This is a genomic window from Synechococcus sp. PCC 7335, assembly GCF_000155595.1.
GTDB lineage: Bacteria > Cyanobacteriota > Cyanobacteriia > Phormidesmidales > Phormidesmidaceae > Phormidesmis.
This window is the reverse complement of sequence record NZ_DS989905.1, coordinates 558054-615724: the sequence shown is the minus strand read 5'-3', so window position 1 is coordinate 615724 and position 57671 is coordinate 558054. Positions and strand designations below refer to the sequence as shown.

The window sequence follows — 57671 nt, the reverse complement described above, 5'->3', positions numbered from 1 at the left end:
GTCATTTCACCAAAGTCAATCGTAAATCGATGAGAAGAATGGGTTGGGCTATTATTTACCTCTTCTCCACCTATATATGGAAAAATCCGCTCTGCATTTTTAGGATTCTTCTCTATTAGTCTATTCATTTCGGTAATAGAGTTTGCCTTATGGTCAGAATCATCAAATAAAAATCCTTGTCCGTATGGCTTACTTCCTTCAAAGCACTTTTCAGAATTGGCTTTCAGAGTGGCAGGTTCTTCATCATTGCTTGTATGAAACAGATAAGAGTTTATCTCTTGAACACATTGACGATCTTTTATGGGGGCAAGACTTCTATTACCTTTTTGAATATGAATAATACTTACAACTACAGCGGCTAATCCAGGCCATCTACAGCGTCTGCTAACATTGTAAATCCAACCTCCTTGTTTTCTGATTTGAGCAAGGCCACCTGAACGAGTGTCTCCTTGTCCAATAGTGTTAGTTGCAATCAACCCCAAGCATCCTGATTCCCTTAATAATGCGAATCCTCTGCGGAAGAGATATGCTACAAGATCCATTCGATTACCAGAGAAATCATAGGAATCTAGCAACCAATACAGATAGTCTTTTCCGTAAGAGGTTGAAATTTTTGTGCCACCCAAAAAAGGTGGATTTCCGACGATCACGTCAAAGCCCGGATTCTCTCGGTCAAACACCTCAGGAAACTCTATATCCCAATTTAATGGAGCCACAGAATTCTCTCTTTCACGTAGCTTCCGAGAAATCTCCACTACTTGCTCTGGCTGGGCTCGCACTATCGCCCCATACTCCTGCACTAAGACCGCCTTATCTTTTTTACTCTTACCACAGCCATCAAAAAATGCTGCAACTGCCACATCTCCCAGCATCCGCACCTGCAACAACTTCGCCTCCGCACCCTGCCACTGTTGATACTTCAACGCCGCATCTCCATCCGACAACGTATCCCCTGCCTGAATCTGAGACCTCAACACCGTCGCGGCCAAAATCTGCTCTTGCCCGTACTTCATTAACGGCAAATCTTGCACCGGGTCGCGGCCAAAAGCAATAATCTCCTTACGTGTCAGACCCACTAACGAGTCCCCACACTTCAGCGCATGATCCACAAACGTAAACGGCAAATCTCGTGCCAACGTCACCAGCCACAGCGATAGCTTCGCCAAATTCACTGCAAAGGGATTCTTATCCACCCCATACAAACACCGCTGCGCCACTAGCCGCCTCGCATACAACAACGGCTCCACCGCATCCGGCACATCCTCCGGCATCCCGTAATAATCCCAAGCAGCTACCAGCCGCTCCGCCAACTGCCGACATACCTCCACCAAAAAGGCCGCCGACCCCATAGCCAAATCACACACCTTCAGCTCTAAAATCTGCTCCGCCGTTGGCTGCGAGCCCAACCGCTCAAAAATAGGCCGCAGCGTCGTCTCTACAATCGGCTGTGTCAACTTCCTCGGCGTATAGTGCGACCCCGTCCGCCTGCGCTCCTCTCCCGGCTGCAAATACAACGCTCCCGGCATCAATACTTGCGTAGTCCGCCTCGACACTCGCCGCTCCAGTGCTGCCAACAACTCCGGTACACTCCCTGCCGTCTTCAACGCCGTCGCCGCTTTTCCCGACAGCTTCAGCTCCCCTTCTGCCTTCAATAGCTTTGCCCGATCTTTCGGCTTCGCCTCTAGCAGCGCCTCCAGATTGATCACCACATCTTTCGGTCGTACCGCAATGGACTGGCTTTCAGCAATCTCCACCTCATAGCCCATAATCGCCTCATACACCGAGCCGATCTGCTCCACATCCAGTGCCCGATAGCTCAGCCGTTCCCCGTTCAAAATCAACAGCTTCTGAAGCATTCGATAGATCACCCCATCGGCAACCCGAGGAATCTCTTGCTCCCCTTCTAAAAACACATATTCCTTCGGGTCAAACAACTGTCCATGCCGAGCTGGAAGATACGCCTCATAAGCCCCACCCCCCTCGTACACTAACCGAAACAAACTCAGCAGCCATGCCCAAGCTCCATACCGCTGATCCATTGTGTCCGGATAGTGAACCGCATCCTCCCGCAGCTTTTCATACAGCCCAGACACCGAATAATTGCCCTGGTAGATCTCATCATCTGGCATCAATCCTTGATTTTCGGCATACAGCAAAAACACCAACCGCATCAGTGTCGTCAGCAGCCCGCCGTACACATGCTGAGAATCCTCTTCTACAAGGGATTGCAAACCACCACTCGGGCCATCTTCTCTCTGCGCATCCGCTGCCTGAAAGCCTCGCAACAACTCCCACAGCGCATCCAATACCTGCTCTGCTAGCTGGGTCGAAACCATCGCCTGATAATTTCGACTTGCCTCCAACAGCTTCGGCAACGTCTTACCTGTCGGCGAATTAAATAGCCGATCTGCCCCCAGCAGCATCTCCAGCGCACCTAGAATCGTTCGCCCTGGCACCTCCGTCATCGCCTCAATCGGAAAGGTTACATGCCCGCTTGATTCCCCGCTCGGCGCATACACCAGCCGCAAACTCGTCCCGTTCCACAGCACTCCGATAGGAATCTGGGTGCCCTTGAGTAGCCGCTCGAACTTCTGCTGGTAGGTTGCCTTCCAACCAGTCTCTTCCGTATCGTCATCGTCTAAATCTGCTGCTAACGGAACACACTGCACCAGTAGCAGCCAACCATCACTATCTGGATCGACGACTGCATAGTCAGGCCGCAGCGTTTCACCATAATCCGGCAGCGGCACAGATAGAGATTCTGGCAACTGGGCCTGTTCTTCAAAGTCTTCTGGCTCCCATTCCAAAATCTGCTGTGCAAGTGGTTCAAACTGCTGCACATGGGTCTGTGCTTTTCCATTGGGTAGTACCGGCTGTGCGATCGCCTGCAATACCGGTTGAAGCGTCAGCGCCTTCGACTTATCCACAAACGCCTGCGCATCTACCAAAGCAGGCGGCGATACGACTAGTCCCTCTGGTTGTAGAAGCCCTAGCCATTCCTTGTGTAGATACTGATCGTAGTCTTGCGCCATGATTAACGAATGAGTTGAACAAGAGAGTTGGGATAGGCATCGGCCCAAACGCGATCGCCCGTCAAAACAGGAACCTTCATTGCCATCCCCAGCGCAATGCAAGCGCGATCGCCTAGCGACAATCCATAGGCACGAGACCCTGGCCAAAGTTCAGCCGTTTGCTCAGCCGCGATCGCATCAAAAGGAATAATTGACATACCCAAAACTTCTAAACTCTCCCGACAGCCCAACATATCGGTTTCTCGCTTTACCATCTGCTGCACGACCTCACACCAGTTCACGCTCGACATGACAGATTCAGCGATTACTGCATCTACCTGCTTGTGCCCTGCCTCATCTAATAAAAATGCCAACAGAGCGGAAGCATCTAGTACCACTGTTTGCGACTGTTTATCCGTTTTATTGGCTGACATCACGTCTCCATCCGCGCCGCTGCTCGCCGCTCATCAATCAAATCATCAATCACACCTTGCCCTTTCAAATGAGCAAACTGCTGTTTGAGACGCTGCTTAATCGTTTCTGCCTTTTCAAAAGTTAGTCGCCCCTCATCGTCAATCTGCGCAACTAGACGATCTCCTGGATGGAGATCCATCTGATGCCGCAATTCAGCTGGAATAACGAGCCGTCCACTGTCCCCAACTTTCACTTCAATTGCCGAACTTGCCATAAAACGATATTCCTGCCTTCTTGCTTAAATTATGCCAGTTTACTAATCAGATGGTAGAGAACCTTTAACCTGTCACGGGCCACAAATACACTAACCCTACTGGTTCAATCCGCGAAACTTTTACCCGATACCCCGCCTCAATCCGCGCAGGCTCCGTCTCAATTTCGGCCTCCAGCATTTTTAATCGATGTTCCCAATGCCTTCTGTCTGCATCTAGCTGCCGTTTCTCCGCTACCGCAAAATCAAAAGTGAGCTGCGTGGCATCACGATCTGTTTCTCGCTGCCGCCGAGAAATGCGATCGCGCTGAGCCTCCAGCAGCGTTTTCATTTCCTTTGCCTCCCTAGCGCCCCTTTCCGCCAGCTTTGCCTCAGCCGCCTCAATCAGTCTTTGCACCAACTCATCTAAATGCTCGCTCAAATCAGCCACGTCCTGTGGCGCACTCGCCTGCAATCGCTGCCTTACCAGCTCTGGTACCTCTCTCAGACGCGGATTAGCCAAAGAATCTTCTAAGGTTTGCAGGACTTCTCTGGTGGTGCGATCGCCCAGTACCTGTAATCCCTCTCTGTCGTCAGGATCTTTCCACCTGGCCACCACCGGCACAATCTCATCATGCAGCCGCGCCGCCCCCTGCCCATACAGCGACAGCCGCCCTAGCATAATCACCCTCGGAATCGCCGTATCCGTTAGGCACACGCAGGCCCGCGTCAGGTCATCATGAACGAACCCTTGAGATAAAAACCGACCCAGCAGCCGCTGTACCAGTCGCTGCTCTAAATGCAGATGCACCGACTGTGAATCTAAAGAGCCCGAGTCGCGAAAAATGACTGGCAAAATCGGTGACTCGTTGCGCCATTCCCATAGTTTTTGACCGCGCTTTCTAGGCGATCGCAACGTATCCAAGGTCGCTGCCCAAGTCGGATCTGTCCCTAGCTTTTCGTCCAAAGCCAGAATCTCCCACTGCGCCTGATCAGGATTTTCTCTCGCCTCCTTTTCAGACAGCGGCGTCAAAGACCTCGCCCCTAGCAGCTCCAACGACGCCGAAATCGCATCGCGGAAATGTCTGTCCTCAAAGCCTAGCCACTTATAGGATGCATCCAAAATATTCTGAAGCTGCTTTTCTTGATCTAATAGCGCCTGTCGCTTGTCTCTGATGGCTTCTAGCTCCTCACTGATGACTTTGCCCTTTTCTACCGATTCAGAATCTGCTGTATCAGACTCGTCAATTGCTTTAGTTAGTGCAGCTTCCTCACTTGTGCGAATGCCTTGCTTTAGCAGTTTAGAAACGTTCTTCTCAACCACAGGTGATAGACTACCTAGCTCTTCTTGAATCCGCTTCGTCTTTTGCACCAGCACGTCTAGCACCCGATCCTCTGCTCGCTGCGAATACACGAAGTAATAGCAGCGCACTAAATCAGCCTTCTGCAACTTCCGGTCAATCCGCCCGTTCCGTTGCTCCATCCGGCTCGGGTTCCAAGGCACATCAAAGTGGAACAAATTCGCGCAGTAATTCTGTAAATTCACCCCTTCTCTCGCCGCATCCGTCGCAATCAAAATTCGCAGCGGATGCGCCGCCGGGTCAGCATTAAACGCCGCCTTCACTTGCTCGCGCCTTTCATCACCGATGCCCCCATGAAATGTCTCAATCCGCTTCTGCGCCCGGTCGGACTCAGCAATAATTGCCCCTAGCTGCTGCTCTAGATACCGCTTAGTATCTGTATACTCCGTAAAAATAAGAACTCGGTGGTTATTCCACTGCGCTCCTTTTTCACCCAGCTGCGGGCACAGATTCTCGTTTAGCCATACCGCTAGCTGCTCAATGCGTCCGTCGGGCAGATAGCGAGCCTTTGCAGCAATATCGCTCATCTGCTCCAACAGCTCTAGTTCTCTAGCAGTTACCCCGCCGCCAGAGGTTTGTCCAGAATTTGGCCCAGAAGTTGCCATAGACGCTTGAGTTGCGATCACCATCTGATTGTCTTCTTCTAGTGCCACCTCCGCTTCATCCAAATCCGCTCGTTCATCGTCATTGCCGGGCGCTTCTTCCAGCAGAGATAAGCTCATGCCATTCAAAAGCCGATCAGACACACCAGCGGTCTCTTTTGCTAGCTTTTCCACGGACTTGCAATGCACGCTTAAAGTTCGAGAAAATGCTTCAATCGAAGATAGCAGCCGTTTCTGCAAAGAAGTAATTACCAGCATTGCCGCTGCTCGTGAAGATTTTGTTGCTTCTCTTAGCCGCTCTTCTCGGCAGTCTCTGTACTGCTGCAACAGCTGCGATAGCACTAGCTCCGGTGCCTCTTCTGGCAACCCGTCTACTCGCAGTGCAATCACCTGACGTTCTGGAAAGTCTCCATTTTTAATCTCTCTTAAATCTTGCTTTAGCCGCCGCACCATGACTGCATCTAGCAGCGCTTTGCTGCGCACGGGCACTCCCCGACAAAATCGCTGTGGATCTAAAATCTCTAGCAGGGCCGCAAAGCTGTTTGAGTGTCCGTTATGCGGCGTGGCTGATAAAAATAATCGATGCTCAAACCGAGGCGCTAGATTTCGCACCGTTTTAGTGAGCTGTGAGTCTACTGCATACTTAGAGCTGCTCGCTGGCGCTGCGTTGTGGGCCTCATCTAGGATAAACATCGAGCCAGCCGAAAACTCCCCTAACCAATCTCTCAAAGGTGCTGCATAAGTCTCATTCCGCAATAGTGCATGAGAAATGATGAATCGGTTGTGCGTTGTCCAAGGGTTAATGGCGTAGCCACGCGATCGCCGCATTCTCGCAACATACGCCCGATCGTAAATCGTAAACGTCAGACCAAAGCGGCTCTCCATTTCCTCCTTCCACTGCTGTACAACCGAAGGCGGTGCGGAAATAACCACTCGCTTAATCTTTTGACGCAGCAGCATCTCTCGCAGGATTAAACCTGCTTCAATGGTCTTGCCCAAACCCACATCATCGGCAATAAACAGATTGACTCTTGGCATCCGCAGCGCCTTGCGCAGCGGCTCTAGCTGATAGGCATTTACCTCAATGCCAGCTCGGTACGGCGCTTGGAATAATCTAGGATCAGTCGAAGTCACGCAGTTCCAGCGTAGCGTGTGAAAGTAAGCTGAAAAATAGCGCGGATTGTCAAAGCCTTGGCTCACGACCGCATCCCAAGTCGCGGCTCCAATCAGCTTGGCATCAATCTCTCGTTCCCAAAATACCTCTAGCGGCTCGCCTTGCGCGTCATCTTCAACACAAGAAAGACGTACCAGCGTATCTCCCTTCTCATCTGTCGGCACAATGACTTCTTCAATCAGGTATTGACGCGATCGCACTCTGGCTAGTTGCCCAGGTGCTAACTGTCCAGGCACTGAAGAGTTGGCCTTTGTGAGCCCGGTCGTTAATGTATCTTTCAATCTTTCGCTAGCTGCATTTGCCATAGTGCTTCTACTTCTCCGCCGACTCTTCTAGCGCTTCTAATTCAGGATCAGTCAAGATATCTTCTAAAAACCGGCTTGGATAGCCTACCCAGGTCAAAATAGCCTCGTCTCTTGCTCGCGTTAACCCGACATACAACAGCTGCCGCTCCCGCTCTAGCAAGTCCGACCGTAGCTGCTGGTCTTGCACATCTTGTAGTAGCGATCGCTGCGGCACCTGCTCGTCTGATACATTCACCACAAACACAGACTTAAACTCAAGCCCCTTCGCTCTATGCAGTGTTCCCAACCGCACACCGTCGCCATTAGCCCCTTCGCGCGCAATGATTTGGCTTTTTACTTTATTGCGTGTCAGCGCTGCCTGAATCGTCTGTAAGTCGGCATTGGTTCGGCTGAAAATAGCCATTTCAGCCAAATCCAGCCCTTCTTTCTTCATTCGCTTAATCTCGCCAGCGACATACTTCCACTGCTGAGCCTGCGTTTTGGCCGGATGTAGTACTGGCTGCGGCCCTTTAAGCAAGCTCACCGTTCCTTTTCGCTTCTCTAACCCACCATCTAAATCATCGCCGCTCTCCCCAACCAGCTTGTCTGCAAAGCGTCTGATTTGCTCGGTGGTGCGGTAATTGATTCGCAGGATGTGCGATCGCCCCTGCACATTCACGCCTAATCCCTTAAGACTAAACCTGCCGCCATAGATTCGCTGCCCCCCGTCGCCTACCAGCATCAGCGTATTTCTTCCCTTTCCAGCTAACGCTCCCAGCAGCTGAATCTCCTGAGGCTGTAAATCTTGCAGTTCATCGACAACCACTGCGTCAAAGGGACTTTCGACGACACCTGAAACAACAAATTCCCTAGCCTGCCGACAAATACTTGACCATTCCGCCTTCCCTTCGGCTTCTAGCGTCTTAATCATCCGCTCAAAGATTGGCCAAATCTGCTCTCTACCCTTAGCCGACAAAGGAAACCCTCTCCCTGCTCGGTTAGCGCTCTTGTACTGCTCCCAGCGAGTGATTCCCTGGTCTTGAATAACCGTTTCCCACTCTGTTAGCAGCATCACCGGATCTAGCGGACAGCTAGGAAAATGAGCTGTTTCAATCAGAGACTTGATATATGACTTCTCTACGGGTTGTAGCTTCTGTCCCTTGCTCGTCGCCAACCTAAGCGCTTGCTTATGGACAGTACTGACCGTAATTAACGCTTTTTCCTCAGACGTACAAAGCAAGTCCAGATTGCGCTCAATATTCTCGCAGAGCGTCTTCACATAGCTTGTCAGCAGCACCTTCTTGCCTTGTCTAGCTAAATGCCTTGCTCGATGCATTGCCACTACAGTCTTACCTGTACCAGCGCTTCCAGTTACTTTTACTGGGCCAGAAAAATCCCCAGTCGCTAGCTGCTCTTGAGAGGGATGCAAAAAAGCAATCCAAGTCTCTAAGGGAGCCTCTAGCATTCTCAGCAAATCGTCACTGTCCTTCAAGACAAAGAAACGACGTTTCACATCCTGTTGCTCTATTAGCGGCTGCTCAGCTGGAATAGCGGTAGGTGGTGTCACAAACTCACCTGCCGCTAAACAGAGAAGGCGCTCTCCCACATCATTTGGTAAATCTAAAACGGCATCTATCAGCACCTCTTCCAGTTTTATCTTGCGCAAAGTGGGTACCCACTTTGCGGGTACGCCCAAGCTCAGTAGATAATCATCCTTATGCTCGTCAAAGATACCTGAGGAAGCATTATCAGTCTTGCTCCAGTCATATCTCTGGTCGTAGCTCTGAATTTGCTGCTCCACAACCTCAGGGGATGCAATAATTTGCAACGCTCCTGTCTTAGAATGCCGCGCTATCTGCTTCGTTTCAGCCCAGTGATAGGCCGCATCGTGATGGTCAGCATGTAGAACCGTCCAAGTTTCACCATCTTTGTAAATGACGGCCCTTAGCTCCTGTGAAATTCTTGCTGACCAAAGGTTTTTGTTGTTCGTCTTCGTAATACGTTCAAGGCTCAAGCTCGGGTGAGCCGGATTTTCTAGAAACTTAGTCAAAAACGTCCAGACACGCTTCGCTTCTTTGGCTGCTAGTCTAGAAACTGCGCTAGGAAGCGCCTGATCGATTAGAACAGCCATAAAAAGCACAAATTAGATACAGCCAGAGGATTATAGCCTAAGCGCCATAGTAATTTTTCGACTGTAACGCTTGCAGTACCCCACTTATGAGCAGTGGTGAAGCCAGAGGTCGAAACACTATGAGCAATCATATGTTGTAAATCCCATGTTCTCCTAAAACAAACCACTACCTGATTCAGAGGGCTCAATCAAGTCGTTGAACGTATCTTTAGCCTTCTTCTCCAGCGCTCTTTTTGTGTACCGTTCAGAAGTCACTGGCGACTTGATCCGCATCAACTTCCGCACATAATCCGGCGACATGTCATTCATCACGAGCTGCGTACCAAACGTATGACGCAATCGATGCGGATGTACGTTCTCAGTTGACTCAGCAATCGCTCCCAAATCCTTCACCATCTCGTAGATGCCCCAGTAGCCCAGCCACTTCCCATAGCCGTTCCTCGATAGGCTTCTAAAGAGTGGCTCACCTGAGCCAGTATCAAACCCTTTGCGTACGCACCAACCCAGATAGCTGCCTAGCGCCTGACGAGCGTTCGGCGCTAACGGTACTGTCCCATTGCTACGCTACTTCGCTTCACTTATTTGTACTGTCTAACCGTTGTATTCTCCTATATTCAGTTTTGCTAACTTCCGTGGCGCTCAGTCTACACTTAAGCAGTTCAAAGAAGGGATGGAAGAGAAACCTACGTGAAGGCTGCATTCCTTTCCTATCAAAAGATATAGCCATTAAACTCAGCCGTATCACGAGGAATTGTCTTGAGCCGATCATTGATCTCGTCGAGGTCAGCGTCCTCTGGGTCAAAGGGAGTGCCTAACCATTCGAGCCTCAATGCATGTTCAGGATGCTTGGGGTCTTTGATGGCTTTTAGCAACGCCTGATACCCCCACGTCCCCCCACAATCCTCAGGTGGGCAAGCCCTCTTAGCCTTAATGCAGACAGGATAGTGAGTATCACGCTTGGCCGTAAGCGCCTTCTCGACCAAGACTTCATGCGCCCAAGCATCGCCGAAGTCATAGAGGTAGAAAAACGTAACCTTCTCTCCTGTCACGACCTCGCTCAACATGAGCGACGATTCGTCACGCCTATCCAACTCATCGAGGCCCAGACCAGGCCTGCGCATAGAATGCGCCGTCCCCTGAATTGAAAACGAGTGTAGATGAGCCCCCGTCCAGCCCATGGCAAATTGAATCGCCCAGTGCAGATCTCCTAACGTACTGTCACCTCGCACCTGCACTCGTCGCCAAATTACGGGACGAATGCCTTTGAGTGTGATCTTGAGCTGGTAAACAGTCTGGGCTTCTGGTTGAGAATTTGCCTTTACACACGTCTGAGAGATGCAATCTAGGGCGAGTTAGCAGTTCCTATTTAACTTCCTCAGTTACCGTCGTTTGGCTGAGCGCTAAATCAGATGCAACGCTGAGATCAGCAACCTGCTCCCCATCACTATCCCTGCTCGATAGCCCATACAGCTCATCAAACGCTTCCTCCATCTTGATATCGAGAGCGCGATCGCTATACCGAGCAAAGACGCGATCCGACTTAATCCTGACCAATCGCTTCGCCAAAATGCTATCCATCCCCTGCGCCACCAAAGACGTTGCACAGGTATGTCTGAGACGATGGGGATGAACATCTTCTAGCTCACTGGCCGCAGCCAACTCCTTAACCAAGTCATAGATGCCACGGTAACCCAGTCGCTTGCCTCTGCTGTTCCTAGACAAGCTAACCAATAAAGGAGACTCAGGCGTCGTGGCCATGCCCTGTCTTACCAGCCAGCCTAAGTAGCTATCTAAAGCCATGATCGCCTCCGGCTTCAGAGGCACCTTGCCGTCACTACCCCACTTCGCACCTAGTACATGGACTCGTTTTCCATCGTAGTCTTCAATATTGAGCGCACTCACCTCGCCAGCCCTAAGCCCATGACTGAGTAGCTGCAAGATAGCGAGATCTCGAACCTCAGACTCCCCTCTGTAGTTCAGTCCATCGAACAGCGCATCGACCTCAGCTTCATCTAAGTCCTTCGGTGGCTTCGGTGCATCCTTCAACTGCTCAATGGTTAGTGTAGAATTGCGTGAAATATAGTCTTTCACCGTCAGCCACTTGAAGAAGCTCTTCAGCGAGTTAATCGACTGATTGATAGTCGCAGGCGACAGCGAACCACCCTGCTTACTCGGTAGCGCCTTCAGATGCTGCTTATAGCGGTCGATATCGCGGTGAGTCACCTGCTGCCAGGGCTTTTGCGCCCACTCATAAAACTGCCGCAGCTGCCGCTCGTATACTTTGCGCGTATTCTCAGCCAGCTCACGCACCCGCAAGAACTCTTCTACCCGCTGCCAGTTCAAGTCAGCTGGCGGCGCGGACGGCGGCACCGCGGGCTGACCGACCTCGATGAATTTAGGCTGAGGCATCTCACGAAGCATCGAAAAAGCACTCCCTATTTTTGAAATCTAAGCGAGCGGTAAAGCCTCATCGTACCTGACCACCCCTTATTTACCTAAATCTTACCTCAAATAACTGTACTTATATGCATTACACTAAAAATCAGACTAAAACCATAAACTGACGAGGTGCGGTATGATAAAGCTATGTACGGCAGGTGGTTCAGGCTACGAAGTGGATAGCCTGCTCTAGCGCCAGTTAGTCTCAGTTGAGCCATTTGTATTTCAGGAGCTACTAACGATGTCACCGCTCGCTCAACAAGTCGTGGAAGAAATCGAAGCGCTACCCGAAGTAGATCAAAAGCAGATCCTCGATTTCGTTAAGTTCCTCAAGGCCAAACGCCAGCAGGCCGAAACGCAATCATATAGTGAAGAACCTAAGTCCTTCGCGGAGGTTGCTCGCGCTTCTATCGGTGCAGTGAACGGCCCTGGCGATCTTGCAACTAATCCAGCCTACATGGAAGGATACGGCCAGTAATGCTTCAGAAGGTCATCGTTGACACCAGTGTTTTAGTTGCTTCGATTGACCAGAGCGAACGTCATCATACGTGGGTGGTGCAGCAGTTGGAGCAGATGGAGCCGCCGCTACTGACTTGTGAAGCGGTTATCTCTGAAACGTGGTTTCTTCTAGGCCGTGTGAGAGGCGCTCGTGAAGCGTTTCTACCTTACTTAGAACAGGAACAGCTTCAAGTCGTGTTCTCTTTAGAGTCTGAGATTGCTTCTGTTCTCGCTCTCATGAAGCGCTACGAGTCAGTTCCGGCTTCACTTGCAGATGCGGAGCTAGTACGAATGGCTGAGCTATATCCTCGGAGTTCAGTATTCACCTTAGATAGCGACTTTCAGATCTATCGCAAGTATCGGGATATACCAATCCCACTGATCTTTCCTTCTGTTTAGCTGCCTTCAAACAGCTCGTACTCTATTTCGTGAATATGGCCCGTCGAGTTCCCAAGAAATGTGTGGAGTGTGCACCGCTTAGTGCGAGCCAGGCGCGGCAGCTACATGGGAAGAAAGGCGATGGCTGTTGGCATGACAAGCGCTGTCCTAGCAAGCGTTCTTACTATCGCAATCGCCAGCGGTTGAATGAGCAGCGGCGGTTGCAGTATCAGCAACAGGTTTCCGGTGCTGCTTCCAATAAGGGACAGGTAGAAGAAGTATCGCTGTCGGTGGCCGAGGGGTCGATGCCTTATGCCAACCTGTATATCTGGCGAGAGAAACGCAAGGATGCACCCGTCCATGCGATCGCTGCTTCTGTGTTCCAAGATGGTGCCAAAGTGTTGGAAGTAGCCCCGATTCACTGTGCTGGCTATCGGAAGCGACAGTTAGAACGCTATGTTCAACAAGAGGTGATGGGCTATCTGAATGCGCGGTTTGGTATCGCCTACTTTGCTGAGGAGATTCGGTTAGAGCCAATCGAGTGTCCGATTGCGGGGTGTCCGTGGAGCGATCGCTTAAGTCAGTCGGAGATAGCTAATGGTTAGTGTGCGGCAGCTAGAACTGAACTTAGAGGTTGCGATTGAGGAAGCGGCTACGGTTCCAGAGACAGCGGATGTTCTTGGTTTGTGGAAGCAGTTTGAAGAAGAACTATCTGAGCTAAAGCAGCGCGATCGCCTTCGAGTCGCTGGCGATGTTCTGATGCAGCTAGCTGGACTGTGTGAAACCAAGTCAGAAGTACTCTGGGAAGATTGGCAGGATGCGAACAACGCAGAAGGGCCAGTTATGGATGGCGACTGGCTTCAGGGAGTGACTAGACAGACCCAGGAGCTAGACTTCTCAGAATTAGTGAATCGTTTCTATCGCACGACTAGTGAGCTAGCCAATGAAGATAAAACTGATGAGGATTCTGTTGCAGGTGATGTAGAGAAACTGTCGGTCTTGGACATGCTCGAAGCGTTGGAGGATGCTGGGCTCAAGAGTCAGGCGCTGGCCGTCTCGCATGCTGAGCATGTGTCTGACTGGGTGAAGGCGTTGGCAAATGAACAGACAAACACACCGCAGCGATTGGTTGATCTGCAAAAGCAACTAGAGATGCCGCTGATAGAGGTGTGGATTGCCGCGTTGCTCGGCGGGTTTCCAATGGAACAACGCGGTAGTTTTTATCAAACGCAGGAAGTTTGGGTTAGTAGGGGTAGTTGACGCCTGAGCAGGAGAGCATGTCAACTGGAAAAGCGATAAGAGCTGCGTTCCCCTCTATGCCAGTCGCCATTGCGAGCACCCCCCGAGAGGATGTTCGAGACTCGGTTTCGGGCTTTTATATGAAATCCGGCTGATAAGTCACAATATAGGCAAGTAGCATTCAGCGCGGCGTTGTCAAGTTGAGCTCAATTAGCCAATTTTAGGACAGTTTTGTTAAGTGAGTATTGTCGGAACAGCCTTTGAACCGATACGCGGTCATTTTCATCCCCATCAACACAAACAAACCGCTTCAGACTATCGAGAAACGATGCGCCAGCGGATCGAAAGTTGGCGGTCGATGACAGGAGTAGGCGCGTTGGCGCAGCCTCTCGATCAGAGAATCGCATAGTCCAATCAGATGATATTCCCTGAATAAAGCTGTCCTGAAATTGGCTCATCAAGCTCAACTTGACAACGCCGTGCTAGCCAGTCTCACTCCGTTCTGACCAAACACGACAACCTGGTTTTAGAACCCGCCTACCTTCACTGTCGCCTAATACCCGATGCCCTTGACGTTTGATACCCTATCGAACATCAGTGGTTTGTGCTGAAGAACCGAATGCGAAAGCAGATTCAGTCAGGCAGAGACTTTCGCGAAGTCGTTGACGAGGCTTTTTGCAATGCGTCCTAACCTTTCAGCGGATTGCTATAACTGGCACTATCACGGTCTTCTAGCCTTTCAAAGTGCGTTAACAGTGAACCCGATGGACTAGCTGACTGACTCATTGGCAAGACAGAATAATGCGCTAATTATTCAGTATCCTACCTTTTTCGAGTATGCGTTTGCCCTGTCTACTCTGCCGACGAGCTCTCTTTCTTGTTTGTCTCTTCCCTTAGTCACTAAAGAGCGATTTGTTATTACAACACCCTTTGTGATGACTGACTGTAAGGCTGTTCGCCAACTTCATTGGCACTGTAGTAGTCTTGCAGCCAGTTATCACCGTGAGTAACCAAATCGTTGAGATTGAGCGGCCAAGACATCAGGTGTATCAATCCGTCGGTGTCTCCTACGGCGAGGAGGTTGCATTGAGGATGAAAACAAACTGACACACACGGATTCTGACTGCATATCAATGACTGAGTCAAGATGCCCTCTAGAGACCAAGTTTGGATAACATTTGATGAACTTGCAAAGGCGAGGCTAGAACCATCTGGACTAAAACTGACATTATAGGCAGGGCCACTTTGCTCCGGCAGGGCGTTGAGTGGTTCGCCATCAATGTCCCAAACCTTAATTGTTCGGTCCTGGCTTGCTGTTGCTAGCTTGCTCCCATCAGGACTCAAGCTGAAAGCAAGAATCATATTGCCATGAGCTTTGACGACTCGAACTAAAGTTCCATCTGGCTGCCAAAAATATAGGGAGCCATTAGATGTGCCGGAAACAATGGTTTTACCCTCTTGCGCGAAGGTAACGCACACTACTTCATTGCCGGGGTGAGGGAGTGTTACCAGTAAGCTGCCTTCTGTAGACCACAGCTTTGCCGTTCCATCGGCACTGGCCGAAACAATCATGTCATCACTTGGGCTGAAGGCTGAGCCGTAGACCCTCCCGCTGTGCCCCCTAATAATCTGGGATAACGAGCCGTTGGTGTGCCAAAGCTTAACAGTTTTGTCAAAGCTCGTTGAGGCGATGAGCTGCCGATCAGGGCTAAAGTTAACGGCTGTGATTAGGTCTTCGTGGGCTGGATATTCATGAATTTGCCTTCCATCAGGGTTCCATAGCCTGATGGAACCATCCTGACCGGCTGAGACTAGCGTTTCTCCTGCAGCATCAAAACGTAAGCTATTGATGTAACCCTGATGGCCCTTAAGAACTGTGTGTAGGGGGTTTTGCCAGTACCAAAGTTTGATAACTCGGTCTGCACCGGCTGATGCCAGCAATGTATTGTCTGCACTAAGTGTGATCTCAGAAACTGTTTCACGATGACCAGCAATTGTTGAGTGTAGTGTCCCGTCCATGCCCCAGATTTTGATAGTGCTATCGAAGCTGCTGGAAACGATCACCGGTCTCTCTGTGTGGAAAATTGCTGCTGTTATGCTGTTGCTGTGGCCGTTGAGTGCAGTGATTAAAGTTCCATCAAGGTGCCAATGCTTAATGGTTTGATCGGCGCCTGCGGAAGCCAGCGTTTGACCATCTGGGCTGAAGCAGAGACTGGTAATGAGACCATCATGCCCCGACCAGTTGTTGTCCAAGGTTCCATCAAGTTGCCAAAGCTTAATGGAACCATCGGCACTGGCTGAGGCTAAGTACTGGGTATCAGGGCTGATGGCAACACGGTGGGCTGTGTCCTCGTGGGCCTGGAAAAGATTGATTTGTGAGCCATCCCATCGCCAGAGGCTGAGATGGCCTGAACTGTCTGAGGCAGCAATTATCTGTCGATCAGTATTTAGACTGAGGCTATTCACTGCATCTGGGCAAGTAAGTAGGTGAGTAAGCTCCCCCTCTATTCCCCAAATTTTCAGCGTTGTATTTTTACTAGCCGAAACAAATTGCTGACCATCAGCACTGAAGGCGACATTAACGACTGCCTCTGAATGGCCAGCGATCGTATTCAGCAGGGTTCCGGTTGTTTGCCACAGTTTGATTGTCCCGGTTAAGTCGCCGGAAACAATCAGCTCACCGTTTGGACTGATGCTCACGCAAGTAACAACATCTTCGTGGCCGTATAGACGATTTAGTTCCTGCACGTTGGTACAAACGTGGTGAAGTACTTGAATAGTCTCAGTTCTCAGGTGTTGAGATACCGTCGGAAGTTGTTGTAGTTTGTGACCTGCTTTAGTGCTGCTGATCAAAGCCTCTAGTTGACGGTCGGCGTTGAGGTGAGCTTCAGCAATGAGATTTAAGGCTTTGACACCATCTTCCTTCGCTTGATGTTCTTGTTGGCGTTGAATCTCGCGGGCGATCGCGCTGGCTTGAATAAAATCTTGACAGACCTTGGATATCTCACCACCGCTGCAAATCTCCTCAGCTTCTTCTAGCCGAATCCCTCTAAGTAAATCATCAGCTGGTTCTCCCTGAAGTCGCCATTTAGCTGCAAGCTGCTCAATCTGCCGCTGCAGGCGTAGACGGGTACGATTAGCTTCTAGCCACTGCTGAAGTGTGGGCCAGTATCGAATTAGTACCTCATGGGCGATTTCGACGGTTGTAACCTCGGACTTCCCATACAGGGAAGAAGAGTCGGGCTGATCAAGGTTCAGCTCTCTGGTGGCATTAACGATAATCAGCTTGGCAGTAGTAAGAGCTTGGAGGGTACGTTCAACGACCAATGTTGAATATCTGGGGACCATGAGATCCGCCTTGCGAGTTCTACGTCGAGTGTCTTCAGTACCTTCGCCTAGCTGAGCTAGGGAGGTGAAGATCCAGCGCGCACAGTCTTTTTCCTCCGGGGTGAAATTGTCATAAACAGCCTGAGCTTTGCGCTCTAAAGCACCTCTAATGCCGCCAATTTGCCGCTGATAGGCCTGCAGTTTCAGCTTTCCCCCTTGTCGGTGGTCCCATAGTTGTTCCAGAACAAACTCTAAGAGGGGTAATCCTCCAGCAGCGTCCTGCAGTTCCTGCAAAAGAATTTCAACTAGCTCTGGCTCAACGGTTAACCCTACTTTTTGAGCAGGTTGAATAATGGCTCGTTCCTCCTCAGCTATGGCAAGCTGAGGAGGAACAAGAACCGTAGATTGGCGTAGCTGAGCAGCAAGGGCTGGCACTTCTAGGCCAGCAGCAATAAAGTCGGCACGGAGAGTGATGACTAGCTTAAAGCGATCGCCTGCCTGCTCAAGAGCACCCAATAGCAGATTAAAGAACGACTGCCGCGCTGTTTCAGGAGTTAAGGTGAATAGCTCTTCAAACTGATCAATAATCAGCACCACCATCGGTTCCAAGCGGCTTCGCAGCCATTGCACAAAGCCAAGCGCTCCCGCTTGCAGAAGTTCATCTAGAGATAGTGCCTGCTCAGGTATGTCCTGGGTTGGTGAATGGATCAAACATTCATGCAAGGCTACAAGGGGCTGGGAACCAGGGCGGAAACAGCCTAGCCACCACTGCTCACTGCCAGGAATTTGGTTGCCTCGTCGGAGTTGGGCCATCATCCCTGCCTGCACCAGCGAGGATTTACCGCTGCCGGAGGCCCCTACCAGTGCCAGGAAAGGTTGATATCGAAGAGCGTTAATCAAGGTCTGCGTGAGCTGTTCGCGACCAAAGAAATAATCTGCATCCTGTTCAGTGAAAGCGCTAAGGCCCATGTAGGGGCAAATTTTTAAATCTGCATCGGTATTTGAGGTTTCGCGCTGTTCTGGGATCACTTCGATGATGCCTTGAGCGCCCGACAGCCAGGTATGGAGCTGGATGTCTGTGTCTGCTAGAGCCTGTTGCAAGTGGGTAATCCACCCTGCTACTGGCAACCCTTGAGCTGGTGCGACAGCTTCTAGCGTGGATAAAAGCGCCTGAGAAAATTGCTCGGTTTGTTCTCTTGGCGTTGTCGCCGTAATGATGCATTGACTTTGCTCTGGGCCAAGGTGGAGGTCTTCGATCCAGTCTGTGAGCGTATCGGAGCCAGGGCAATCTAAAATCAAGATTTGCTGGAAGGAACTAAGCTGGCGGAGCTTTTGGCGCAGCCAAGACCGGCTGTATCGAATATTACCCAGGACTAGCCAGTCCTCACCATCGGTGGTGGTTTGGAGAGTGCCCCGCAGATAGAGCAGGCGAGTGGGTGAGTTGTGGTTATTAGGGGGGTGCTGGCTGGCTGTAGCTAACTGCGCCTTAAACCATTTGTCGATGGCAGTCTGAACGTGAGACCAGGTTTGCCGGGGCTGGGGCCAGTATTCGAGTTCAAACTGACCTGTGCTTTGGAGGATGCGGCTGATAGCAAGGGAGGTGTGATTAGGGCTAAGTCCATCTACCACCAGGGCCAAACGAGGCTGGGTTTTAGCGGCTTGTCTGGGGATATGGCCAATGACCCACTCACCGATGTCTTCTACAATCCATTTGGGCGTTTGGGCAGGATAGGTGGGCAGGAGTTCGACTTCGCCGCGACCTCGTTTTTGCTGATTGAGCAACTCAATCTGTTGATTGGTTTTGTCGATATGTTTCAGGGTTTGGTAGTAGACGTAGCGATAGAGCTGACTGACGGTGATATTGCCCTGGGTGTCGGCGGCTTCTCCTTCCAAGCCCTGGATTAGATAGTGGGTAAAGATGCCATGCCCCAAATCGGAGCGCTCCCAGGAATATTGGTTCTGATCGCAGGAGAGCAGAGCGTAGAAGCCTTGGGTTTGGCTAGCGTGTTGTCTGAGGATGCCTGTGAGCTGATGGGCCGGACTTGCACTTGCAGATTTTGGGTTGGGGGCTGAGTTAACATCCTGTAGGCTCAGGCTGCCGCTGCGACAGGCATCCAGAATCACGAGCTGGCGATGGGCTTGACAATGTCTAAGCTGCTGTAGTGATCCCACCAAGCTCAATCCGGTGTGGCGTAACGCTTGGCTGTCAGTATCAGCAAGGCAGAGAAAGGGCTGTTTGGTATCAGGATCGAGGAGGGCGTGCCCGGAGAAGTAGCCCAGAACTGAGTCCTGGGCTTGAGCCTGGTTAATAATTGCTGCGATACTGTCTTGAACTACAGTTAGGTTGGGTGTTGACGTTGAGCCGTCATGGTGAATGCTCCAATGCGTTCGGGTCAATGGCTGGGTGGCGGTAGTTAAGGCGCTGACGAAATCTTGGCAATCTGCAGCAGCAAAGTGAAGTTCTGGCAGGCTCAAGACTTGAGTCTGGTTGACCCCAATGGCAAGTATCCAGAGCACTGGGGTGGAGACTGAGTTTTGAGATGGTTGGGTAATCTGACCCCCGACAGGTGGCATTGCTGGACTTTCTCTTTTGACTTATGCAAATCCTATCGGTATCAGGTTCGATACAGCAGAAACTTTAGATTTCCTACCTAAGAAAACCTATATCTCTCATCGCAGTCCCTTATCTAGCTGTTCTCTATCTAAAATATCTGCAATATTCACGGTCAGCAGCATGCTGTATTTCTTAAAACCTTCGCAATCATTTGAGCAAGAAGTTTCTTATCATCTGCCATGGTTAGATCTACTCTTGCCCCGTTTATGAAAATCTTTTCATCTGAACATTCTACTCTATGAATTTCACTATACCGAAGACATATTGGAGGATCATCATTATAGTTACTGAAGCATGCACAGTCTTCTAGAAGTAACAACCCCTCACGAGCACCACCCCAGAAAGTATCATCGTACAACAAAAGGACTTTCACACTTGTTTTTCCAATCTTATATATTCTCTTTAGCTCACTTTTGTATATATTTATAGCATTATCCAATTTTTCTTCAGGTATGTCAGGAGACAAGTAAACTCTTTCATTCTCAAATTGCCACATAAGACGCTTCAGATTTTGCCTATTCAGTTTCTTCTCAGATGACTCCTCTGCGCTAGAGACAGCATAGTACTGTGCTTTTGTTTTGTTTTGTTTTTCTTTTAACCTGTCTTGAACTTTCCTTTTGTTTTTTAATACGTATGAAAGTTTTGAATTGATCTCTAGAGCCTGATTATAACTTTCTAATGCTTCTTCCAGCATTGCTAACTTGAAGAGAACATTGCCTCGATTCGCATAGGCTTCTGCATAGCTTGGAGATAAATTTATAACCTGATTGAAATCATCAAGAGCTTGATCTAGCTTGCCCATTTTCAATAGAGCTAATCCACGATTATATTTGGCTGGATAATAATCTGGATTTAGTTCCAATGCATGATTGAATTTCAAAATTGCAGGAGAGTAATGATTTGCTTTCGCTTCTTCTATTCCCTCATTCAGATAACCCGTAACTACATCTTCTTGAGAAGTGTCATGATAGGCAGCAGCACCGTAAGATACCGCAAGTTCAGGATCAGTTACCCTTTCAACAGCACAACCAAAGGCTTTTTCTATCGATTCTTTAACATAGGGAATCCGACAGCTCCCTCCCACCATTAAGACTCGACTGATCTCCTCCCAGCTCAAGTTCGCACTTTGGACCAGTTGAGTACAGAGATCAAGAGTCCTGGTAACAAAAGGCTCGATCATGCTTTCAAACTGTTGCCGAGTTAGAGCATAGGTTTCAGACATCCCCACGGGCAACAGATCTTCATATTCAGGTACTGCGCTGAGCTGATGCTTAAAGCCCTGACACCAATCCCCTACAATCAGCTTGGTTCGAACTGCTGCGACATCCTGGTTAGTTGGCTTTAGAAGATCTTGTAGCGTGTCACTACAGCGGGAGTTTAGATCAGCGTAGATTTGGCGATCAAAGTCAATCCCACCACACTGTTCATCACCCACAGGTTGAGCTAAAACCTGAAAACTGTTGCCTTGCTTCTGAATCAGGGCAGCGTCAAAAGTGCCACCCCCCAAATCGTAGACTAGAAGAATATCGCCCTCAGTAAGCCCTCCCTGTTTATTGGCATAGTAGGTAGCGGCGGCGACTGGCTCTTCTAGTAAGGTGACCGTTTCAAAGCCTGCTTGAGCAGCCACTTGCTCCATCAATTGCCGCTTATAGGTTTGGTAGGTGGCTGGGATGGTGATGATAGCTGTCGTCAAGGAATCGCTAGCCATCTGCTCGGCCTCAGTTTTGATGGTGCGTACCAGCTCCAGAATCAATTGCTCGGGTAAAAAATCTTGTTCTCCGAGCACATAGGGAACAGTACGGCCTAAATCGCGCTTAAACTCACGGCGATAGCGGCCTGGAGCAAGTCGATACTGGTTCTCAGCAGCTTGGCCGACTACAATATTGCCCTGCTTGGTCAAAAAGGCGCTGGAGGGGAAGGAGTAGCCATGTTTCAATGGTTCTTTTACTGCTTGGAATGTGCCATCTAACATCAAGGCAGCACTGGAATAGCAGGTACCAAAATCAATCCCAAGATGCATTTTCGTATTCCTCTCTAAATGACTAAACGGTACAAACAAGCATAGAATTAGCTACTTGTTGGAAGCATATAACAGCCTTACCACAACAAAAATAATTGCTAACCATATAGGCCATTGAAAGACAAAAACACATATACCTACTACAATAATTACAACTACTAAACCAGCTAACGTGTCTTCGCTGGTTTTAGACATTTGCTGTTTTTTTGCACCATCAATCACGTTTTTCTGATTGGGTTCATTAGATAATTGAATATCAGCTGGTTGAATAGTAATAACTTCATTGTTTTCTAGTGTTCTTTCAGGTTTTCTTGTTGGACGAGAAATTTCATAAATCGCAGATCCATAGGCGACTGCCAGTTCTGGGTCGTCAACAAGTACAAGTGGGCGTTCAAAAGACTCTTCCAGAACTTTTTTGACAGCAGGAATCCGACAACTCCCCCCCACCATTAAAATCTGGTCTACTTTGTCCCAATCTAATCCAGCATTTTTAACCAGTTGGCTACTCAGCTGACAGGTTCTTTGTAAAAAGGGGGCGATCATTTCAGAAAAATCGTTTTGACTCAACTGATAAGTCTCAGACATACCTATGGGAAGTAAATCCTCATACTCACTCACTACACTGAGCTGATGCTTAAAATTTCTGCACCAATCACCCACAATCAGCTGGGCTCTGAGTGCTTCAGTATCGGAACACCGCGGATTCAGTAAGGCCTGTAATGTCTTGCTACAATTAGCTTTCAAATCTTGATAAATCTGGCGGTCGAAGTCCACTCCACCCAGTTGTTCGTCTCCAACGGGCTGGGCCAGTAAATCATACCCCTTACTATTCTTTTGAATAAGCGATGCATCAAAAGTACCCCCACCCAGGTCATAAATCAAAAGGATATTGCCCTTAGTAAGTCTCTGATTCCCTCCTTGTTTTCTAGCGTAGTAGGTAGCAGCGGCAACAGGCTCTTCTAGTAAAGCGACAGATTTAAAGCCTGCTTGAGTTGCGACTTGCTCCATCAATTCCCGTTTGTAGGATTGATAAGTGGCTGGAACAGTGATGACGGCTGTTGATAAGGGAGCGTTGACCATCTGCTCAGCCTCCGCCTTAATGGTACAGAGCAGTTCCAAAATCAATTGCTCAGGTAGAAATCCTCGCCCCCCCAGCGTATAGGGCACAGTGCATCCAAAATCCCGCTTAAATTCACGACAATAGCGGTTTGGAGCAAGCTTATACTGGTTCTCTGCAGCTTGGCCGACTACAATATTGCCCTGCTTAGTCAAAAAGGCGCTGGAAGGGAAAGAGTAGCCATGTTTCAATGGTTCTTTTACTGCTTGGAATGTGCCATCTAACATCAAGGCAGCACTGGAATAGCAGGTACCAAAATCAATCCCAAGATGCATTATCGTATTCCTATCTAATCTAAATCTACTAAACAGTTGTTTATCTCTATCCTTTCACCTTACAGCCGCTCCCACAATCTGCAACTGCCTTAAATGCCGACATCATCACTAGCTGCTGAAGCCTCCTCCTTCCAACTTTCGTACTGCCTAGCCCGTTCCTGATAACCTTTGGCTTGCTCGATGTGATGTATGCCCTGTTCAGCAGCATCAGCAGCGGCGGCAACATCTCCCGCTTCGGCATAACTTTCGGCATTGGCGGCGTAGTGCTCAGCGGCTATTTCCTCCTGGTATTGATAAGTGCGATTTTCCTGTGCCGCATCACTCCAGCGCATTTGGTCTTGCTCATTACGAATTTCACGAGTAATTTCCTGTTCATTAATGTAGGCGTTATTCTTAATCTCTAGTTGAGCGGTCTGTCGCTCTTTTTGATCCAGCTCGGCTTCCACATCAGCGATCCAAGCATCGTTTCCAGAGGTGTAGGCTGCTTCAATTTCTGCGATATCCGCATTGAGCTTGGCATTTTGCTCATGGAGCTGCGTTAGAAAGTCGGTCGTAGAGTCGCCTGTGGGTGACGGCTGGCCCTGTTCATTCCTGATAACATTCAGCTCTTGCTGAGTTTCAGCCAGAATATTCTGAGTTTCTTGCACTAGGGCATCAGTAGAGGAGCCTAGTGATGACAAGTCGTTGTCGTTGATGTCAACATCATTACCGATTGAATTATCCGAAGTCTGAAGCTCCTGAACATCATCAAATTCATGCTCATCTTCTGGACTCAAGTTATCAATGCAGTCTTCAATATCGTAGTTTTCAATATCCATAAGACACTCCTAAGCGAACAAAAAATTGGACATTAACATCATAAGAAGAATCTATATATCTTCATTTTCAGGGCGCAAAAATCCTTTGGAGTTGTTTCTTGGCAGGGCCAAACATATTTAGAAAATCAAGTTTTCCAGACAAAGTGATTAGTTTCATTGATCGCAAATCAACTATTGCTGGCAGCACGGAATAAACAGAAAATCTCCCTTTATTTCTAACCTCTACCTTTAATTGATTAAAGCTTTTAATCAGATTAGAATCTACACCTGTGAATACGGCAATCGGACAACATAATGGAGGATTTTTCCACAAAAAGTGTTCAAGATTTTTTCTAGCCTCTTCTTCAAAATATTGAATGCAGTCTTCGTAAAAGTGCATAAATTTTTGGCCTTCTTTGTTACCACTAATGTTTGACACGAAGAATACGAAATTTGTATTGGCAGTTTGGATAGGTATGTTTCCATACGCGACCAAATTGAAGCATCGATTCTCATCTAAAAAAAGCTCTTCCTGGTACTGAAGCCTTGCTAAGGCTAGTTTTTGTACTGTATTAGATATATATTGGTCAAAGTCAAGGCCAATTTGTTGTTTACTTTGTTTAATGAATTGAAATTGGCTAGAGTTGTTTTGTTTTAGGTTGATATCCTGTTTTGATGTATTGCCTTCTCTATTCAGACTCTCAATTTCCTTTTCAAAACCACCAGGTACAACAGCGGGCACAAAATACACTTGACCTGTATCGGGGGGCTGTTCGATAATATCAAATGCCAAATGTTCTTCTTTCGGTGCTTTATGCTCTGATTCTTCAAAAAGGGCAGCTCCTAAGGCAACGGCTAGCTCGGGGTCATCAACGTTTACTACGGGACGTTCAAACGTATCCTCTAACGCTGACCTAACAGCAGGCATTCGACAACTTCCCCCTACCATTAGGATTCGATCCACTTCGTCCCAATCGAAACCCGCATTCTTGACCAGTTGCCTACATAGTTCACAGGTCTTTTGAAAGAAGGGGGCAATCATTGTTGCAAAGCTATCCTGAGTAAGGTAGTAGCTCTCAGACATGCCTACCGGTAGCAAGTCTTCATAATCGCTCACTGCGCTAAGCTGGTGCTTAAACTCGCGGCACCAGTCTCCTACAATCAGCTTGGCTCTGAGTGCCTCAGTGTCCAGGCGCTGTGGATCTAGGAGTGCCTGTAGCGTATCGCCGCAGTTGGCTTGTAAGTCTTGGTAAATTTGGCGGTCGAAGTCCACTCCACCAAGCTGATCATCGCCAATGGGTTGGGCTAGCAACTCATACCTCCGCCCCTGCTTTTGAACCAGCGCCGCATCAAAGGTGCCTCCGCCTAAATCGTAGACGAGTAGAATTTCCCCTTCCTTAAGAGCTTGACTGCCATCGACGAGATGGGTGTAATAAATCGCTGCCGCAACTGGTTCCACGAGCAACCTAATGTCTGTAAAGCCCGCTGCCTCTACGGCCTGGAGCATTAAAGTTTGTTTGTGGCTCTGATAGCTGGCCGGAATCGTCACTACGGTTGAAGTGAGCTGCTGATTCACCATTAGCTCTGCTTCTTTCTTGAGGCTGCGAAGCAACTCAGAGACTAGCGCTTCCGGTAGCATTTCTTGTTCTCCCAAGTTATAGGGGTTGGAGGCTCCCAACTCCCGCTTAAACTCTCGGCGATAGTGAGATGGATTCATCTTCCGTTGATTTTCTGCAGCTTGCCCCACAACAAGCTGCCCTTGCTTGGTGACAAATACACTAGAGGGAAAAGAATAGCTCTGCTTTAGGGGTTCTTTGACAGGCTTGAGCGTCCCATCCAGAAACAGTGCTGCACTCGTGTTGCAGGTACCAAAATCAATTCCTAAATGCATTCCTAACTCTCCCTTTTGTGTCCAACTACACACAATAACTGAATCTATAGTGATGCTAAAAATACAAAACTTCCTGATCGTAGTCCTCTGGTAGGGGACTTGTTTGCCAAACCAAACCCTCCCCCGGCTCCACAATCACCTCAAGCGCTAATACTTCTGTGGGAACAGATGCCGTAGCCACATTATTCTCAAAAGGTTGCAGATCTTCCGTCAGTAAAATTAACTTTATCCCCTTAGGAATAGATCGACCTGGGCCAGTGCTTCGTAGCTCCACTCGCCAGTGATGTATTTTTGAAGGCAAAGGGAAAATCCGCAGTTCATAGGTCAACCCTGTAATGATGAGCTGCCTTGAGAGTATCTGAGCAGGAAGTTGAGGATCTTTTCCGCGCGCGCCCTCAGGCAACAACGGCAATGTAATTAGCTGCCAGCCGATATTTTGAATGGCTTCTGGAAGTTGAGTGCGTAGCCATTGAGTGATGGATCCCAAAGAGGGAACGCCCTGCCGCCGATTACTTAACTGTTGCCGCCATCCACCATGCTCAACTAACTGTCGCCATTGCTCGAAGGGCACACTTAGTCTAGGCCAAATCACTGCTGGGTTTCCCAATCGCGTAATTAGGTTTTGAGTCTGAGTTAGGGACATGGGCATCGTTGCCACCGAGGTTTTCTGCAGGCGATCACAGAACTGATGGGTCACCCACAGCGCATTGAGATCTTGGGTAAGAGCTGAAATGTCTACCTCATATTGCCGATCTTCAGGCTCATAGATGCCGTATTCTTTGACCGTTTGGTGGGCAGCAAACCCAATCACCTCTAGCCAGCCTGCATCGCAGTCAAGATTCGCTGCTAAATAGTAGTTGGCAATCCAGTTGGGGATATCTACCCATTCTTGAGCAATATACATCCTGTTCCAGTCAAGTGTATCGGACGGAACCAACACCAGACGCAGGTCGTCAATGCTAATGCAGATACCCTGCACCAGTTCGCTGAAGCTGAGGACTGACCCATGATGAGGCCAGACTTTTCCCTTCAAGTCATGCTCTTTATCCAGCCAAGGTAAGAAAACATCAAGGCACACAAGATTCAAATAGGCATTCCACCTCGCCCAAGGCGTTGCACAGGCTCGGCTTTGAGACCATGCTTGCTCTCGGATAGCGCTCTCAACCTCCAGCCAGAGGTGTTGAGGATTTGCAAGGGATGGCATTGCTAGGTCAGCTTTCATGGTTATTGACGGTTGGAATTGGTGACTCAGACGACTGATAAAAGGCGCTGAGCCACATTTCAAGATCATCACTGATAGTGTTTACTATGTCGGGCGTGATAGAAATATGCAGGTGATCTTGACTCCACTGGACTAATGCTTGAATCAACCTCTTCCTGGCTCGGCTGAGATAGCGAGAAATTTCGAACTGCTTGAGCTGACCTTGAGCTGCAATCCGTTGTTGCGTAAGCCCTTCACCGTAGTAAAGCTGGAGGAGATGTTGTCGGGTGGGAGCTAGAGTTGTGATCGCGTTTGCCAACACAGCATAAACCGCATGCTGCTGAGCCGTTCGCTGTCCTTCTGACTCCTGCTTGAGCAGGTCATCTAGCACTGAGGCTGCTTGTAACTGTGGTAAAACCTCACCTAGCTCCTGTGATTCAGGTCCCCCCAGCGCCATATGAATCGAAATCTGGGCCGGATTCAAATAGGCTCGCGCCCAGCTCGCGCAGCAGTCGAGCAAATCTTGCAACTCTAAGACTGTAGCGACTGTCCTCAGACCATAGGGTTGATTGTTCCGTTCCGTGTTGTAGAGTTTAACGATAGCGGTCCAGGTTTCAGGATCAGGTTCCTTTAAGGCGCGATTCGCCGTGGGGCGTGGTGGAATATATAAAGCGTTAAAACAGCGCCAGGCCAGCAGATATAGATTGGCTTCGGGAGCTACCAACCCAGCCTGTGCAATTGCCTCAGTGAGCTGCTTGCGGCTGATTTTCCGTAATAAAGCCCAGTTGCTACAAAAATCAATCTCTTGGCTCCGGCGGAGCTGTTCCTTGATAATTGTGCTGTAGGCTCTCGCCGCATAGGTACTCAGGTGATACCCCCGGCTAGGATCAAATCCTGCCAGTATCTGAGGGGTTTTGGCAATCGCCATCTGAAAGCAGTCAGATAAACAGAACTGTTCTCCGGGAACTTGACGTTTGAGCTGCCGAGCGACTCTATAGCAAGTTTCCTGCAGGTAAGCGGTTAAATGGCCTTCTGACCAAGAACGCGAGCCTTGTTGCCACAGTCCGTACCAAAACAAGGCCCAAAAGTGGTTAGAGGTATCTGTCTTGTCGCATTGAGCAAGCTGAACTGCCATACTCCGCTTCAACGCTGGAGCAATAAGCCAACCGTCAAAATCACCGTCCTTGAATTGAATAAAAGCGGAAAATACATCTAATAGCGCTTTCCGAGAGTGAAACATGACATCTGGCAGCTTAGCAGCAAAGAATACTGGACTATCTCTTACAGATGCACGTTAACCACCTAACAAACCAATTTATGCACTACTCCGGCTTCATGTCCACCCCTCCTGAAGCATATCGTCATAAATTGTCTGGTCGTTTGGCCCTTCGTAAACTTAGATTAAGCCAGTGTGAATTAATTTCGTCTACCTGCATAAAGAGAGGGCAGTGCGTCATATAGATTCATTAATGTTCCGTTCAGAGAGTAAGCAGAATGTTCAGCATGGACTGGCTAGATCTTGATGGAGATGGCTTGGAAGAAAGCTACGTCCAAGATATTGATACCGATGGCGATGGCATTCTAGATACCACCCTGGTGCAATCAGACATGAATGGTGATGGCGTGCTTGACGACATATTAAGCGTCAACTTGATTGACACTGATGGTGATGGTGTTGTGGATACGGGGATTGTGGCCACTCCGTTTGAAATTGGTTCTTGCGATCCAAACCCCATCGATGGAGTATTCGGCACACCTGATGAGGATATGGAGAACTGGCATCAGCAAACCCGTGATGATACCTGTGCGATCGCATCCCAAGAATTTGTGTTAGATGAGGTACTCGGGCGAGATGTGACCGAGCAAGAATTAACCGAAGTCGCCACCGCTAACGGTTGGTATACTCCAGGAGGCGGTACTCCGCTGCATGCAACTGGCAATTTGCTAGAAGCCTACGGTGTCCCCGTGACCCAGGAATTTGGCGGTTCTCTGCAGGATATTGCTGAGAAACTTGAACAGGGGCAAAAGGTCATCGTTGGCGTTGATGCCGATGAAATCTGGACCCCTGGCGAGAACGCACTAGAAGACGATGTGCTGGGTGATTACATTGCTGGCTATGGACATATCCCTGGCCAGGATGCGAACCATGCAGTGCAGGTGATCGGCATTGACGCCACAGATCCAAACAATCCAATGGTTATCCTCAATGATCCAGGTACTGCTGACGGCCAAGGCTTCAGGGTGCCTGCGGGTGAGTTTGAGAATGCTTGGGCTGATAGTCAGAAATTTATGGTCAGCACAACTGAACTCACGCCTGATACTACTAACCAGACAGAGCTGGCTGGGATGAGCGAAGTTCGTTTTAGTGCGCTTGATCGCTATGGACGCCCCTACTGGCCCAGCAGCGGTGAGTACTATGTCCCCTCCGCATACGAATGATTTTGTAGAAGAAAATGCAATGGAAAGTGAAACTGCGAAACTGATTAAATTGATTCGCGCTATGCCACTGGCCCAGCAGCTCATACCGATGGAAGCCCTAACAGGTTGGCCCATGCCTTTGCGCCGAGAAAGCAATATCTATGTCCATCTTCCTTTCGTGGGTGCCAACCAATCGCACGGAAAGCAGGGCATGGCCCTGTTTCCCCCCTTTGCTCTCATCACCGTGGACTGGTCGAATGGCTTGCCTGTGCAATACCTCAATCTTCGATTCCAGCATCCCTGGCCAGAAGGAAACTGGAACAGCCAGGCAGGAACTTTCCCCCATCCAGAGATTGCCCAGCTCCCCAAGGCCGAGTACGTCAGCAAGCGTCAAGAGCTACTGGCCATGTATGACCATCTTCTCAACTCGTTGGCGAAGCGTGAAGCCTTCAGTCTTGAGTGGAAAGCACGATTCTCCGAGTCCTTGCGTCTCTTGATGGAACCTGCTCTCGAACCCTACTACCGTGCCCTTTCACCTAAATTTTTCCAGACTTTTCTACCCCATTCATCTTAACCATAGTCTTAGAGGTCCAAATAATGGCAAACTTCCAAGCAACTAAGCAACAAACCCTTTTGCTCCTAAAGTCTGCAATTGACTTTGCAAAGGCTAGCGGCCATAAAGATGCTGTCAAACGTCTTCATGAAATCAAACAGCATTTACTGGAAGGTAAACTGCTTGTGGTTGTAGCAGGTGAAGCTAAGCAAGGCAAGTCCAGTCTAATAAATGCCTATTTACGTGAACCTGGTCTATTTCCTGTCGATGTAGACATTGCTACAAATCTCGTGTCTACGATTACCTATGGCGACTCTGAAAAAATCACAGTTGCTTTGGGAGAACAAGGAAAAGAAAAGAGGAAGGAGATCAGCCGAGCTGATATTTCAGATTATGTGACAGAACAAGGTAATCAAAAAAATAACAAACAAGCTCGTTTGCTAGAAATAGAGTCCCCCAATCCGCAGTTAAAAGAGGGACTGCTCCTTGTGGACACTCCTGGAGTCGGTAGTCTAAATGCCAAACACACAGATATTACCTATGCCTATGTCCCTAGCGCTGACTCTATTTTATTTGTGAGTGATGTCTATGCGCCCCTCTCAACGAAAGAACTCAATTTTATTCAGCAGATTAGCAAACATTGCCAGAATTTTATCTTTGTTGTCACCAAAGCTGATGCCGTCAGTAACTATAAGGAGATTATTGATAGCAATCGTGAGAAGCTAGTCAAAACTCTCCCCGATATAGGAGAATCGTTGCCAATTGTTCCGGTTTCAAGCAGCTTAAGCCTAGCCTATCTAGACACCGAGGATCCTGACGATTTGGAGGACAGTAACTTCGCAGCCTTGGAACAAGAGCTATGGCTGCTTTTGGGTCAGCAGCGGGGAAAAATTTTAATCCTTAGAGCGCTGACAGAGTTTGGAAGGTTAGTTGCTGATCTCAAGTCACCCCTACAAGCTGAATGGGAAGCTTGCCAAAACCTTAATCAGGAAGAAAAAGCAAAATTAGAGTCTAATCTGAGAGACTTATCTAAGCGATTAAAACAGCTTCAGACCGACAGTGCAGCTTGGCAATACCAGTTGAACGATGGTATTCAAGATATCAAAACAGCAATATTTAGAAAGTTTAATAGAGAGGTTGAGCAGATAAAACGCCGTTCACAGGAATATATGGAGGATAGCGAAATCCTAGATGCCCCCCCTAAGATAGCAGGACTTTTAGAAAATGACTTCGACTCTATGATGTCAATACTTACCAAAGAACTGAGTCAACGAGCTGGCACTTTGCACATTGAAATTGTTAATTCAACAGGCTTAGATATGAATCCTTTAGCGGTTGATTCGTTAGCTCGGATAAATCTCGGCGAAGGAGCTGCTCAAGTTCAAAGTTTAGAGGGTTTATCACAAGTCGAAGCAGCAGAGACTAGCTTGTGGAAAAAGAGTATTGAAGCGGCTACGCGAGGTAGATTCAAGGCCATGGGTGGAGTAGCGATTGGCTCACTTTTGGGAGGAACACTGGGAGGAATAGCAGGGCTTGTATTTGGCGGCGCGGGTGCGGTGCCTGGAGCGCAACTTGGTGCGGCCTTGGGGGCCTTCCTCGGCGGTGCAAGAGGCTTGACTGATGGTATCAGGGATGCACTTAGTCACGTTAAAGAACGAGATCACATATTAACTAAACGAGAAATCTCAAGAATCATTCATCCCTATATTGTTGACAATCATTCATCATGTAAAGCAGCGTTAGAAGATATGATCACCAACTTGAGTAAAACGATGCGGAGTAACTTACACCAGCAAATAAAACAAGAGAAAGAGATCTGTGATCGCAGCCTAAGTTCTTTTCAGAAAACCATCAAGCTTTCACAGAACCAAATGACTCATAAGATTGCCGAGTTAAAGGGCCCCTTACAGCAGCTCACAAGTTTCCAGAATGCAGCAGAGCAATTAGCCATACAGGCACTAGAAGAGCCTGAGTCTGCTACTGTCTCCACTTCTGCTCCAGCCGCATCATCTGCAGATGCCGCTTCATCAAGTGCACCAGCGACGCCTCAACCTGTTACCGCTAATGCGGATTACGGAGATTGGGCAGATGGCTGATCTACCCTTACGTGATCGCGCTCAGGCTTTATTTGACTTTATCCTAGAGAAGACCCGTGATCGCGCATCTTTGCAAGAATTGCATCAAGAGCTACTGAATTGCCAACAGCGGCTCTCGGAGCCCATGCGGGTTGCCATCGTTGGCAAAATCAAGGCTGGTAAGTCCACGATGCTCAACGCTTTACTTGGGGAAGAGATCGTCGCTACGGGGACTGTTGAAGCCACGTTCAATATCAACTGGCTCAAGTACGGTCCCCACCACACGCTCAAGGTGCATTACAAAAACGGTAAATCTGAAGATAAGTCCTTTGAAGATTTGCAAACCCTCACGCAACGTGCAGATGAGCATCAGGACTATTTGCTGAGCATCAAATACATCGAAGTTTTTTACCCCAACCCGATTCTTAAAACGTTCCACCTCATCGACACCCCTGGTCTAGATTCATTTTATAAAGATGACTCGCAAAACACCCGTGACTTTCTGAATCTACGTGGCCAAGAGCTGACCGCCTTAACCCAAGCCGAAGCCGACAAGGCCGACGCAGTTCTATATTTGTTCAGCCATAATTTTAGTGCTGGCGACCAAGCTGTCATGGAAGAGTTTCAGGGGCCATCTGTGGGACGTGCCACCCCCATTAACTCTATTGGGGTCTTAACTCGGATTGATACATACTGGCCAGAATTTTCTCCTGAAAACAGTCAACAAATTGCCACTCGCCTTTCCAATATTCCTCAGGTCCGTAGTCTACTCTACGCCATCAAGCCTGCAAGCGGCTATCTCGCACTAGGAGCGAAAACACTAAGAGACAGTGAGTTTGAGACTTTGCAAAAGCTTGCAGCACTTCCCGAAAAAAGCTTGCAGAGCTTGCTTAGGTCTAAAGCTCGGTTTGAAAATAAGGCATTTCCTGATCAACTGGAAATGCCAACTGTCTCCGAGCGTCAGAAAGTACTCCATCGCCTAGAGCGCTACGGCATTTGGCAAGCATGTCAGTTAATTCGCTCAGGAACTTACGATCTCGAATCACTAAGCCAAGAATTGATGCAAGCCAGCGGTGTCTCAGATCTATCCGAATTAATTACGTCCCATTTTGGCCATCGCGCCTATCTCATTAAACTCCGCACTGCTATTGATCGGCTACAGGCTCTCTGTTTTCAGCAAAAACAGAAGCAGTCTGGCGATGATTTACAGGTAGTGGAAGCGGTCGCCGGAAAAGTCGAAGCCCTAGAAGCCAATTCTCATGACTTTCGAGAGCTGGATGTTTTGAGGAGCTACTATGATCGCAAACTGGAATTTAGCGACTCAGAGATTCATCAACTACTGGAAGTGACTGGTGAATACGGACCAGCTTGCTTCCAGCGCCTCGGTATGAAGGAACAAGCTTCCATCGATCAACTGCTCTCTGCCGCAAAAGAACGTATGCAGAAGTGGCGATTACGGGCCGCTGTTCAAATGGGGGCATCTCGGTCAACCATTGAAGCCTCTACCGTCTTGGCTCACTCATATGAACGTATTGTCTATCACCTACAAGAAGCTCACAAACATCTCAATTTTTGGTCATAAGTTAAATCTCACTATTCCATCTATCCTTGACTAAGGAGATCCTATGCTTAAGTCGCTGCTCCGAAAATTCAGACCCAGATCTACCTATCGGGGTTTTAGACTAAAGATAACAAAACTGGCCCTCCGGGCAGAATCCCTTGCACATCAGCTCAACCACTTACCCTCCACGACCCAGAACCCAGTTGACACAGATGTAGTCGCGGTACTCAAGTCTACTTGTTTACTCATGGAACGTTTGCTTGAGGTCGGTCAGAATTCCGATACGGAGTTGGATGACGAGAATTCCTCTACCCCTAGCAGTACAGGGAATTTTATCTCTCCTTCACAAGAGAATATCAAGCTAGCTCACATGACTGAAGCGGTGGTCAAGCAAAAGTCGCCTTCAAGCATTGCTGTTACCCCTGAGTCAAAACCCTCTTCCACCGCGATGGAGCTAATCAAGCTCAGAGACTGGGTTTTGCTGGCTCAGTCTAGCTCAACATCTCTTACAACAGAGGCTCTTTCAGAAATTTACAAGAGACTTGGACATACTCTAGAACTAGAAGACATAACGCCACTAGAGATGACTGGGAAATTCAACTACGATCAACAGCAAGTTGTAGACACAAAAGTTACTCATGATCCAGAACTAGAAGAGACAATTTGTTCGACTGTTAGGCCAGGCTATCTATTTGACGGTAAACTTATTCGACCACAAGAAGTAACTGTCTACATAATGATTGACTGAAGAAAGGTTGTCTTTTGGATCCACTTCATGTCTTCATTTGCTGGGATTCACAATTTTAAAAATCTGACAACCTTTTCTATCTACAGTCGTCTATTAAAGATGCATGTACTGAAAACACCCATACGTATTCTACACAAAGGATGCTAGCTGTGTTTTGCTTTTGGCTTCGGCTTCGCAAATTACCAGTTGGCGCCGGGAACAACGGAAACTCAGCGGATAAAGTACCTGAACACCCTACTAGAGTTAGACCAGTGGTTCCTAAAGCGCCGAACTAGACTAGGTTTGAAATTTAGTTCATTTACTACCGCTAGACGAACACTCAGATCAAAGTATATGAGGTGATAAACATGATTTTCAAGGAGCAAATTAAAGGTGTTGAAGAACCTATCATAAGACATTCTTTTCATCAACATAATCTTTGGGGTAGCTACATAATCAAGAGAAGAACTTTACTGCTCTCCTCTTGATTATGTAGCTACTTTTTGCAACAGAGCCCTTTTTCTTTCATTCGTGGATCTTTCATGACTCATTCAGATATCAAGCCCCTATCAGCAGTTGTTCTTGGCGGCCTAGATGAAGCCTTTAGAACCGGAAAGTCCATCTTCGCAATACAGCTACTAGGCGCCTGTTTAATGGTACTAGCCTTTTTTTATGCAAACATAGGCACATTAATCTATATAGCTCTCTTCGGGGGCTTCGCCCTCGTAGTACTTCCTGGAATCTTTATTTACTTCAATAAATTTAATTCGCTTGCTGATGCTCAAAAATCTCTAAATCAAAACAAAGAGCTAATCGATGGCGTTCAAAAATCGGCCATAGAAATGTCCAAACTGGCTTCTGAACTACAAGTATTAGCGTTTGAGCAGGCAGACCAATTCTCATCCGTTCTCCAATTTATTCGACCAAAGCTAAGAAGTATTCCGGTCGTTGGAAAAGTTATCGAGGATGAGTTAATGAACAAAGGAGAGAAGCTTACATCAGGCATCCTTATTCACAAAGTAAAAATTCAAAAAGTAATGACCGATGTAGAACATGCATTAATCACCTCTAATCATCAGATGCTGAGCCAATCTCTGTCAGAACTAAGTAACTTGAGAGACAACATTGGAGATCTCCTCAAGAAGAAAAGCTAGCTTCTAAGGTTCCGTTAGAGAATTGAGAAGATCCTCAATACTACTTCGGTAAGATTCAGAAGATGAAGTATTCCAAGCAACTTAAGAGTAGAAAAGATGAATACAATTTATATGACCAAACGGGTTGGAAGTTTAGGGTTAGCTCTTGTCTTACTATCATTAAGCAACATAGCCTGTATTCAAGACGATTCCCCACAACCGTCTTCTCAAATTTCTCCTCAGCCGTCTTCTGTTTCACCACCATCAACGAGCAACCGTGAGCCGATAGAAGGCCAGTGGGAAATTCAAGACGTTAATGATCTTGGCTACCCTCCATTTGCGTGGGACATACAGATAGAAGGGGGCAGCCTTCAGATAACAGAGCTTGGCAGCGCAATGAATGGGGTTATTTTAGGTGATGCCTCAAATCGAAACCAAATGAACATCGTTCAGTACGCATATGACGGGGAAAATCTTCACTTTCTATCCCGCATAGATTTATTCGGGGAAGGTAGTACTATGGTGTTAAGTGACAATAGAATCAGGGTTATCGCTCCGAATAAGATGATAGGGGACATGACAATAGCGGGCCAGACAAAGAGGTATGAATTTACCAAAATCTCTGATTCAAAGTCTGGCTCTTCTGACATTCCAATAGCCAATAGGAACGATGGGTTTTCTGCTTTATCATGTTCTCAGCTTGAATCCGAGTTTCAAAAGCTTAATTCCATTAGCAACAGTGCGGCAGAACAAGCACGTAAATCGACCTCTTCTGTAGGCAGAACAGGGAACGAAACAACTGCACGACAAGCCTTTGACAAGGCGCAAGAAATTAGAATGACTATGCAACGCAAAAGTTGTTTTTGACCTGAAAGGGTGACACAACGAAATTGTCAGGAATGAGTAGCCAAATTGCGAGGTATCGCGATTAACGCGACCACACCTCCCTCTCTTTTTGTTTAAGCGGCCTGGGGTACTGCAGTTAGCTAGGCGAAACCCCTCACGGGGTATGGCCCCGACTCGTGCAAAATCCAGCCATATGCTGAAAGCGTTGTAACGACTGGGTTACAGCCTCCAAAAAATAGAGCCCTCAGAAAAGTAGTAACTAACAGACACTAAATTAGGCTGCTTGTGATGGTGGCGAGATCGGCAAATCGTAGTGCAGCGGCGGTGGCTGACGGTCGACGTCGAGATGATACTGCCCCAGCCGAATGAGATGATCCGTGCCATAGGGATTGATGCCAGCCACCGCCGCTGGATCAATGTGATGACCTTCCTGTGCCAACTCATTGAGAATACGACTCATCTCAAAGACGTTGTAGAGCACGACACAGTTGGCCACCAGATGGTTGTATTTTGGGTTTTTTGCACAACCCCTCGAAAAGGTAAAGTCCACAATAGGACGACTGAGACTCGTTATTGAAATAGCCACGTAATCTCTTTCACAGCAGTAGATTCAGGCTTTTGATTGATCGGTCGCAATGCTGTGTACCTTGTGTGTCAATGCGTTCGATATGGAGTCGCTGTATGGAATATAGCTCGCTAACTAACACGGCCATGCACCGTTTTCCAAAGCGATCACATACTAAGTCCTTTCAAAGTATTGATAAAACCTGATTGCTATCTATCAATACTTTCGTTGGGTAGTTCAGCATGTAAACGTAGCTAAGCTTTGTGATCGCACGACCACAAAAAGTTTTTCTCATTGTGTTTTCCCTCAAGTTGTCAGAACTTTCTGCCAGCACCCAAAAACTCTCCTAACGCTTGCTAGACTAATGAGCAGTAGGTATTCTGGCGCTCAACTGAAGCTGTTGTACTTGCTAGAAGCAGAGAAGATAATGCGCCGTTATGCAGTTGTTAACCATCGAAGAGTGATTAACCGCGACTAAAGACGGTAGCTAAAAGTAGCTGTGTCAAGCTAGGTAGTAAAGCTGGAATTAGCCAATGCTAACAACTGAATAGACTTTAATATTCAAAGTATCGACTATACTCTGCGCTCGCTAAATATGGCCAGCACAAGAATGAGTCTCGACGATCTCAATCTGGACTATGCCTTTTCGAGGGGTTGTGCAAAAAACCCCAAACAGCGCTCCGTCAAGCGTCTAGTAGTGAATGCCCTAGTTGTATTCTCAACATCAGCTCACATGCTGGCATCCGTCCGAAAGGCGCTTCAATTCCGTACTCAGTCAGCAAAGCCGCGCTCAATCATATGACAAAGCTTCTTGCCTTAAACCTTGCCCCAACAATCCGTGTGAATGCGATCGCGCCGGGACTCGTTGCGACACCAATGAGCAAAAACTGGACAGCAGCACGAAAGCTTTGGGAAGAAAGATCTCCTATGGGCCGTGGGGCACAGCCAGAAGAAATAGCCCAGGTAGCGTCCACTCTGATTCAAAGTCATTACCTCACAGGTGAGATCATAATTTCAGACGGTGGTCTCAATCTTACGTAGCTAGCCAAGTTTTGCCTAGTTGCGAAGGGCGCAACTAGGCAAAATCAGAACTATTAGCACTGAATAGCACCTTCAGGCCATCCTGAGGCCGAGAAAACGGAAGAACAACACGCTCTAGATTCTGATTAGGAACTAGCTCCCAGCGGTAGTCGCGAACCAGCAATGCAGCAAAGATCTTCATCTCTAGTCTGGCAAACTCTTTACCCAAGCATTCACGAATACCACCTCCAAAAGGAATATGGCCGCAGCGCTTTCGTCTATCTTCAGCCCGCTCTGATGAGAACCGTTCTGGGTCAAACTGTTCTGGACTTTCGTAAATTCGGGAATCCATATGAGTCTCAGGGATTTGATAGTACACATCCCAACCTCTCGGAACTAAGTAACCACCAAACTTACAGTCTTCTAAAACCTTACGAGAACCACTGCGAACAACAGGGGGAACTAGGCGTAAAACCTCTTTTACCACCTGCTCTAGATAGGTCATCTGATTCAAAACTGCAGGTGTCATCTGAGTTGGAAACCCAAGTTGTTCTTGTTCTGCTTTCACTTTGCTAAGCACATCAGGGCACTGTGCTAATTGCTGGCAGAGCGAAGTTAGTGCTGAGGTAAGCGTTTCGTGCCCTGCTATCAGCATGGCTAAAACGTTGTCCTTAACCGCTTCTCTGCTGAGCGTGTGGCCAGACTCGTCTTTTGCAGTCAACAGAATGCTCAAAACATCTTTCTTTTCCGCTTGCTGGTACTGACGTTGCTCGATGAGTTGATCAAATCGAGCGAGGAGCGACTCTCTAGCGCGAATAGCTTTGTCTAGAGGGCTACCTGGAAACCTCACAGGTATGCTTAGTAGTCCCTTACTCCAAGTTTCATAAATTTCTGCCAACGACTCGTCCGCCTGTGTACTCACGCCTACAAACAAGCGGCAAGCAACGTCGAGGGTATATTTCTTTAGCTCGTCGTACCAGGTCAGACTGCCCTTTGCTGCCCATGACTGCAAATATTGCTTAGTAACCGCTTCCATCGCGATTGCATAGCGTTCTAGGGTTCTAGGCTGAAAAGCCTGAGCTAGCTGACGACGGAGGACTTGGTGAGCTGCGCCTATTTGTACACCAATCGACGCTTCACCTAGCAGCGTTTCAAAGTTTGGTGTATTTGTCATCTCCAGCGTCTTGCCATCGTGAGAGAACAAGAACTGTACAGCATCTGCACCGATCAGCACGACGTTCGGAGAGCCGAAAAGATGGGTTTTGAACACGTTGCCATACTGCTGCTGCCGCTGAAGAATAAACTCCTCCGGGTCTTTCAAATAACTGATTGACTCGCCGACTACAGGCAACCCAAAGCGACCTGGTGGTGTAGGCTTCGTTGGTACTGCTAAAGGTTTAGCCATCCGTTTCATCCGCTATATCTATTAACGATACGATACTGTACCGTAATTTATAATAACAGCTATGAGTGAAGGAAAGCCGAGGCGGGGGCGTCCCCGTAGTATTGAATCCCATCGAGCCATTCTGGAAGCTGCGCTGTCGCTCCTAGCGGAGGTCGGATTTGATGCGATGAGTATTGAAGCGATCGCCTCTCGTGCTGGTGTCGGCAAGACCACAATTTACCGACGCTACGCGGGCAAAGAAGAGTTGGTTGCCGCTGCGATTGAAAGCATTCGCGAAGAGGTTGTGATTGCTGATACAGGCAGCTTGTGGGGTGATCTGGATACGATCATCGAGAATGCTGCACAGACCACACTCAGCCCGTTAGGAAGACAGGCCGTTGCCATGATTATGAGTAGTGCCTCGACCAATCCTCAGTTTGCACAGCTCTATTGGAAAAACTATCTACAGCCTCGCAGACGAGCTTTTTCAGTGATGATAGAGCGGGCCAAAGCTAGAAACGAAGTGAAGAATGATTTAGATGCTGAATTGGTGTTTGATGCCATGAGTGGAATTATGCTCTATGCACGTATCTTTCAACCTGATACCGAATCGTGGCAGGCCCACGTCCGCAGAGCTTTGCGACTTCTGTTGGAAGGTTCGTAGGCTTGGTTTTCTACGTCACTGATTGATCGTCCCGAAACTTCTAGAGCTTTCTGATAATTAAGAAATGAGACATAGATTGAGACACGCCTTTAGCCTAGTATCAAAACCTCTAAGACACCGTTGGCGAACTCCTGCTGTGCCCTTTCCAAAATCTGGTTTGGCATTAAATGGTAGTCGTGAAGCGCTGTGATAGCGACCGCAACGAACCGTTGAATACTTCCAGACAGCAGAACCTGTTCAAGGATAGCTTATGGCCCTCGATAAGTTGTTGCTTCTATTGTTGCTTTCTAATATTGTTCTTTTATGAAAGACCCTACTGGTATAGCTAAGCAGGCTCTAACGCTTTGAAGTGAGAGACCCTAGTTTTAGCTAACGGAACGCCCTGAAACCAGTTGAACAAACGGTCGATATTCATGGCAGCGCCGATAGCCATGTTCTGTAGATGCGTCTTCGCTAGGCCGATATACCTGGAACGCCGTAGGCCGAAACCTTTAACGCCTTGGGCTATTGCACTCTCAATGCCCGCCCTCCGCTGATAGCGCTTCTGCCCCTCATCGGTTTCCTGTATCGCTCTGGCGCGTGCAAGCGCCTCATGAGCTGCTTGTGGCAGCAGATGAAGCGTCCGGCCTGCGGCAGCGTTAGTGCATAGATGACGGGCCTTGCAGTCAAGGCAATCCTGCTTGCGAAACCTGGCGAATAGGTACGGGTCGCCCGAGGCTCGAACGTGTTCCTGCCACGGCCTAGTGGTTTTGCCTTCTGGGCAGGTGACTTGTTTACTTTTCCAGTCAATCTCGAACTGCTCTACGTTGTATGCGCCTTCGGTTCGTGTCTGCCAACTGGAGTTTGGACGCGGTGGCCCAACGGTTTCGATACCTTGTTCCTGTGCTTTCACCAGCAATAGCGCATCAACATAAGCTGCATCGACATAGTGCTCATCTGGCCGTAGTTGTTTAGCAATGAGTGCATCGTGAATCCCTTCGATAGACTGCGCTTCGTGGCCGCTCCCATCGGTCGTCGCCACATGGGTGACGAGATGAGCGCTATCGTCGTCGCAAGTTTCGCTCAGGTGAGCAATGTAGCCTACCCAAGTCGTGCCGCATCGACGACGGTAGCGAGCTTCTATATGGCTCCAAAGTAGCGAAGCTGCGAAATGGGGCCATTTAGTTCTTTTGTACTGACTGAGTAGCTGCGCGACAGGCAACTTCTTAACGAGAGAATAGGGGTTTCAGCCATTTTTGAGGCTGGAAAATAGCTTTGTACTACTCACTTTTTGGCAAAGGCAGTCCATTTTTAGGCTAAGGGGTGTACTAGCGTAAGCCCCTACATGGCAAGGGCTTGACTCGTAAGTAGCCCCATTTCGCAGCTTCGCTACCCTGGGGCTAAGTAGACGAAATTAAACTTATCTAGTTTCACAAGGTGATTAGGCAGAAACCTATCTCCTTAATCACCCCATATGTCAGATTATGGAGAAAATATTCCTCTAATAAATAGTTAAGTCATTATTTAGCAGAGAAGGCTTTTCGAGGAGGAGAATATGTCCATCAAGGCTGAGGTTGGTCGCGTTATCTGGCACGATCTCCTGACGCAAGATGTTACCAAAGCAAGAAATTTCTACGCCGACTTACTTGGTTGGAAATACCAGATTGAACACGCCTCTAACTCTGTTTGGAAGCCTGGTGAAGCTTCATATCCGTTGATTCTTGCCAATGGTGAAGCACACGGGGGCTTTGTTGATCCTGGACGGAATGTCCTCTCTTGCTGGGTTGCCTATGTGATGGTTCAGGATGTTGATGCAGTAACGGCAAAGGCAAAGAGTCTTGGGTTAACAATTGTTCGGGAACCTTTTGATACGCCAGGGGTTGGTCGTAGCTCGGTAATTCAAGATTTGCAGGGTGCAGTCATTTGTCCGACCTTTCCTACACACACCTTTCCCGCTCCCAGTGGTACGTTCCTCTGGGATGAACTCATAACCGACGACGTTGAATCAGCGAAGCTATTCTATTGCGACCTTTTTGGCTGGAGGTTTCACGACATCGACCTAACTCAGACTGGTCACTATACCGTCTTGCAAAGTATGGGCAATGCTGATGCAGTTGGAGCCACGAATCAATCGTTTGGTGCGGTAGGATTCGCTGTCTGGATACCCTATCTTGTAACTGACAATATTGATGCAGCTATCACAAATGCTATGGCACTGGGTGCGAGCGTGTGTGAGGAATCAACCGACATGCCTAGTGGTGAGCGGAAAGCCATCCTCGCAGACCCAACAGGTGCCGTTTTTGGTCTCTTGGCAGCAAGCGAATTCCGCATAAATGAGTTGAGGACATGGGCGTAACATGGCCCAACACTGCGTCGGTGCGGACGGAACAGAGCTTGTCTGTGGGTGTTTAAGGTTATCTGCCGCCGCACAACTTCGCCGTTGGGCCGACTGGTAGGCCATCGACTAGGAGAGACGCGATGGGAATTGGTGAGTGGGTGAGGAAGCGCCCAGTCTGGGCTATTAGGCGACAGTGAAGGTAGGCGGGTTCTAAAACCAGGTTGTCGTGTTTGGTCAGAACGGAGTGAGATTGGCTAGCATCGACAGCCCAGCAGAGCGACTTGCCGAAAAGCAAAGAAAAGGGCACAGGTAGATCTCATGCGAAAGAGACCTATGACCCTGATTGGCTGACAAAAGTTTAATCAGGAACAAACTTAACGGTAATCACGCTGAAATCGAGCAAGCGCCCGGACTTCTTGTTGTGTTGTGGCCTAGAAGCCATCGCCGGTTGCGGATCAATGTGAGAGGTAAAACAAGCCTGTTTAATCACCTGCCAACCGTTGAGCAGAGCCGCCTTAGTCCACTCCAATCCGATGCGAAAGTAGCTGTTGCCTCTATCCCAGTGTGTGTCAATCCATCGCCTACGGCCTGATTGCACAACCGCTACGCCTTGAGCCGTGACGTAAAGCGTGGCTACTGCCAGAATAAACCATAAGCGAGAGAGGTCAGTGAGGCCTCGAATCTCAGAGCGTTGTAGATTCCAACCGGCGGACTGGTCGTCTAAAAATCCTTCCTCGATATCGAAGCGCAAGGCATATTCCATAAAGGTTTGCGGGCTAGTGGGCTGGTCGCTGACGACGGCCCAAAGTTCACCATTGATGTTGTTGCGCCCGATGATGACATGCACTGGGCCGTACTGTTCGTGACGATGGAGTCTGATGTGGTGGAAACATAGTGCCCGACCTCGTTCTAGGTGAAACGATTTAGGTTGACACCAGCCGGAACCGGGTCGCCAAATCCAGGTGTCACTTTTGATACGGATGCGGTAGTGCCAGCCGAGTTGTTTTATCAGCGTCATCGCACGGGTATGCACAAAGCCTCGGTCGGCCAACAGAATCATGTTTGCGTTTGAAGGCAAGTATTGCGTAGACTGCCTGAGCAGTTCTTCATAGGCTTCAAACGCAACAGAGGCACTGTTGTGTTCTAGAACTCGCCAAGCCAGAGGAATGGAGCGGCCTCGATACACCACGGCTAGCCGAATTAAGCAGTACTGCTCCCAAAACAGCGAGGTGTCTAAACAAAGATAAAGGCACTCGGCTTCCCAGGTCGCCAAGGCCGCTTGAATCAGCGGTTTGTACAATCGGTGGATGTTGATGCGGCTATTGCCTAACCAGCGACGCACCCGTCTTTGTTTACTCTGGGCGTAGAGACCGCGACAGGGCAAGTAGGTTGTCCACTTTGTCAGGCTGACGCTGCCGGTTTGAATCAGCGCAAACACCATCCAACAGCAGGTCGTTAGATGCGATAGATGTGCCCAGGGGCAATCTTGACCCAGCCAGGCTTTCAAGGCATCGTAGAGGCGGGAGTTTTTTTCACAGCGTTCCTTTGGTTTTGAGTTGCATCTAAATCTTAGAACGCTGGCTCCCCCTCGCAACCTTTGCGGCTCTCAAGTCCCTGTATGACAGCGATTCAACCTGGCTATTGCATCTTTTGTCAGCCAATCAGCCTATGACCTGTGCCCAAAGCCATTCACTTATACCAGAAGAGAGCCTATATGAACGCGCGAAAGCTGGGGCTGACCCAGTCGGCATCGTCGTCGATAGCCGAGATATCAGAGCGCACGGGGCAACGGATTGATGCAGATCGTCACCGTTCCAACCGAGGAGCCGTTGTATCAGCGCCGCAACACCGAGACCCCTTAGCCGAGGTGTGGGGCAGCGAGCTAGAACCAATGCTGCGCCGAGAGCCAAGACTGAAGCCAACCACGTTGTTCGAGTATCTAGAAGAACAGTATCCGGGTAAGTATCCACAAGTGCTGCGGACGTTGCAGCGCCGAGTGCGAGAGTGGAAAGCGCTGCACGGCCCAGAGCCAGAAGTGATGTTTATGCTGCGTCATGAACCAGGGGTGATGGCCTCTCGGACTTCACCAAGCTGAAGTGAATGGAGATCACGGTAAACGGCAAGCCGTTCGAGCACTTAATCTACCACTACCGCTTAGCCTACAGCGGTTGGCAATATGCTCAAATTGTCCAGGGTGGTGAGGAAAGAAGAGGAAGAAGACAACTGCCAACGGCAGCCCCTATCAACAGTTGAGCACGCTACTCAAGCAGCTCAAGCTCACCAACATGCTTACCCACTGGGAAGCTACCGAGAGCCAAGCTTTACAGCAGCAATGGTCTTATGCGCAATTTTTGCTCAGTTTGTGCCAACAAGAAGCAGACAGAAGAAACCAAATGCGGCTAAAGCGAGCCAAAAAAGAAGCACAGCTTCCCGCCGTAAAAAGTTTGACCAACTTTGAGTTCGAGCACTGTCCGAGCTTTAACCCCGCTCCGCTGATGCAATTGGCCGATGATGACAGTTGGCTCGATAGTGCCACCAATTGCCTATTTTTCGGTGCCTCTGGCGTCGGCAAGACGCATCTCAGTCTCGGGTTGGCACAGGCCATGCTCGAAGCCGGGCGGCGTGTCAAATTCTTTAACGCACTCGCATTAGTCCAACAACTGCAACAGGATAAGCAACAACTGTTGCTACAGTCCAGATTGAAGAAGCTCGACCGCTTTGACCTGCTTGTCCTCGATGACCTCGGCTATGTGCAAAAGTCTGAGGCCGAACCTCTGTCCTCTTTGAACTGATTGCTCATCGCTATGAGCGCAAGAGCCTGCTGATTACGGCTAATCAGCCCTTCAGCCAGTGGGAGAGCATCTTTCCCGATTCGATGATGACCGTGGCTGCTGTTGACCGCCTAGTGCATCATGCGGTCATCTTTGAGATCAAGGCTGAGAGCTACCGGCAGCAGGCTGCCGCTGCTCGCAATCGGGACTAGTTAGCCCACCAAAAGCCACGTGTATATTCCGGTTTCTAAAAACGTTGGCGAAGCCTCTCCTACGGAGAATCGCGGACTGTCATTTAGATCGCGCTCTGTCATTTAGATCGCGGACTGTCTCCTTACATGGTCAGTCTTACAGTGAGGCTGATTAGTCTCTCTTAAATGTCAGCTAACACGACAACCTCTGTCATTTTGCCGCCGATGCCCTTGACGTTTGATAGTAGCCAGCCATACTATAGCCTGTCGTGAGATGGAGAAAGCTTGGTCGCTAAGGTTTCTCCATCTCACATCAAACGAGCTTTCAACATTTGTAAGTCGGTCACGGAGCGGCTTCTGTAAGCTGCTCCGGAGGTTTCTGACCAAGTTCCCCGCTGGTCGAGAATATGCCTCAAATTCAAAATCTTTAGCTAGAATAAGTTATCTGTTCTCGCAAGGAGTGTTTTCCTATGTTTGATTCGGTACTAGCGATCGCATCAGCGCTACAGTCCGTAGGGAATATCCACAAGAGAACCTGCGCTGCCTAAACAAAATAAGCGATCAAATCACAATATTTTCTATCTCTTGTGAGTCATGCTACTGCTTGTAGCGTGACGGAATTCTCTACGGCAATTGAATCAGTCTAATCAATAACCCAGAGAATTCTACAAGGATTGCCAAGCAATGCAACTTAAAAACTTAGGCTGGAGCGAAAGTTTCGCTCACAGTTTTGCACCCTACGCAAAGCAAGGATATTGTGTAGGGCGAGTCGCCGTAGCCCATCGTAGCCAGTACCAGCTCTACACAGAAAGAGGAGACTGTAGCGCCACCCTCACAGGGAAATTTAGACATCAGGCAGAAAAATCGGAAGACTTTCCAGCCGTAGGCGACTGGGTCGTCATTCATCTTGAAACAGCAACCCATCAAGCGCTGATTCAAGCCATTTTACCTCGTCAAGGCCAGTTCTCTAGACAAGCGGCAGGCACAAAAAACGAAGCCCAAATCATTGCCGCCAACATCAATACGCTCTTTTTAATGAGCGGTCTCGATCATGATTTTAATCTTCGTCGCATTGAGCGATACTTAGTCATGGCTTGGCAAAGTGGCGCAACGCCAACCATCATCTTGAACAAAGCGGATCTCTGTGAGGACTTAGAAGACAAAATTGTCGCCGTAGGAAAGATTGCTATTGCAGCTCCTATTCTCACACTGAGCGCCCTCTACCAAAACAACTTAGAAGCACTCACCCCATATTTGCAGCCCGGTAAAACCATTGCCTTATTAGGATCGTCAGGCGTAGGGAAATCGACCCTGACTAACAAGCTCATCGGCCATGACGTGCAAATAACCCAAGCTGTCCGCGCAGACGATAGCCGTGGACGACATACCACCACCCATCGGGAGATGTTAAAGCTGCCCTCGGGCGCACTGTTAATCGATACCCCAGGTATGCGAGAGCTACCGCTATGGAGCAATAATAATCGCACTGCCGAGCAGCCTACCGATACGATTGGAGAAACGTTTTCTGACATTGAAAACCTTGCTCAGCAATGTCGTTTTCGCAATTGCCAACACAGCTCAGAACCCGGCTGTGCTATTCAAGCTGCAATAGAGAGTGGAACGCTTTCTACCAAGCGATTGAACAGCTATCAAAAGCTACAGAGAGAGCAAGCCTATCAAAACAGAAGACAAGACAAGCAAGCGAACAGCAATGCCAAGGCTCGTTGGAAACACATCACCCAAATGGTACGACAACAGCGGCAGGATTAAATGCTATCTATATCTACGACCGAGTTTCTTCTCTTTTGGTTGTCAGGACCAGCGGGGGCATTTGAGTTAAACTCAGCAGGGCAGTCACCCACCCTGCTGGTCTACAAAACCGTGCTTGAAGGGTTACCTTCACACGGCTCCTCAACAAGGTACTCAACGCCTCGCACACGATTGCACCGAGGGTGATCACCGTCGATAAGAATGCAGCCTATCCACCTGCCATCAAGGCCTTAAAGTAAAGATAGATCTCTGCCTAAAGCGACGAAAACTAGGCAGATAAAGTACTTGAACAATATTGTCGAGCAAGACCATCGCTTCATAAAACGCCGTGTTAAACCTGGACTGGGGTTTGGCTCCTTCAATACGGCTAGGCGAACGCTCAAAGGGTATGAAACCATGAACATGATTCGTAAGGGACAGATTGAAGGAGCTGAGAAAGGAGATGTCATAGGACAACTCTGCTTCATCAACGGAATCTTTGGCGGGGCGGCATAATGGAGGGCGGATGGATAGAGAAATTCTCTCTTCGATTACTTTTTGCAACATAGCCCTCGTATCTCCTCGGTCATTGATAGCAGCGTGACGCAGCGTTCACAGAGGTGTCAGGTGTCAAGGGGTATAGACGACAAATGACAGAATTCCTGAAATTCTACATACGGGTTAGAACAGTGACTTTTGCCCGCTTATCGGCGGCTAAGCCTTGCAAGTCAGATTTATCTAACAGACCTGTTTTGATGAGCTTAGATAGCGTGAACATCAGAAAGTCTTCTCGGTCGTCATACTTGCCATCGATATCGTGCCTCTTTGCACTCAAGAAATCATGCAGCTGCCAAACGTCTTCGAGCTGTGTAACGTTGGCAGCATTCTCCCGAATATTCGCAATCAGTGCTTCTGTTTCTTTTCTGTATGCTTTCTTGAGCGCAGATTCTGCAATCCTTCTTTCTTCGTTGCTCCATTGACCGTCTGTCTGTGTTGTCGCCATCTATTGAGAGTTATCCCTTTATCGAAAATCGCCGAAGTCCAGCAGTGACAATGCTAACAACCTGCCTCGTAACACAGTTTGCTACTCTAGAAACCCATCCCTTTGACATCGTACTCGTGTAGCGATACGTCAAAGGGATGAGTCAGCACTTCTTATTGATTAATGAGCTTGCTTAGCGGACTAAATTCATTAGCTCCTTAGGCGAAGCTAACAAATCAATCGCAACAAAGAAGATCTTGCCATCTGGGTTAAGAAGAAAGCGCCAAGCGATATTCATACCAACAGCAGCACCGAACCAGGGCGTCTGACACTTACCCGTCACCTTAATCGGCGTGTAGCCATCTTCAGCCGCTTCGACTACACCGCGCTCAGGCACAAGCTTTAGGTTCTGACACTCTTCTCTAAAGAACTGTAGGATAGCCTCTTTGCCTACAATCGGTCTTCTAAAAGGCGGCTGCAAAGCACCATCAGCCGTGAAAAGGCTGACCAACTTATCAAAGTCGTTGGCATTTAAGTTGTTCATGTAGCTCAAAACAGTGGCATTATCAACACCTTCGATTGAGACTGGCGTCCGTTCTCCGATTGACTTAGGTGCGATAACCGGCTCTGACACTTTCTGGTAGCTGCCCATCTTGCTAGTGTCGTAGCCCATGTCAACCACGGCATTTCGTAAGACGGTAATCTGCTGACCGGACTCTAAGTCCCTGATGGATTGTAAAACGGCTGCAGCATTCGCTGAGAGCTTATACCCTTCTGGGATAGGGGCGACGAGGCCTTGTTCCATCAGTTCTCCTAACCGATACCAGAAGCCTAGTTTAATATTGGGGGTCCATACCGCATAAGCACGAGATACTTCAGTATCCGCTCGATTGGCCAAATCACACATCGCCTGAGATTGCTCTAGAGGCGTCATGCGCTTGATAGCATTCAGCGTGTTCTCAGCAAACTGTAAGTTGGCTGCACCGGGGGCAGCAATAGTGATGGACTGGCCCATTTCGAGGTAAGCGAACCAAATGAGCGCTAGCTGGTCTTCGGCACTGAGCTGAGCGAACCTTGCCGTCGTCGCTGGAATCGCATCTGCGGCTAGCGTACTGGGGAAGAGGTTGCGGGCGCGATCAATCATAGATGACATAGAACTTTAATCCTTAAGTTAAGTGATCTTCGGCTTTGTCGAGGGCTTATTTCTGTTAGCCCCTCAAAGGGGCAAGTCGATGAGCCTTCAAAGGGAGCTGCTAACTTTGGCTTGATGTTATTGACAGGGTTAGTTGCTCTAAGGACCGGAATTGAACCGGGCCAGAAATTTCAACTCATGCCCCCGGCCCAAGTCCAGGTGGTGCCCACTTTTGATAACCACTGAGGCAAAGGGTGAGGCAAAAGGCCGATGCAGCATGTTCTCTAAAAACTGAATGGCCAGTTTAGAGCCCGCGACAATAACATGAGGAGCCCAATCCAAAATCTCTTTTATCAAGCCACTGTGGCCTGACCCCGTATAATTCACAATCAGATAAGGCAGATCGAGCGGTGCAATCTGCTGGCTGACATACTCCAGAGACTGTTCACGAAACTTGTGATGCGACGTACCGAGCAGGGCTGTCTTCTCTTCGCGAAACAGAAAAGAATTGTAGGTGGTATCATTTTTCAGCTCAGATTCGATATCAAAGCAATCGCGAGCCCAATCGAGACATCGCATCGCGGTGGTTGCTGGCGCAATCTTAGCTGTTTGTAGCGTTAGGCAGCCATTTTTTCTGGTCATTTTTCTGGCCAGAAAAATGACCAGAAAAATGGCTAAAGGACTGTGTAGAACGGGGTAAATCAACCAGTGTAACCACGGGAAATGCTTCTCCATACAAGTAAGAATTCTCTTTTGCTTATTTCTCTTTTGCTCATTTGTGGACCACTAATACAAAAGCAAGCAGCATGGTGCATGACATAGTTACTCACACTGCCCAGCATCATCTCACTTAGCCCCATTCGCTCTCCCTCTAACGTAAACGCCGAGTGCCTGAAGCCCTTTGAAACCTGACTGCCGGCCAGGAAGACAACCTAGGGAGCCAGATTCAGCAACTCTTTGGCAGAAGCAAGTAAATCAATAGCAACAAAGAAAATCTTGTTCTCTGGATTGAGGAGAAAGCGCCAGGCAACGTTCATGCCCACATCCTGGCCAAACCAGGGGGTTTGCACCTTACCGGTGACCTTGAGCCGGGTGTAGCCATCTTCGTCAGGTTCCGTAGTACCCTGCTTAGGCAACAATCTTAAGTTCTGGCAATCCTCCCGGAAAAAGCGAAGTAGGGCATCTTGTCCGACAATCAGGCGCTGGAAAGGGGGTTGCAGGGCACCATCCGAAGCAAAGAGTTGTACCAGAGCATCAAAGTCATTAGCATTTAGGTTGTCCATGTACTCCAGAATTACTGGGTTTTCCACACCAGGAATTGCCGTAATTGGGGTGCGCTCGGCCATATCCGTGGGTAGGACTAACGGTTCTGCTACCGAGCTGTAGCTGCCCAACTGCGACGGGTCAAAGCCCATATCCACCACTGCGTTGCGGAGAATCGTAATTTGTTGACCAGGATCAACAACCCGAATTGCTTGTAGGACAGCCGAGGCATTGGCTGAAAGTTGGTAAACCTGAGGAATTGGGGTGACGATCCCTTCTGCCATCCACCTGCCCAATTGGTACCAAAAGCCGAGTTTGATATTCGCTGCCCAAGTGGCGTAGAGGCGGCAGATGGGTCGGTCCGTCCGACTAGCCAGGTCATGCATTAATTGCGATTGCTCACTAAAACTCATCAGCTTGATTTGGCTGAGTGTACTGCTGACAAATTGCATATTCACAGGGTCGGGGGTCGTAATTGAGAGCGTCTTCCCCATTTCCAGGTAGGCAAACCAGATTAGCGCCAATTTGTCTTCAACCTTCAGTCGGTTAAAGCGGGCAATCGTGGCTGGCACCACATCCGCAGCCAGCGTTTCCGGGAAAATATTGCGAGCTGTCTCAATGGTGAAGGACATCCTTACCAAACTCCGTAAACGGCCAGTAACTATAACTTTACTTCACTTCACAAAGCCTGAAAGTTGCTTATACTGATGATCCTAATTGGTATTGCTGATGGTGCGGTTAAGGTATTTGAGTAGTTCAATAGGGGTTAAATGGCATTGTCAAGTTGTCTAGAGTTGACTCCGGTCTACTGTCTCTGAGAAGCTTCAGCCATGAATAATCCTTACCGTGGCCACCGCTTCCCAGCCGACATTATCAGCTATTGCGTCTGGCTGTATTACACCTTCCCACTAAGCTTCCGTGACATTGAGAAAATGATGCTCTATCGAGGCATCACGGTCACCTACGAAGCGATCAGAAGTTGGTGTCACAAGTTTGCTCAGAGCTATGCCAATCAGATTCGCAAACAGCGGCCAAAGCCCGGTGATAAGTGGCATCTCGACGAAGTCGTCATCAAGATTAAAGGTGAACAGTTTTACTTGTGGCGGGCTGTTGACCAGCATGGTGTAGTGCTCGATATCCTGATGCAGCGATGCCGCAACAAAGCGGCAGCCAAGAAGTTCTTCCGAAAACTACTCAAACCAGCCGGCTTTGCCCCCAGAGTCATCATCACCGACAAACTCAAGAGTTATGGCGCTGCTAAGAAGGACATCTTGAGGAATGTAGAACATAGGCAGCATAAAGGATTGAACAATCGAGCTGAGAACTCACATAGACAGACCCGAGTTAGGGAGAGGCGAATGGGCCGATTCAAATCGGTGGGTCAGGCACAGCGCTTTCTGTCAGCCTTTGAACCGATACGTGGTCATTTCCATCCCCATCAGCACAAACAGACGGCTTCAGAATATAGAAAAACGATGCGCCAGCGGATGGAAAGTTGGCGATCTCTGACAGAGACCTATGTGATCGCATAGGTCGATTAGATGACACTTGCCGAATAAAACTGTCCTAAAATTGGCTCATCGAGATCAACTTGACAATGCCCCTTTCGCTTCTCTCTTACCATCAATAGCTGCTGTTCGATAGAAGCTGCTTCAGCTTCTAACTTGGAGCTAACGGTTTGAAGCTGGGGTAATACTGCGGCTGACATCTTGGTAAGTGTTGCTTAACTACAAGTATAGTATCAAGGATTCCAGCGATAACTTCCTAGTAGCAAGATTTCTGCATGGTTCTGAAGGCCCATGATATGCATATTCTGGGTAAGCACAAATCTGAGCTATCAACGCTACTAGAGAGAAGATAGCTGAGCTAGCCTTGCGGTAAAATTATGGGTTCGATCAACTTCTCAGCATTCACATGATCTTCGACCAGCATCTTACTTAGTCGAAGTGCAACGGCTTTATACAGTTCCAGCTTGTTTACGTTCGTTTCCCGCTCTAGATCTTCAAATGTTAAAACGCCCTCTGGATGTGTTAGCTCGTACACCTGTAACGCTAGCTGTGTGCTGTTACGGTATGGCCTCCAACGCTTATCTTCTAATAAAGAACTACGTTATTTTTTGTACTTCTGAAGCAGTGTATAGCTAGAACATCGATGTACTCGCTTGGGCTTCGGATAAGGAAGAGCTATTGACATATCTATTGATAATTGTTGTAAGTAGCTCAGTTATAGCAAAATATATTCGTTTGTTGTAACTTATGGGAGAGATATTGGTATGTTAGCCAAATCGGTTGTGTTGCAAAAACCTGGGTAGCTCAAGCTATAGCGCAGATACCAGCGCACGTTCAGCAGGATGACGTCTGATCGGAAGTGATGCCATTTGAACGGTTGTGAGGAGGACATTGATAGGTTGCGATCAGGGCATCTCAGCATACCAAGGCAGGGCTACCCAGGTTTTTGCAACACAAACAGCATTTTTGCTTTTTTTGCGAAAAAGTTCTTAACAATGGACGAATGTTATTCAAGTGCGCTTTGGTGCAGGCAACCTACGTGTCCTAAGGGATTTGAACTGTAGCCTGGCCAGGGTTTAGAATAGAGATAACACCACCCCAGGTGCACATACACTTCGAGCTGTTGTTTAGGGCAGGGAGATTATTAATCAAAACGGTAGGCGAGCCTGGAAACCATGGAGCTACTGTGACGGGTATGCATGGCATCGGTGTGAGTACGCCGAGTGCAGCTGCGGTCGCTGTGGCTACGGTCGGATTGGCTAATGAACTACATACGCCAAAGGGTGGAATATTGGCAATGGGGGCATAGTCCATGATGTTAGCGGCTAGTGGTCCTCCGGCCATGGTTGGCGGGCCTTTGGGTATAACGTTTAATACGCTAGGGGCAACGCCAAATGAACATTGCAGCGTGGCTCCTGCGACAACTTGTGTTCCCATCGTTTTTCTGTCTAATATTTTTGCTGTTTTAATTTTTGCTGGTCATTTTTCAGTTAATTTTGACGATATTGCCAGCGACTTTTGTAATGCCATTACTTTGCACATTGACCGGTCCTGTACCCTTAACATCGACCATCGTACCTTCTACCTTGGCAGTCATCTTGGCTTTGACATTCACCTGAGCTGCTGAGATATCGATGCCTGTATTACTAAGAACAATGCTACTTTGTCCCACTTTCAGCGTAATTTTGGTTGTGCCTGTCAGGGTGATTTCACCGCCGTCAACATTTATTTTCTCTGTTTTTCCACCTTTCCCTGACTTGGCATTGAGGCTACCGGTAGAGATGATGTCAACCTTTTTACCCCCATCATCCATTACAATTTCGTGACCGTTTTTGGTCTTTAGTTGAATCTTTTTTTCTTTATCATCTAGTCTGAGCTGATGACCGTCTATGGTTTTTAGTTCTGTGTATTTGTCAGTATCGTTGAGATGTAGCTGATGCTTGTCTACGGTGGTCAGATAAACGCCTTTTTTACTATCGCCTTTATCTTCTTCTACAAATTGTAAGGTATGTCCCAGTCGTGTTGTTAGCGTTCTGAGACGTACTTTACCATTGGCAACGGTTTCGTCTACTTTTTCAGGAGGGGTATCTTGTCCATTCCAAACGCCACCTAAGATATAGGGCCGATGAATGTCTCCATGCTCAAAGGCAACAAACACTTCATCGTTAATTTCGGGTAGCCAATCTACCCCCCGGTTGGTGCCTGCGCCAACGGCAACAATTCTTGCCCAATTGCTCATATGCTTCTCGGTAAGCGTCGGTAGCTTTACACGTACGCGTCCCCACCCTTTGGGATCTTTGTTGTCGGCAACGATGCCAGCCATCATTGTTTGGCCTGGCTGAAGGGTATTTTTAGTTTCTAATGTTTGCAGTAGATCCCCGCCACGTAAGCCTCGTACGCTGAATTCGGTGGTATAAATTCGTTCATGGAAAAGCTGACGGGTTTCTGTTACATAGTAACTACCGCTATATTTTCCCATTCCCGTTAGCTTAACCACCTGCCCTGGACGGATGAGGGGATTCCCCTCTCCTCGTGCATCGGCCTGTACAAATTCTCCCCCTAGTTCATCAAATAGGGCCTGGGCCATGGTTTTGGCTTCTTTAGATTGAGAGATGGGCTGGTCCACCATAATTAAGGTGGGTGTGGTGGGCTGGCCATTAAAGCTGCTAACGGTTTTACTGCCTGAACCACTTTCTGTTTCTGTCAGTACCTGCTTGGTAGCGCTAATGCTTTCTGCAATCACTTCCTTGCGGCTATAGTCCCAGCCCCGCACTTCAACACTTTCCATTTGTTCTGCGCTGCTAACCCGAACCCGAAAGCTGTGAACGTTTTTCAACCACTCCAGTTCTAGTGTGCTGTTCTTCTTGGGTTTACGAAAATATAGCTTTCCATCTTGCACAAATAGTTCAAAACCATTGCGGGCAGCCCGCTCCCGCAAAAATTCCATATTGGTCTGATTTTGTTGGAACACATATCCACTGGCCCCACCGATGTCACCATAGCCATAGGGACCGCCTGTGGCATCTACCGTCCCGACTGAAATACCCACTTCGGATGCGATGGTTTTGACAATGTCGGAGTCTGTTTTATTTTGGAATGATCGGTTGTGACGCCCACGATGTAACCGGTGGGAAGCATCATAGCCACGTACAATGATGGGTGCTTGGGCCTCACTATTGAAATGGGTTTCAATCGCAGTAATTTCACCCTTAATTACATTACCTTTATTCTCATCATCAAAATCATCCGATTCTGTGGTGCTAGAGGAAAATCCAACTTCTATAGATTTTCCAATTTCAAAGAGTTTTTCATGTTTCCAGACTTCATCGTTGGCAGCACCACCATAATAGTCATTTCGAATGACAAGGGTAAACATGCCTGGCAAGTGTAGACTCTCCTCCACGACAACTTGGAGGATATCATCCATTAACTCAGATGATGCCGTCGCTCCATCAATTTTGAGGGTGGGTTGGGCTATAAAGGAGGATACAGGCATGGATGGAGTATTTTCTCCGCAAAGAATACTTAAGTCTAAAGAGGGTGATTACTAACGATCTCATTGAAAGTGTAATAGATCCAGATGAGTCTCAATGGCTTAGAAATCTCTAAACCGATAGTTTTAGCGAGTAGTACTGCCTCGACTCGGTGTGTTCGAGTTTGCAGCGCCCTTAACTTCACTAATTTCCGTGAGGATAATATCCACAGTGGCTCGAACAGGTGTGCCATCAGCTAAAAACATAGTGAGTTTATAGGATAGGGACTCAATAAAGCAGCGTAAATATTCTTGCTTTCCCCAGGTTAAGAGATAAATGGGAGGGCGCTCCCGACTGTCCATAAATTCAACAGCCTGTCGAAAACTTTCGACATATTTATCGACAACATTTTCACCCGTTTCGTAGGTGTCAAATATCAGCCCAGATACATTGACACTGTAGGGCTGAGGGGAGCCAAAGCTTACTTTAGGGAGCCCCTTGTCAGTTCGAGAACCCTCAGGTTTGTTAATGTTGAGCCTTCGACTGAAACTTAGTTCAGTCGGATTAAACATAAACTCAATATTGTTGCCACCTCCTTGGGCAATCAATTTAGCTTTGACGAAGGTACTCATCGGTTAATACAACTTATGAGGGTTGATACTTTGTTGTGGTGAAACTTTTCGTAGTGAAACGTTGACTGGGGTAAGGGTTAGATAACTCACCGGGGGTATTTAGGACCCCGGCGCTCCTGCTCTAAACAAAGGCGTTGTCTTAGAAGACTGTAAACTTCTTGGGTGAGCAATTCCAGGTAATGGCTATAGTTTGGAATGTCATGGGATTCCTCAGCTTGGTTGGTGTTTGATGCTCGGCGGATAGTAATTGTGGGGTAATCTTGCTCCAGTTGGACCACATTGACGGGAGTGGTGGTGTTTGGTGGTGTAATTTTTCTTTGGACCGAAATAGAGGAGTTGGTCGTGGGATGCTGAGTGGCCGTAGTTCGGCTGATGGATGCTGTTGATGACTGCGCTGTATTGGTTGGGTTTGACTTGATGTCTGTTATGGGTTGGGTGGTAGATGGTGCTCTAGCATTAGAAGAAGACTGCTTAGCAGATATTTTTGTGTTAGACGTGGGCTGGAAATGAGTGACAAGATCTTCGATGTTAGACCAGCTACTGGGAAAGGCTTGCGCTCCGGTTGGCTGATCTGATATTTGATCAGCCTCTGCCTGTCGTTGAACAGTGGAGTGGTCTGGAGATAGCGAAGATGATTGGACAGGGGTGTGATTTGTTGGGGCTTGGGGATAAGGCTTTGCTAATGGCGGAGCTTCTAGGGACGAGGATATCATATGGGTTGCCAAGTCCTCTATACTCGACCATTCGCTGGGAAGCCCTTGGTCTCTGTTTTGTTGTTGTGCTTGTCGTTGGATAGGGCTAGTAGCCTGGGACGTATTGGGAGGGTCTGGCGTCGAGACATGGGGAGTATTTGCAGATGGTGGGTGATCGCTGAGCTGGCTAGGTTGATAATGGGTTTCTACCGATGACTTTAAAGAGGGTAAGGGGCGCAGCGCACTAATTGGTTTGAGTACTTTTAGCTGAATGTTTTGGATACTATCAACATTCGGATGAGGGATGGCCACCTGATCTGAAACGATGGGTGGACAGGCGTTTGGGATAGTTGAAATGGGTGGGGATAGTGCTGGTTTGGCTTGCATTGTGTATTGCGATCGCAATACCACATTAGAGTTATTGAAAGTGCCATTAGATACCGGGCCTCTCTTAGAATGCTGTACAGATTGCACAGACTTGATCTGTTTTTCAAGAAATTCAGTTGATGCGTTCTGGACTGTATAGGAAGATTCAGATTCGGTGGAGGAGGGACTGGCTTTTGCGCTGGGTTGTACTACAGATTGAAGAGAGCGTAATACTCCCAAGGGTTTGAGAACCTTCGGTAATGGCGCAGGTTGGGAGGTATTGAGAGGAAAGGCGTCTGGTTGGGAATGCGTTGTCTGAGAGGTAACAGACGTAGATTGCTGTATATCTGTTGGAGATCGCTGCACCGCTGGTTCCTGCAGGCTCTTCTCTGGGGTGCCTAATAGCGATCGCGGGCTAGACCGGCTAGTGATTGAAACCTCTGAAGACTGGGTGTGATGGGTGCTTTGCTGTGCTCTCTCGTTGATTTGACTTGATGGAAGTAGATTGGAGGGTTTGTCGATATGTTTTTGCTGTTTGTTGTTGAGGGGTGGAGCGGTGTTGATGGCCGCATTCTCAATTATATTAGTGCTGCGCTGAATGATTTCAGCAGAAAGGGGGGCTGGTG

At 48.4% G+C, this 57671-nt stretch carries 46 protein-coding genes and 4 pseudogenes (2 of these 50 cut by a window edge); 20 read left to right on the top strand and 30 right to left on the bottom strand.

Features of this window, described 5'->3' with window-relative positions; translation table 11 throughout:
* From S7335_RS22415 to S7335_RS22380, 8 genes are all read right to left on the bottom strand, one after another.
* Window positions 1–3032 carry the 5' portion of a type IIL restriction-modification enzyme MmeI gene (locus tag S7335_RS22415; RefSeq protein WP_006458458.1) on the bottom strand. 958 nt of this gene lie to the left of the window's left edge, so 3032 of the gene's 3990 nt are visible here — the first part of the coding sequence; it begins with the start codon at window positions 3030–3032; the stop codon falls past the left edge of the window.
* A 2-nt stretch (window positions 3033–3034) separates the two neighbouring features.
* Window positions 3035–3445 carry a type II toxin-antitoxin system VapC family toxin gene (locus S7335_RS22410; protein ID WP_006458001.1) on the bottom strand — a complete coding sequence of 137 codons (411 nt, stop codon included), beginning with the start codon at window positions 3443–3445 and terminating at the stop codon, window positions 3035–3037.
* A complete protein-coding gene (locus S7335_RS22405; protein ID WP_006458454.1) occupies window positions 3445–3699 on the bottom strand; it encodes an AbrB/MazE/SpoVT family DNA-binding domain-containing protein in 255 nt (84 codons plus the stop codon). Before S7335_RS22405 ends, S7335_RS22410 begins: the two co-directional genes overlap by 1 nt.
* Window positions 3700–3763: 64 nt before the next feature.
* The gene (drmD, locus tag S7335_RS22400; RefSeq protein ID WP_006458075.1) at window positions 3764–7117 is read right to left on the bottom strand and encodes a DISARM system SNF2-like helicase DrmD; all 3354 of its coding nucleotides are present in this window, start codon (window positions 7115–7117) and stop codon (window positions 3764–3766) included.
* A 7-nt stretch (window positions 7118–7124) separates the two neighbouring features.
* Window positions 7125–9227, bottom strand: a complete 2103-nt coding sequence (locus S7335_RS22395; protein WP_006458168.1) for a 3'-5' exonuclease — start codon at window positions 9225–9227, stop codon at window positions 7125–7127.
* 153 nt (window positions 9228–9380) lie between these two features.
* Window positions 9381–9734 (bottom strand): tyrosine-type recombinase/integrase, encoded by a 354-nt coding sequence (locus S7335_RS29035; protein WP_369791696.1) that lies wholly within the window; start codon window positions 9732–9734, stop codon window positions 9381–9383.
* 203 nt (window positions 9735–9937) lie between these two features.
* Window positions 9938–10564, bottom strand: coding sequence for a plasmid pRiA4b ORF-3 family protein (locus S7335_RS22385; RefSeq protein ID WP_038019507.1), 627 nt, complete (start codon window positions 10562–10564; stop codon window positions 9938–9940).
* Between the two features lie 25 nt (window positions 10565–10589).
* Complete coding sequence (locus tag S7335_RS22380; RefSeq protein ID WP_006458374.1) at window positions 10590–11648, bottom strand: tyrosine-type recombinase/integrase; 1059 nt, start codon at window positions 11646–11648, stop codon at window positions 10590–10592.
* 259 nt (window positions 11649–11907) lie between these two features.
* Here S7335_RS22380 and S7335_RS22375 point away from each other — a divergent pair, with 259 nt between their 5' ends.
* The 5 genes from S7335_RS22375 to S7335_RS28585 all read left to right on the top strand — a co-directional run bounded on the left by S7335_RS22375 (window position 11908) and on the right by S7335_RS28585 (window position 14190).
* A complete protein-coding gene (locus tag S7335_RS22375) occupies window positions 11908–12144 on the top strand; it encodes a hypothetical protein (protein WP_038019504.1) in 237 nt (78 codons plus the stop codon).
* Window positions 12144–12563: a type II toxin-antitoxin system VapC family toxin gene (locus tag S7335_RS22370; protein WP_006457993.1), complete on the top strand. Its 420-nt coding sequence runs from the start codon at window positions 12144–12146 to the stop codon at window positions 12561–12563. Before S7335_RS22375 ends, S7335_RS22370 begins: the two co-directional genes overlap by 1 nt.
* A 35-nt stretch (window positions 12564–12598) precedes the next feature.
* On the top strand, window positions 12599–13147 hold the full coding sequence (locus S7335_RS22365) for a hypothetical protein (protein WP_038019501.1): 549 nt from the start codon (window positions 12599–12601) through the stop codon (window positions 13145–13147).
* On the top strand, window positions 13140–13802 hold the full coding sequence (locus S7335_RS22360) for a hypothetical protein (protein WP_006458093.1): 663 nt from the start codon (window positions 13140–13142) through the stop codon (window positions 13800–13802). The genes S7335_RS22365 and S7335_RS22360 overlap by 8 nt, the downstream gene beginning before the upstream one ends.
* 217 nt (window positions 13803–14019) lie before the next feature.
* Complete coding sequence (locus S7335_RS28585) at window positions 14020–14190, top strand: hypothetical protein (protein WP_006458227.1); 171 nt, start codon at window positions 14020–14022, stop codon at window positions 14188–14190.
* Window positions 14191–14699: 509 nt separating this feature from the next.
* Here the strand turns inward: S7335_RS28585 and S7335_RS22355 are convergent.
* From S7335_RS22355 to S7335_RS22325, 7 genes are all read right to left on the bottom strand, one after another.
* Window positions 14700–19682, bottom strand: coding sequence for a caspase family protein (locus S7335_RS22355; RefSeq protein ID WP_006458142.1), 4983 nt, complete (start codon window positions 19680–19682; stop codon window positions 14700–14702).
* A gap of 152 nt (window positions 19683–19834) precedes the next feature.
* Window positions 19835–21742 (bottom strand): Hsp70 family protein, encoded by a 1908-nt coding sequence (locus tag S7335_RS22350; protein WP_006458165.1) that lies wholly within the window; start codon window positions 21740–21742, stop codon window positions 19835–19837.
* A gap of 51 nt (window positions 21743–21793) precedes the next feature.
* Window positions 21794–23134: an Hsp70 family protein gene (locus S7335_RS22345; protein WP_006458047.1), complete on the bottom strand. Its 1341-nt coding sequence runs from the start codon at window positions 23132–23134 to the stop codon at window positions 21794–21796.
* A gap of 89 nt (window positions 23135–23223) precedes the next feature.
* Window positions 23224–23952 (bottom strand): hypothetical protein, encoded by a 729-nt coding sequence (locus tag S7335_RS22340; protein ID WP_006458246.1) that lies wholly within the window; start codon window positions 23950–23952, stop codon window positions 23224–23226.
* Between the two features lie 67 nt (window positions 23953–24019).
* Window positions 24020–25822, bottom strand: a complete 1803-nt coding sequence (locus S7335_RS22335) for an Hsp70 family protein (protein ID WP_006457863.1) — start codon at window positions 25820–25822, stop codon at window positions 24020–24022.
* Between the two features lie 55 nt (window positions 25823–25877).
* Window positions 25878–27044 carry a DUF1822 family protein gene (locus S7335_RS22330; protein ID WP_038019498.1) on the bottom strand — a complete coding sequence of 389 codons (1167 nt, stop codon included), beginning with the start codon at window positions 27042–27044 and terminating at the stop codon, window positions 25878–25880.
* Window positions 27034–28263 (bottom strand): sigma-70 family RNA polymerase sigma factor, encoded by a 1230-nt coding sequence (locus S7335_RS22325; protein WP_006458199.1) that lies wholly within the window; start codon window positions 28261–28263, stop codon window positions 27034–27036. Before S7335_RS22325 ends, S7335_RS22330 begins: the two co-directional genes overlap by 11 nt.
* Window positions 28264–28517: 254 nt before the next feature.
* Between S7335_RS22325 and S7335_RS22320 the strand changes: the two genes are divergently transcribed.
* From S7335_RS22320 to S7335_RS22290, 7 genes are all read left to right on the top strand, one after another.
* The gene (locus tag S7335_RS22320) at window positions 28518–29462 is read left to right on the top strand and encodes a C39 family peptidase (RefSeq protein WP_157620645.1); all 945 of its coding nucleotides are present in this window, start codon (window positions 28518–28520) and stop codon (window positions 29460–29462) included.
* Window positions 29440–30015, top strand: coding sequence for a hypothetical protein (locus S7335_RS22315; RefSeq protein WP_006458086.1), 576 nt, complete (start codon window positions 29440–29442; stop codon window positions 30013–30015). The genes S7335_RS22320 and S7335_RS22315 overlap by 23 nt, the downstream gene beginning before the upstream one ends.
* A gap of 23 nt (window positions 30016–30038) precedes the next feature.
* Complete coding sequence (locus S7335_RS22310; RefSeq protein ID WP_038019493.1) at window positions 30039–32090, top strand: dynamin family protein; 2052 nt, start codon at window positions 30039–30041, stop codon at window positions 32088–32090.
* Window positions 32083–33651, top strand: coding sequence for a dynamin family protein (locus S7335_RS22305; protein ID WP_006458345.1), 1569 nt, complete (start codon window positions 32083–32085; stop codon window positions 33649–33651). The genes S7335_RS22310 and S7335_RS22305 overlap by 8 nt, the downstream gene beginning before the upstream one ends.
* A gap of 226 nt (window positions 33652–33877) precedes the next feature.
* Complete coding sequence (gene grpE / locus S7335_RS22300; protein ID WP_050766038.1) at window positions 33878–34378, top strand: nucleotide exchange factor GrpE; 501 nt, start codon at window positions 33878–33880, stop codon at window positions 34376–34378.
* Between the two features lie 521 nt (window positions 34379–34899).
* The gene (locus tag S7335_RS22295; protein ID WP_006458028.1) at window positions 34900–35511 is read left to right on the top strand and encodes a hypothetical protein; all 612 of its coding nucleotides are present in this window, start codon (window positions 34900–34902) and stop codon (window positions 35509–35511) included.
* Between the two features lie 96 nt (window positions 35512–35607).
* On the top strand, window positions 35608–36357 hold the full coding sequence (locus S7335_RS22290; protein ID WP_006458135.1) for a hypothetical protein: 750 nt from the start codon (window positions 35608–35610) through the stop codon (window positions 36355–36357).
* A 253-nt stretch (window positions 36358–36610) separates the two neighbouring features.
* Here S7335_RS22290 and S7335_RS22285 read toward each other — a convergent pair whose 3' ends face one another.
* Window positions 36611–36922, bottom strand: coding sequence for a transposase (locus tag S7335_RS22285; RefSeq protein WP_227500096.1), 312 nt, complete (start codon window positions 36920–36922; stop codon window positions 36611–36613).
* Between the two features lie 633 nt (window positions 36923–37555).
* Between S7335_RS22285 and S7335_RS22280 the strand changes: the two genes are divergently transcribed.
* The gene (locus S7335_RS22280; RefSeq protein ID WP_227500095.1) at window positions 37556–37942 is read left to right on the top strand and encodes an SDR family NAD(P)-dependent oxidoreductase; all 387 of its coding nucleotides are present in this window, start codon (window positions 37556–37558) and stop codon (window positions 37940–37942) included.
* 34 nt (window positions 37943–37976) lie between these two features.
* Here the strand turns inward: S7335_RS22280 and S7335_RS22275 are convergent, their stop codons facing one another.
* Window positions 37977–39326 (bottom strand): cytochrome P450, encoded by a 1350-nt coding sequence (locus S7335_RS22275; protein ID WP_038019488.1) that lies wholly within the window; start codon window positions 39324–39326, stop codon window positions 37977–37979.
* A gap of 61 nt (window positions 39327–39387) precedes the next feature.
* Here S7335_RS22275 and S7335_RS22270 point away from each other — a divergent pair, with 61 nt between their 5' ends.
* Complete coding sequence (locus tag S7335_RS22270; protein WP_006458388.1) at window positions 39388–39969, top strand: TetR/AcrR family transcriptional regulator; 582 nt, start codon at window positions 39388–39390, stop codon at window positions 39967–39969.
* A gap of 325 nt (window positions 39970–40294) precedes the next feature.
* On the opposite strand, the gene S7335_RS22265 is transcribed toward S7335_RS22270, so the two are convergent.
* Entirely contained in the window at window positions 40295–41170 is an 876-nt protein-coding gene (locus S7335_RS22265; RefSeq protein ID WP_006457740.1) for an IS1182 family transposase, read from the bottom strand.
* 333 nt (window positions 41171–41503) lie between these two features.
* On the opposite strand from S7335_RS22265, the gene S7335_RS22260 reads away from it, so the two are divergent.
* Window positions 41504–42304 (top strand): VOC family protein, encoded by an 801-nt coding sequence (locus S7335_RS22260; RefSeq protein WP_006457929.1) that lies wholly within the window; start codon window positions 41504–41506, stop codon window positions 42302–42304.
* A gap of 58 nt (window positions 42305–42362) precedes the next feature.
* Here S7335_RS22260 and S7335_RS28125 read toward each other — a convergent pair whose 3' ends face one another.
* A complete protein-coding gene (locus tag S7335_RS28125; RefSeq protein WP_157620643.1) occupies window positions 42363–42593 on the bottom strand; it encodes a hypothetical protein in 231 nt (76 codons plus the stop codon).
* A gap of 51 nt (window positions 42594–42644) precedes the next feature.
* Window positions 42645–43727, bottom strand: a complete 1083-nt coding sequence (locus S7335_RS22255) for a transposase (RefSeq protein WP_038019365.1) — start codon at window positions 43725–43727, stop codon at window positions 42645–42647.
* A gap of 273 nt (window positions 43728–44000) precedes the next feature.
* On the opposite strand from S7335_RS22255, the pseudogene S7335_RS22250 reads away from it, so the two are divergent.
* The 4 genes and pseudogenes from S7335_RS22250 to S7335_RS29605 form a co-directional block, all read left to right on the top strand.
* Window positions 44001–44488 (top strand): annotated as a pseudogene (locus S7335_RS22250) (IS21 family transposase); the annotation flags it as partial.
* Between the two features lie 83 nt (window positions 44489–44571).
* Window positions 44572–45269, top strand: a pseudogene (istB, locus tag S7335_RS22245) (IS21-like element helper ATPase IstB).
* Window positions 45270–45932: 663 nt separating this feature from the next.
* On the top strand, window positions 45933–47018 hold the full coding sequence (rsgA, locus tag S7335_RS22240) for a ribosome small subunit-dependent GTPase A (protein WP_006458279.1): 1086 nt from the start codon (window positions 45933–45935) through the stop codon (window positions 47016–47018).
* Window positions 47019–47152: 134 nt separating this feature from the next.
* Window positions 47153–47513, top strand: a pseudogene (locus tag S7335_RS29605) (DDE-type integrase/transposase/recombinase); the annotation flags it as partial.
* Between the two features lie 154 nt (window positions 47514–47667).
* Here the strand turns inward: S7335_RS29605 and S7335_RS22230 are convergent.
* From S7335_RS22230 to S7335_RS22215, 4 genes are all read right to left on the bottom strand, one after another.
* On the bottom strand, window positions 47668–48000 hold the full coding sequence (locus tag S7335_RS22230) for a hypothetical protein (protein WP_006457856.1): 333 nt from the start codon (window positions 47998–48000) through the stop codon (window positions 47668–47670).
* Window positions 48001–48172: 172 nt separating this feature from the next.
* On the bottom strand, window positions 48173–49132 hold the full coding sequence (locus S7335_RS22225) for an orange carotenoid-binding protein (RefSeq protein ID WP_006458203.1): 960 nt from the start codon (window positions 49130–49132) through the stop codon (window positions 48173–48175).
* 138 nt (window positions 49133–49270) lie between these two features.
* Entirely contained in the window at window positions 49271–49753 is a 483-nt protein-coding gene (locus S7335_RS22220; protein ID WP_157620641.1) for a hypothetical protein, read from the bottom strand.
* 290 nt (window positions 49754–50043) lie between these two features.
* A complete protein-coding gene (locus S7335_RS22215; protein ID WP_006458352.1) occupies window positions 50044–51006 on the bottom strand; it encodes an orange carotenoid protein N-terminal domain-containing protein in 963 nt (320 codons plus the stop codon).
* 198 nt (window positions 51007–51204) lie between these two features.
* Between S7335_RS22215 and S7335_RS22210 the strand changes: the two genes are divergently transcribed.
* Window positions 51205–51906 (top strand): IS6 family transposase, encoded by a 702-nt coding sequence (locus S7335_RS22210; protein ID WP_006458148.1) that lies wholly within the window; start codon window positions 51205–51207, stop codon window positions 51904–51906.
* 5 nt (window positions 51907–51911) lie between these two features.
* Here the strand turns inward: S7335_RS22210 and S7335_RS28120 are convergent, their stop codons facing one another.
* The 6 genes and pseudogenes from S7335_RS28120 to S7335_RS22190 form a co-directional block, all read right to left on the bottom strand.
* Window positions 51912–52082: a hypothetical protein gene (locus tag S7335_RS28120; RefSeq protein ID WP_006458369.1), complete on the bottom strand. Its 171-nt coding sequence runs from the start codon at window positions 52080–52082 to the stop codon at window positions 51912–51914.
* 599 nt (window positions 52083–52681) lie between these two features.
* Window positions 52682–52774, bottom strand: a pseudogene (locus S7335_RS29025) (IS6 family transposase); the annotation flags it as partial.
* 152 nt (window positions 52775–52926) lie between these two features.
* Window positions 52927–53319: a DUF4280 domain-containing protein gene (locus S7335_RS27105; protein ID WP_071777046.1), complete on the bottom strand. Its 393-nt coding sequence runs from the start codon at window positions 53317–53319 to the stop codon at window positions 52927–52929.
* A 49-nt stretch (window positions 53320–53368) separates the two neighbouring features.
* A complete protein-coding gene (locus S7335_RS22200; RefSeq protein WP_038019481.1) occupies window positions 53369–55378 on the bottom strand; it encodes a VgrG-related protein in 2010 nt (669 codons plus the stop codon).
* A 123-nt stretch (window positions 55379–55501) separates the two neighbouring features.
* The gene (locus S7335_RS22195; protein ID WP_006457899.1) at window positions 55502–55987 is read right to left on the bottom strand and encodes a hypothetical protein; all 486 of its coding nucleotides are present in this window, start codon (window positions 55985–55987) and stop codon (window positions 55502–55504) included.
* 86 nt (window positions 55988–56073) lie between these two features.
* A protein-coding gene (locus S7335_RS22190) for a hypothetical protein (RefSeq protein ID WP_006458065.1) crosses the window boundary here: on the bottom strand, window positions 56074–57671 show its 3' end. It continues 3472 nt past the right edge of the window; the window shows 1598 of its 5070 coding nt (coding positions 3473–5070); the start codon falls outside the window, past its right edge; it ends in the stop codon at window positions 56074–56076.

Coding starts and splice junctions, on each gene's coding strand:
- S7335_RS22410 (WP_006458001.1), bottom strand. CDS start 3,445: ATGTCAGCCAATAAAACGGATAAACAGTCGCAAACAGTGGTACTAGAT.
- S7335_RS22405 (WP_006458454.1), bottom strand. CDS start 3,699: ATGGCAAGTTCGGCAATTGAAGTGAAAGTTGGGGACAGTGGACGGCTC.
- drmD (WP_006458075.1), bottom strand. CDS start 7,117: ATGGCAAATGCAGCTAGCGAAAGATTGAAAGATACATTAACGACCGGG.
- S7335_RS22395 (WP_006458168.1), bottom strand. CDS start 9,227: ATGGCTGTTCTAATCGATCAGGCGCTTCCTAGCGCAGTTTCTAGACTA.
- S7335_RS22380 (WP_006458374.1), bottom strand. CDS start 11,648: ATGCTTCGTGAGATGCCTCAGCCTAAATTCATCGAGGTCGGTCAGCCC.
- S7335_RS22375 (WP_038019504.1), top strand. CDS start 11,908: ATGTCACCGCTCGCTCAACAAGTCGTGGAAGAAATCGAAGCGCTACCC.
- S7335_RS22370 (WP_006457993.1), top strand. CDS start 12,144: ATGCTTCAGAAGGTCATCGTTGACACCAGTGTTTTAGTTGCTTCGATT.
- S7335_RS22365 (WP_038019501.1), top strand. CDS start 12,599: ATGGCCCGTCGAGTTCCCAAGAAATGTGTGGAGTGTGCACCGCTTAGT.
- S7335_RS22360 (WP_006458093.1), top strand. CDS start 13,140: ATGGTTAGTGTGCGGCAGCTAGAACTGAACTTAGAGGTTGCGATTGAG.
- S7335_RS22355 (WP_006458142.1), bottom strand. CDS start 19,682: ATGCCACCTGTCGGGGGTCAGATTACCCAACCATCTCAAAACTCAGTC.
- S7335_RS22350 (WP_006458165.1), bottom strand. CDS start 21,742: ATGCATCTTGGGATTGATTTTGGTACCTGCTATTCCAGTGCTGCCTTG.
- S7335_RS22345 (WP_006458047.1), bottom strand. CDS start 23,134: ATGCATCTTGGGATTGATTTTGGTACCTGCTATTCCAGTGCTGCCTTG.
- S7335_RS22340 (WP_006458246.1), bottom strand. CDS start 23,952: ATGGATATTGAAAACTACGATATTGAAGACTGCATTGATAACTTGAGT.
- S7335_RS22335 (WP_006457863.1), bottom strand. CDS start 25,822: ATGCATTTAGGAATTGATTTTGGTACCTGCAACACGAGTGCAGCACTG.
- S7335_RS22330 (WP_038019498.1), bottom strand. CDS start 27,044: ATGAAAGCTGACCTAGCAATGCCATCCCTTGCAAATCCTCAACACCTC.
- S7335_RS22325 (WP_006458199.1), bottom strand. CDS start 28,263: ATGTTTCACTCTCGGAAAGCGCTATTAGATGTATTTTCCGCTTTTATT.
- S7335_RS22320 (WP_157620645.1), top strand. CDS start 28,518: ATGTTCAGCATGGACTGGCTAGATCTTGATGGAGATGGCTTGGAAGAA.
- S7335_RS22315 (WP_006458086.1), top strand. CDS start 29,440: ATGTCCCCTCCGCATACGAATGATTTTGTAGAAGAAAATGCAATGGAA.
- S7335_RS22310 (WP_038019493.1), top strand. CDS start 30,039: ATGGCAAACTTCCAAGCAACTAAGCAACAAACCCTTTTGCTCCTAAAG.
- S7335_RS22305 (WP_006458345.1), top strand. CDS start 32,083: ATGGCTGATCTACCCTTACGTGATCGCGCTCAGGCTTTATTTGACTTT.
- grpE (WP_050766038.1), top strand. CDS start 33,878: ATGGAACGTTTGCTTGAGGTCGGTCAGAATTCCGATACGGAGTTGGAT.
- S7335_RS22295 (WP_006458028.1), top strand. CDS start 34,900: ATGACTCATTCAGATATCAAGCCCCTATCAGCAGTTGTTCTTGGCGGC.
- S7335_RS22290 (WP_006458135.1), top strand. CDS start 35,608: ATGAATACAATTTATATGACCAAACGGGTTGGAAGTTTAGGGTTAGCT.
- S7335_RS22275 (WP_038019488.1), bottom strand. CDS start 39,326: ATGGCTAAACCTTTAGCAGTACCAACGAAGCCTACACCACCAGGTCGC.
- S7335_RS22270 (WP_006458388.1), top strand. CDS start 39,388: ATGAGTGAAGGAAAGCCGAGGCGGGGGCGTCCCCGTAGTATTGAATCC.
- S7335_RS22260 (WP_006457929.1), top strand. CDS start 41,504: ATGTCCATCAAGGCTGAGGTTGGTCGCGTTATCTGGCACGATCTCCTG.
- S7335_RS22255 (WP_038019365.1), bottom strand. CDS start 43,727: ATGGTGTTTGCGCTGATTCAAACCGGCAGCGTCAGCCTGACAAAGTGG.
- rsgA (WP_006458279.1), top strand. CDS start 45,933: ATGCAACTTAAAAACTTAGGCTGGAGCGAAAGTTTCGCTCACAGTTTT.
- S7335_RS22230 (WP_006457856.1), bottom strand. CDS start 48,000: ATGGCGACAACACAGACAGACGGTCAATGGAGCAACGAAGAAAGAAGG.
- S7335_RS22225 (WP_006458203.1), bottom strand. CDS start 49,132: ATGTCATCTATGATTGATCGCGCCCGCAACCTCTTCCCCAGTACGCTA.
- S7335_RS22220 (WP_157620641.1), bottom strand. CDS start 49,753: ATGACCAGAAAAAATGGCTGCCTAACGCTACAAACAGCTAAGATTGCG.
- S7335_RS22215 (WP_006458352.1), bottom strand. CDS start 51,006: ATGTCCTTCACCATTGAGACAGCTCGCAATATTTTCCCGGAAACGCTG.
- S7335_RS22210 (WP_006458148.1), top strand. CDS start 51,205: ATGAATAATCCTTACCGTGGCCACCGCTTCCCAGCCGACATTATCAGC.
- S7335_RS28120 (WP_006458369.1), bottom strand. CDS start 52,082: ATGTCAGCCGCAGTATTACCCCAGCTTCAAACCGTTAGCTCCAAGTTA.
- S7335_RS27105 (WP_071777046.1), bottom strand. CDS start 53,319: ATGGGAACACAAGTTGTCGCAGGAGCCACGCTGCAATGTTCATTTGGC.
- S7335_RS22200 (WP_038019481.1), bottom strand. CDS start 55,378: ATGCCTGTATCCTCCTTTATAGCCCAACCCACCCTCAAAATTGATGGA.
- S7335_RS22195 (WP_006457899.1), bottom strand. CDS start 55,987: ATGAGTACCTTCGTCAAAGCTAAATTGATTGCCCAAGGAGGTGGCAAC.